This is a genomic window from Janthinobacterium sp. 75 (assembly GCF_004365495.1).
GTDB lineage: Bacteria > Pseudomonadota > Gammaproteobacteria > Burkholderiales > Burkholderiaceae_D > Janthinobacterium.
The window spans coordinates 4,278,519-4,335,032 of the sequence record NZ_SORD01000001.1 but is presented as its reverse complement, the minus strand read 5'-3'; the positions used below and the strand labels follow the sequence as shown (position 1 = coordinate 4,335,032).

At 61.1% G+C, this 56,514-nt stretch carries 50 protein-coding genes and 2 pseudogenes (1 of these 52 cut by a window edge); 32 read left to right on the top strand and 20 right to left on the bottom strand.

Annotated features, from left to right (window positions below):
* Positions 1 to 222 precede the first annotated feature (222 nt).
* Entirely contained in the window at positions 223 to 672 is a 450-nt protein-coding gene (gene smpB / locus C8C89_RS19705; RefSeq protein WP_034752217.1) for an SsrA-binding protein SmpB, read from the bottom strand.
* A gap of 93 nt (positions 673 to 765) precedes the next feature.
* On the opposite strand from smpB, the gene C8C89_RS19700 reads away from it, so the two are divergent.
* Positions 766 to 1,197, top strand: coding sequence for a type II toxin-antitoxin system RatA family toxin (locus C8C89_RS19700; protein ID WP_070257383.1), 432 nt, complete (start codon positions 766 to 768; stop codon positions 1,195 to 1,197).
* Entirely contained in the window at positions 1,190 to 1,486 is a 297-nt protein-coding gene (locus C8C89_RS19695; RefSeq protein WP_133992041.1) for an RnfH family protein, read from the top strand. Before C8C89_RS19700 ends, C8C89_RS19695 begins: the two co-directional genes overlap by 8 nt.
* A gap of 179 nt (positions 1,487 to 1,665) precedes the next feature.
* Here C8C89_RS19695 and C8C89_RS19690 read toward each other — a convergent pair whose 3' ends face one another.
* Positions 1,666 to 2,076, bottom strand: a complete 411-nt coding sequence (locus tag C8C89_RS19690) for a tyrosine-type recombinase/integrase (RefSeq protein WP_243858318.1) — start codon at positions 2,074 to 2,076, stop codon at positions 1,666 to 1,668.
* A gap of 53 nt (positions 2,077 to 2,129) precedes the next feature.
* Here C8C89_RS19690 and C8C89_RS19685 point away from each other — a divergent pair, with 53 nt between their 5' ends.
* On the top strand, positions 2,130 to 2,342 hold the full coding sequence (locus tag C8C89_RS19685) for a DNA cytosine methyltransferase (protein ID WP_133992035.1): 213 nt from the start codon (positions 2,130 to 2,132) through the stop codon (positions 2,340 to 2,342).
* Between the two features lie 266 nt (positions 2,343 to 2,608).
* Here C8C89_RS19685 and C8C89_RS27415 read toward each other — a convergent pair whose 3' ends face one another.
* Positions 2,609 to 3,253, bottom strand: coding sequence for a PEP-CTERM sorting domain-containing protein (locus tag C8C89_RS27415; RefSeq protein ID WP_243858126.1), 645 nt, complete (start codon positions 3,251 to 3,253; stop codon positions 2,609 to 2,611).
* A gap of 863 nt (positions 3,254 to 4,116) precedes the next feature.
* Between C8C89_RS27415 and C8C89_RS19665 the strand changes: the two genes are divergently transcribed.
* The 3 genes from C8C89_RS19665 to guaA all read left to right on the top strand — a co-directional run bounded on the left by C8C89_RS19665 (position 4,117) and on the right by guaA (position 11,702).
* Positions 4,117 to 7,911 carry an Ig-like domain-containing protein gene (locus C8C89_RS19665; RefSeq protein ID WP_133992030.1) on the top strand — a complete coding sequence of 1,265 codons (3,795 nt, stop codon included), beginning with the start codon at positions 4,117 to 4,119 and terminating at the stop codon, positions 7,909 to 7,911.
* A gap of 653 nt (positions 7,912 to 8,564) precedes the next feature.
* On the top strand, positions 8,565 to 10,025 hold the full coding sequence (guaB, locus tag C8C89_RS19660) for an IMP dehydrogenase (protein ID WP_071077665.1): 1,461 nt from the start codon (positions 8,565 to 8,567) through the stop codon (positions 10,023 to 10,025).
* Between the two features lie 66 nt (positions 10,026 to 10,091).
* Positions 10,092 to 11,702, top strand: coding sequence for a glutamine-hydrolyzing GMP synthase (gene guaA, locus C8C89_RS19655; RefSeq protein ID WP_101480991.1), 1,611 nt, complete (start codon positions 10,092 to 10,094; stop codon positions 11,700 to 11,702).
* Positions 11,703 to 12,182: 480 nt separating this feature from the next.
* On the opposite strand, the gene C8C89_RS19650 is transcribed toward guaA, so the two are convergent.
* Both C8C89_RS19650 and C8C89_RS19645 read right to left on the bottom strand, forming a co-directional pair.
* Positions 12,183 to 13,478 carry an HD domain-containing phosphohydrolase gene (locus C8C89_RS19650; protein ID WP_133992027.1) on the bottom strand — a complete coding sequence of 432 codons (1,296 nt, stop codon included), beginning with the start codon at positions 13,476 to 13,478 and terminating at the stop codon, positions 12,183 to 12,185.
* A gap of 290 nt (positions 13,479 to 13,768) precedes the next feature.
* Positions 13,769 to 14,236, bottom strand: a complete 468-nt coding sequence (locus C8C89_RS19645) for a helix-turn-helix transcriptional regulator (protein ID WP_133992024.1) — start codon at positions 14,234 to 14,236, stop codon at positions 13,769 to 13,771.
* Between the two features lie 400 nt (positions 14,237 to 14,636).
* On the opposite strand from C8C89_RS19645, the gene C8C89_RS19640 reads away from it, so the two are divergent.
* The 10 genes from C8C89_RS19640 (at position 14,637) to C8C89_RS19595 (ending at position 25,431) form a co-directional block, all read left to right on the top strand.
* A complete protein-coding gene (locus C8C89_RS19640) occupies positions 14,637 to 15,914 on the top strand; it encodes a sigma 54-interacting transcriptional regulator (RefSeq protein ID WP_243858316.1) in 1,278 nt (425 codons plus the stop codon).
* A 247-nt stretch (positions 15,915 to 16,161) separates the two neighbouring features.
* A complete protein-coding gene (locus C8C89_RS19635) occupies positions 16,162 to 16,353 on the top strand; it encodes a DUF2892 domain-containing protein (protein WP_101480995.1) in 192 nt (63 codons plus the stop codon).
* Between the two features lie 22 nt (positions 16,354 to 16,375).
* Complete coding sequence (locus C8C89_RS19630) at positions 16,376 to 16,732, top strand: carboxymuconolactone decarboxylase family protein (protein ID WP_133992018.1); 357 nt, start codon at positions 16,376 to 16,378, stop codon at positions 16,730 to 16,732.
* Between the two features lie 209 nt (positions 16,733 to 16,941).
* Complete coding sequence (gene phbB / locus C8C89_RS19625; protein WP_133992015.1) at positions 16,942 to 17,664, top strand: acetoacetyl-CoA reductase; 723 nt, start codon at positions 16,942 to 16,944, stop codon at positions 17,662 to 17,664.
* 72 nt (positions 17,665 to 17,736) lie between these two features.
* Positions 17,737 to 19,869, top strand: a complete 2,133-nt coding sequence (locus C8C89_RS19620; protein ID WP_133992013.1) for a [FeFe] hydrogenase, group A — start codon at positions 17,737 to 17,739, stop codon at positions 19,867 to 19,869.
* Positions 19,870 to 20,028: 159 nt separating this feature from the next.
* Positions 20,029 to 20,475, top strand: a complete 447-nt coding sequence (locus tag C8C89_RS19615) for an Hsp20/alpha crystallin family protein (protein WP_101480998.1) — start codon at positions 20,029 to 20,031, stop codon at positions 20,473 to 20,475.
* A 230-nt stretch (positions 20,476 to 20,705) separates the two neighbouring features.
* Positions 20,706 to 22,358, top strand: coding sequence for a sensor domain-containing diguanylate cyclase (locus tag C8C89_RS19610; protein WP_166674805.1), 1,653 nt, complete (start codon positions 20,706 to 20,708; stop codon positions 22,356 to 22,358).
* Between the two features lie 282 nt (positions 22,359 to 22,640).
* On the top strand, positions 22,641 to 22,886 hold the full coding sequence (locus C8C89_RS19605) for a hypothetical protein (protein ID WP_133992007.1): 246 nt from the start codon (positions 22,641 to 22,643) through the stop codon (positions 22,884 to 22,886).
* Between the two features lie 230 nt (positions 22,887 to 23,116).
* The gene (locus C8C89_RS19600) at positions 23,117 to 24,775 is read left to right on the top strand and encodes a PAS domain S-box protein (protein ID WP_133992004.1); all 1,659 of its coding nucleotides are present in this window, start codon (positions 23,117 to 23,119) and stop codon (positions 24,773 to 24,775) included.
* Entirely contained in the window at positions 24,772 to 25,431 is a 660-nt protein-coding gene (locus tag C8C89_RS19595; protein WP_101481002.1) for a response regulator transcription factor, read from the top strand. The genes C8C89_RS19600 and C8C89_RS19595 overlap by 4 nt, the downstream gene beginning before the upstream one ends.
* 60 nt (positions 25,432 to 25,491) lie before the next feature.
* Here C8C89_RS19595 and C8C89_RS19590 read toward each other — a convergent pair whose 3' ends face one another.
* Positions 25,492 to 26,322 carry a helix-turn-helix domain-containing protein gene (locus tag C8C89_RS19590; protein WP_133992001.1) on the bottom strand — a complete coding sequence of 277 codons (831 nt, stop codon included), beginning with the start codon at positions 26,320 to 26,322 and terminating at the stop codon, positions 25,492 to 25,494.
* A 318-nt stretch (positions 26,323 to 26,640) separates the two neighbouring features.
* Between C8C89_RS19590 and C8C89_RS19585 the strand changes: the two genes are divergently transcribed.
* Positions 26,641 to 27,279 carry a response regulator transcription factor gene (locus C8C89_RS19585; RefSeq protein ID WP_133991998.1) on the top strand — a complete coding sequence of 213 codons (639 nt, stop codon included), beginning with the start codon at positions 26,641 to 26,643 and terminating at the stop codon, positions 27,277 to 27,279.
* 234 nt (positions 27,280 to 27,513) lie between these two features.
* Positions 27,514 to 27,879: pseudogene (locus C8C89_RS19580) on the top strand (thymidine phosphorylase); the annotation flags it as partial.
* 41 nt (positions 27,880 to 27,920) lie between these two features.
* Here C8C89_RS19580 and C8C89_RS19575 read toward each other — a convergent pair.
* From C8C89_RS19575 to C8C89_RS19560, 4 genes are all read right to left on the bottom strand, one after another.
* Positions 27,921 to 28,364, bottom strand: coding sequence for a universal stress protein (locus C8C89_RS19575; RefSeq protein WP_101481005.1), 444 nt, complete (start codon positions 28,362 to 28,364; stop codon positions 27,921 to 27,923).
* Positions 28,365 to 28,434: 70 nt separating this feature from the next.
* Entirely contained in the window at positions 28,435 to 29,268 is an 834-nt protein-coding gene (locus C8C89_RS19570) for a Crp/Fnr family transcriptional regulator (RefSeq protein WP_133991992.1), read from the bottom strand.
* 2 nt (positions 29,269 to 29,270) lie between these two features.
* Positions 29,271 to 29,966 carry a helix-turn-helix domain-containing protein gene (locus tag C8C89_RS19565; RefSeq protein WP_101481007.1) on the bottom strand — a complete coding sequence of 232 codons (696 nt, stop codon included), beginning with the start codon at positions 29,964 to 29,966 and terminating at the stop codon, positions 29,271 to 29,273.
* A gap of 83 nt (positions 29,967 to 30,049) precedes the next feature.
* Positions 30,050 to 30,478 carry a hypothetical protein gene (locus tag C8C89_RS19560; protein ID WP_133991989.1) on the bottom strand — a complete coding sequence of 143 codons (429 nt, stop codon included), beginning with the start codon at positions 30,476 to 30,478 and terminating at the stop codon, positions 30,050 to 30,052.
* A 311-nt stretch (positions 30,479 to 30,789) separates the two neighbouring features.
* On the opposite strand from C8C89_RS19560, the gene C8C89_RS19555 reads away from it, so the two are divergent.
* Complete coding sequence (locus C8C89_RS19555; protein WP_208327735.1) at positions 30,790 to 31,434, top strand: SagB/ThcOx family dehydrogenase; 645 nt, start codon at positions 30,790 to 30,792, stop codon at positions 31,432 to 31,434.
* A 36-nt stretch (positions 31,435 to 31,470) separates the two neighbouring features.
* On the opposite strand, the gene C8C89_RS19550 is transcribed toward C8C89_RS19555, so the two are convergent.
* From C8C89_RS19550 to C8C89_RS19535, 4 genes are all read right to left on the bottom strand, one after another.
* The gene (locus C8C89_RS19550; RefSeq protein WP_101481009.1) at positions 31,471 to 31,839 is read right to left on the bottom strand and encodes a hypothetical protein; all 369 of its coding nucleotides are present in this window, start codon (positions 31,837 to 31,839) and stop codon (positions 31,471 to 31,473) included.
* Between the two features lie 170 nt (positions 31,840 to 32,009).
* The gene (locus C8C89_RS19545) at positions 32,010 to 32,480 is read right to left on the bottom strand and encodes a pyridoxamine 5'-phosphate oxidase family protein (RefSeq protein ID WP_133991986.1); all 471 of its coding nucleotides are present in this window, start codon (positions 32,478 to 32,480) and stop codon (positions 32,010 to 32,012) included.
* 408 nt (positions 32,481 to 32,888) lie between these two features.
* Positions 32,889 to 33,533, bottom strand: coding sequence for a BON domain-containing protein (locus tag C8C89_RS19540; protein WP_133991983.1), 645 nt, complete (start codon positions 33,531 to 33,533; stop codon positions 32,889 to 32,891).
* 85 nt (positions 33,534 to 33,618) lie between these two features.
* Entirely contained in the window at positions 33,619 to 34,458 is an 840-nt protein-coding gene (locus C8C89_RS19535; RefSeq protein ID WP_133991980.1) for a universal stress protein, read from the bottom strand.
* Positions 34,459 to 34,689: 231 nt separating this feature from the next.
* Between C8C89_RS19535 and C8C89_RS19530 the strand changes: the two genes are divergently transcribed.
* The 4 genes from C8C89_RS19530 to C8C89_RS19515 all read left to right on the top strand — a co-directional run bounded on the left by C8C89_RS19530 (position 34,690) and on the right by C8C89_RS19515 (position 42,024).
* Positions 34,690 to 36,942, top strand: coding sequence for an AAA family ATPase (locus C8C89_RS19530; protein WP_166674804.1), 2,253 nt, complete (start codon positions 34,690 to 34,692; stop codon positions 36,940 to 36,942).
* 383 nt (positions 36,943 to 37,325) lie between these two features.
* The gene (locus C8C89_RS19525) at positions 37,326 to 38,900 is read left to right on the top strand and encodes a phage tail sheath C-terminal domain-containing protein (protein ID WP_133991974.1); all 1,575 of its coding nucleotides are present in this window, start codon (positions 37,326 to 37,328) and stop codon (positions 38,898 to 38,900) included.
* A gap of 20 nt (positions 38,901 to 38,920) precedes the next feature.
* Entirely contained in the window at positions 38,921 to 39,400 is a 480-nt protein-coding gene (locus C8C89_RS19520; RefSeq protein ID WP_243858124.1) for a phage tail protein, read from the top strand.
* Positions 39,397 to 42,024 carry an AAA family ATPase gene (locus C8C89_RS19515; RefSeq protein ID WP_133991971.1) on the top strand — a complete coding sequence of 876 codons (2,628 nt, stop codon included), beginning with the start codon at positions 39,397 to 39,399 and terminating at the stop codon, positions 42,022 to 42,024. Before C8C89_RS19520 ends, C8C89_RS19515 begins: the two co-directional genes overlap by 4 nt.
* Before the next feature lie 62 nt (positions 42,025 to 42,086).
* On the opposite strand, the gene C8C89_RS19510 is transcribed toward C8C89_RS19515, so the two are convergent.
* Positions 42,087 to 42,623 (bottom strand): ankyrin repeat domain-containing protein, encoded by a 537-nt coding sequence (locus C8C89_RS19510; RefSeq protein ID WP_133991968.1) that lies wholly within the window; start codon positions 42,621 to 42,623, stop codon positions 42,087 to 42,089.
* A gap of 39 nt (positions 42,624 to 42,662) precedes the next feature.
* A complete protein-coding gene (locus C8C89_RS19505) occupies positions 42,663 to 43,862 on the bottom strand; it encodes a YbfB/YjiJ family MFS transporter (protein ID WP_101484502.1) in 1,200 nt (399 codons plus the stop codon).
* 306 nt (positions 43,863 to 44,168) lie between these two features.
* Here C8C89_RS19505 and C8C89_RS27410 point away from each other — a divergent pair.
* The 6 genes and pseudogenes from C8C89_RS27410 to C8C89_RS19475 all read left to right on the top strand — a co-directional run.
* Positions 44,169 to 44,431 (top strand): annotated as a pseudogene (locus tag C8C89_RS27410) (hypothetical protein); the annotation flags it as partial.
* 570 nt (positions 44,432 to 45,001) lie between these two features.
* Positions 45,002 to 45,535 (top strand): alpha/beta hydrolase, encoded by a 534-nt coding sequence (locus tag C8C89_RS19495; protein ID WP_166674803.1) that lies wholly within the window; start codon positions 45,002 to 45,004, stop codon positions 45,533 to 45,535.
* Between the two features lie 121 nt (positions 45,536 to 45,656).
* The gene (locus C8C89_RS19490) at positions 45,657 to 46,079 is read left to right on the top strand and encodes a hypothetical protein (RefSeq protein WP_133991960.1); all 423 of its coding nucleotides are present in this window, start codon (positions 45,657 to 45,659) and stop codon (positions 46,077 to 46,079) included.
* Between the two features lie 320 nt (positions 46,080 to 46,399).
* On the top strand, positions 46,400 to 46,729 hold the full coding sequence (locus C8C89_RS19485; protein WP_133991957.1) for a hypothetical protein: 330 nt from the start codon (positions 46,400 to 46,402) through the stop codon (positions 46,727 to 46,729).
* Positions 46,730 to 47,235: 506 nt separating this feature from the next.
* Positions 47,236 to 47,898, top strand: a complete 663-nt coding sequence (locus C8C89_RS19480; protein WP_133991955.1) for a response regulator transcription factor — start codon at positions 47,236 to 47,238, stop codon at positions 47,896 to 47,898.
* The gene (locus C8C89_RS19475; RefSeq protein WP_133991952.1) at positions 47,898 to 49,205 is read left to right on the top strand and encodes an ATP-binding protein; all 1,308 of its coding nucleotides are present in this window, start codon (positions 47,898 to 47,900) and stop codon (positions 49,203 to 49,205) included. Before C8C89_RS19480 ends, C8C89_RS19475 begins: the two co-directional genes overlap by 1 nt.
* A 57-nt stretch (positions 49,206 to 49,262) precedes the next feature.
* Here the strand turns inward: C8C89_RS19475 and C8C89_RS19470 are convergent, their stop codons facing one another.
* Positions 49,263 to 49,901, bottom strand: a complete 639-nt coding sequence (locus C8C89_RS19470; protein ID WP_070306009.1) for an NAD(P)H-dependent oxidoreductase — start codon at positions 49,899 to 49,901, stop codon at positions 49,263 to 49,265.
* Positions 49,902 to 50,008: 107 nt separating this feature from the next.
* Positions 50,009 to 51,013, bottom strand: a complete 1,005-nt coding sequence (locus C8C89_RS19465; RefSeq protein WP_133991949.1) for an aldo/keto reductase — start codon at positions 51,011 to 51,013, stop codon at positions 50,009 to 50,011.
* 114 nt (positions 51,014 to 51,127) lie between these two features.
* On the opposite strand from C8C89_RS19465, the gene C8C89_RS19460 reads away from it, so the two are divergent.
* The gene (locus tag C8C89_RS19460; RefSeq protein ID WP_133991947.1) at positions 51,128 to 52,015 is read left to right on the top strand and encodes a LysR family transcriptional regulator; all 888 of its coding nucleotides are present in this window, start codon (positions 51,128 to 51,130) and stop codon (positions 52,013 to 52,015) included.
* Here C8C89_RS19460 and C8C89_RS19455 read toward each other — a convergent pair whose 3' ends face one another.
* The gene (locus tag C8C89_RS19455; protein ID WP_101481025.1) at positions 52,016 to 53,101 is read right to left on the bottom strand and encodes an ATP-binding protein; all 1,086 of its coding nucleotides are present in this window, start codon (positions 53,099 to 53,101) and stop codon (positions 52,016 to 52,018) included.
* Positions 53,101 to 53,853: a response regulator gene (locus tag C8C89_RS19450; RefSeq protein ID WP_101481026.1), complete on the bottom strand. Its 753-nt coding sequence runs from the start codon at positions 53,851 to 53,853 to the stop codon at positions 53,101 to 53,103. The genes C8C89_RS19455 and C8C89_RS19450 overlap by 1 nt, the downstream gene beginning before the upstream one ends.
* 133 nt (positions 53,854 to 53,986) lie before the next feature.
* Here C8C89_RS19450 and C8C89_RS19445 point away from each other — a divergent pair, with 133 nt between their 5' ends.
* Positions 53,987 to 55,150 (top strand): efflux RND transporter periplasmic adaptor subunit, encoded by a 1,164-nt coding sequence (locus C8C89_RS19445; protein ID WP_101481027.1) that lies wholly within the window; start codon positions 53,987 to 53,989, stop codon positions 55,148 to 55,150.
* A gap of 44 nt (positions 55,151 to 55,194) precedes the next feature.
* Positions 55,195 to 56,514, top strand: partial view of an efflux RND transporter permease subunit gene (locus tag C8C89_RS19440; RefSeq protein ID WP_133991944.1) — the beginning only. Its footprint extends 1,827 nt past the window's final position; 1,320 of the gene's 3,147 nt are visible here — the first part of the coding sequence; it begins with the start codon at positions 55,195 to 55,197; its stop codon lies beyond the right edge, outside the window.

Here is a 56,514-nt window from a genome sequence, read left to right as displayed (position 1 = left end):
CTTTATCGTCTTTGGCTAGACAGGCCAAGCTAATGTACACAGGCTTATCTCAATGGTATTTTCGCCAATACCAGTCTTTTCCCCGCCTTACCTGCTTCCTTTCCCGTTTTATTTCCGTCGCGCTGAGTTCTTTTCCGTTTGCTGCAGGCAATCGGCAAAATAAAACCCGGCATATAGCCGGGCTTGTTGATATGGCGTCAGCACGCTGCGCGCAGCGTCGTATCAGCGGCGGTGCGACTTCATTGCCGCCTGCACTTCGCGCGCGCCATCGCGGTCGCGCTCTGCAGCCCGCTTGTCGTGCTGTTTCTTGCCCTTGGCCAGGCCGATCTCGCATTTCACGCGGCCGCCCTTGTAGTGCAGGTTGAGCGGCACCAGCGTGTAGCCGGAGCGCTCCACCTTGCCGATCAGTTTATCCATTTCCGTGCGGTGCAGCAGCAGCTTGCGCGTGCGTACGGCTTCCGGATGAATATGGGTGGAGGCGGTCGGCAGGGCGCTGATATGCGCGCCGAACAGGAAGAGTTCGTCGCCGCGGACGACGACGTAGGCTTCCTTGATTTGTACACGGGCGTCGCGGATGGCTTTGACTTCCCAGCCTTCCAGCACGATGCCGGCTTCGTAGCGATCCTCGATAAAGTAGTCGTGGAAGGCTTTTCTGTTGTCTGCTATGGTCATGAGATGGTAAATGTGCGCGGGTCGGTTAAACTACTGTCTCGCGCAAGCGCGATAAAATCAAATGTATCCAACATCATAGCAAATGGTTCTTCAATGGCAGTAGTACATAAATCAGTTTTTCTCGGGTATAGCGCCGAACAAATGTTCGCGCTGGTGGCGGCGGTGGAAGATTATCCCAAATTCCTGCCCTGGTGTGGTGCGGTCGAGATTCGCGAGCGGAGCGAGAACACGGTTGTCGCCAGCGTGGGCATACATTACCACGGCGTGCGCCAAAGCTTCACCACGTCCAACGAGAACGTGCCGCCGACATCCATCAAGATGAAGCTGGTGGACGGTCCTTTCAAGACCCTCGACGGCGTGTGGACCTTCAAGGCCCTGCGCGAAGATGCCTGCAAGATCGAACTGGATCTGCACTACGAGTTCTCCAGCCGCGTGCTCGAGCAGATCATCGGCCCCGTCTTCGGCATGATCGCCAACAGCATGGTCGATTCCTTCTGCAAGCGCGCGGAGACGGTATATGGCTGAAGCAGACATCACGGTACAAGTATGCTACGCGATGCCGGACAGCACGTTCCTGCGCTCCTTGAGCGTGCCTGTGGGCACTACTATCGGGCAGGCTGTGGCGCAGAGCGGCTTGCTGCAGGCCAACCCCGGCATCGATCTGGCCATCAATATGGCTGGCATCTATGGCAAGAGGAAGCCGCTCGATACCGTATTGCACGAGCATGACCGTGTGGAAGTGTACCGGCCCTTGCTGGCCGACCCGAAGGAGGCGCGCCGGCGCCGCGCCAGCAGCAAGCCTGCCAAAGGCTGAGGCGCCAGGGCGGCACCGTCTGACGACCGCTATTTTTTGCCATTCTCAAGTATCTTTTCTATGCTGCAAGGATGGAGGGCGCTTTTTCCTTGATAAGTTGCTTTTATCCGTCACAAGCGATTATCCATGCGGGTTCCAGCCATTCCGCAATAGGCATGGGCGAAACGTGGGCGAAAAAGCTAAGCGCCCCTTGCCTTAAGCCCATCCGTCAATTCGCAGTAGTGATCGGGCAATACCCCTCCTTCCTGCTCAATCCAGTGGCCGTAAGTTCTTATGGTCGTATCGGTATGTCCCATTTGCTTTGCCACGTACATCGCGTTGGCGCCCGTCGTTAGCAGGGGCGACGCGAAGGTGTGCCTTGTTTGATACGGATTTCGGTAGCGGACCTGGGCCTTCTCGATCATTGCCGTCCAGAAGAGGGTCAGGCGCTGCGTGTTGTCCCAGCCCTGACCGGTAGCCGGATCAAGGAGTACCAGGCCGCCAGCAAGCAGGCTATGTCGTTTCTGCGCAAGCAGCGCGTCGACGGCGCCGCTACGCAGATCGACCAGGCGGCCGGCGCGCGTCTCCAGTTCCTCCCGAGACTTGCCCATCACGCGTCACCGTGCTGGGCCATTGCTATCCGGACGTATCGAACCTGAGCGACATGACCAAGATCGCCGTCCTGGTCCGAGTCGGCTTCTTGCCTGCGCCGGACGTCTTCTGCGGCGGCACGCCGTGCCAAGTGTTCTCGATTGCGGGCCTGCGCAATTCGCTCGACGACGAGCGCAGTAACCTTTCCCTTGTTTTTTGCGAGATCGCAGATGAAATTGACGCACGACGCGCTGCAGCTGGTCTTCTTCCAACCGTTGTTTTTTAGCCGACCTGGAGCGGCGCTTGGTCGATCAAGCCCGCGCCAACGAAATCGAAGCGCAGCGTTTGCGCGACGAAGCGGCAGCACGGGCTGCTGGGGCTGTCGCCAATTCGCAAGTTGCCAGCCTGAGCTGCAGACTGCGCTGTATCACAAAGGCATCAACTATCCCACAGCAAAAAACAAGGCTGAACTGCAAGCGCTGCTGGGCGTTTGAGCGAGCCAGTCGTGACCGGCAATGAAACGGGCGCCATCATGCCAGGCGCCGGCTTCGATCAAGTGGACTTGTTCTTGCGACGAGCCACGAAGCCGAGGAGGCCCAGGCCCGCCAGGAGCATGCCGTAGGTTTCTGGCTCAGGCACGGCGGCGGTGATATTCGCTGTATAGGTCAGATTGCTTACATAATAGGTGTCCCACGCCTGATTCAAATCAAGGGGATTTTTGCCACCAGAATTCAGATACACGAAATTGCCTGCCAAGCCACCGTCGCCGGTCGACCCTAGCATCGTTACGCTTGAAATGGGATTGGTGATGCCCGCGACTGTTAAGTATGCGATGTATTTTGCATTGGCCTCTAAGGTCAAATTGATTCCATTTGCTCCAAGCAGCTGGCTGCCGCCGGTGTACGCGATGGGTGAACTGGTGTACAAGGCGGGCCCGATGGCTTTGCTGCCATCCCAGGCTGCAATTGTCAGCCCTACGTTGCCTCTAGCCCCTGAAGTCGCATAAAAGGTGAAATCTTGAAGCACTCCGCCGAGTGAGGTGAAAGTTTCGCCATAACTGGTCGTGTCAGGAGCGCCGAGGGAGGAGATTGCCGTACCTATTGTCCCGACGTTGGAATAGGTCGTGGCTTGTGCATGGATAGAGGAGCAGCAAATGAGAGCGCTGAGTACAATTTTGGCAACGGCTTGTGTGTTCATTTTCCCCCCGTACTATTGATGTTTAAAAGGTACAAAAATTAATTATATGATAATTTCCGCGGGGTATTCCGGCTATAGTTTTTTATTATAAAAACAACATAAGTGATTGTGATCATCATAGAATCTGGCACCGGCCTGCCTAATGCCGACTCCCAAGCCGGCATTGCCGCAGCGGACGCCCGTTGCACCAGCCTGGGCGGCGCTGGATGAGGCAGCCAAGGAAGTCGCGTTGCGCAAGGGGCAGACGATGGGCAATGTTGTCGGAAAACCGCACGCCGCGGTATGCCACGAATTGGATGGAACTGCCCAAGGTGAGGGCGCAGTAAAACCCGGCATGCCTATTGGCCTCGACGTGAATTTCTATGCTACTGCCTCGCGGAGTGGCGTTGCGCTGACAGCGACTTGGGGAGCGTTGCAGTAGTTCCACCAGATATGCAGCAGCAGGATGCGTTTTTCCAGCAAGTCGTCCCTGCGATACGCCGCCTCCACCTTGTCAGGCAAGCTGTGCGCCAGCCGATGTTCGCACACTTCGCGCGGGAAAAAGTTTGCAACCGATTCCAAGCACCAGTCGCGTAACGTCGACCGGAAGCCGTGCACGGTGATAGTAGGCCGGTTCCTGTGGCGCCGCTGCCCGCGTTGCGGCCTATCCCATCGGCGGGCTACCTCCTGACGCAGTGGCGCGAGATATTCAAGCCTTGATCCTGGTGGCTGCGACGGGGCGGGCGTGTCAGGCGTTTGTGTGGGGCAATTGCATGCGTCTGTAGCTTCATGTAATCGCCCTGTGTTGCCTACGGCTATCATTTATTGACAATGAGCTTCAGCTCCAGTAGCCTGATGGTATTATCTAAAACACAAAGAAAAACATGTCCCAGCCCTTTTTTACCAATTCCACAGCCTATATCGGCGAGCAATTTTTCACGATGTATTTCGATGTGGCGCTCGATGCTGGGCATCCGCCGCTGGCAAACGAGTTTAGCTTGCTGATCAACGGCATCGACTCCACCGTGACAGGCGTGACGGTGGATAGCGTCGCCAAGACCGTCACCTTGACCTTCAGCGCCTTGTCGCTCAACGGCGGCGACTACGTCGAATTCTGGTATAACGACCCGAGCGGCGGCAACGACGTCAATGCCATCCAGGGGGTGGACGGCGCCGACACGGCCAGCTTCTATGAATACGTCATCGTCTCCGGCTTCCGTCCCCCCCCGTCCGCACCGTCGACGCCGGCGCTCTCCAGCGGCAGCGACAGCGGCATACTGGGCGACGGCATCACGAATGACACAACGCCGACGGTGACCGGAACCGCCGCCGCTAATGCCACCGTCAAGCTGTACGACACCAACGGCACCACCTTACTGGGTAGCAGCACCGCCGATGGTTCCGGCAACTGGAGCATCACCAGCAGCGCGCTGACCGAGGGTACGCACTCGCTTAAGGCGACCCAGACCGACAGCGGCAACAAAACATCGCCGCTGAGCACCGGACTGTCGCTGACCATCGACACCACGGTGATCGCGCCGAGCAGCCTGCAGTTGTCGAACGGCAGCGACAGCGGCAGCCTGGGCGACGGCATTACCAACGCCGGCACGCCGACCATCACCGGCCACGCCGAAGCCAACGCCGCCGTGCGCCTGTACGACACTAACGGCACCACCTTGCTGGGCTCGACCACCGCCGACGGCTCCGGCAACTGGAGCATCACCAGCAGCACGCTGATCGAGGGTGCGCACACGCTGACGGCCAAGCAGACCGACGCCGCCGGCAACGTCTCCGGTACGTCCAGCGGCTTCAGCTACATGCTCGACACCATCGGCCCCGTCGGCATGGCGCTGAGTTCGACCTCGGTGGCGATGTCCAACGCCACCAACGGCGCCACCATCGCCACGCTGTCGGCCACCGATGCCACTGCCATCACGTACGGCTTCGCGGTTGGCAACGGCACCACCGACGCCGACAACGGCAAATTCACCGTCTCCGGCACATCACTTGTGGCGGCGCAGAGCCTGGCCGCCGGCACTTACCATATCTACATGAAGGCCACCGACGCTTCCGGCAATGGCGCGTACCAGATTTTCGCCATCCAAGTGGTCAACGCCCCCAGCGTCACCGCCATCGAGCGCACCGCAGGGGCCTCGCTCACCGTGCCGAGCGGCGCCACCTCGGTGAACTACACTGTCACCTTCGACCAGTCGGTCACCGGCGTCGACACCGGCGACTTCACGCTGACCGCCACCGGCAACGCCGCCGGCACCATCAGCGGGGTCGCCGGCAGTGGCAGCACCTACACCGTCACCGTCAATGGCGTCAGCGGCGACGGCACGCTGCGGTTGGACCTGAACAGTAGCGGCACCGGCATCCAGAACGGCTCGTCGGTCGCTATCATCGGCGGCTACGCGGCGGGCCAGATCTTCGGGCTGGACCACACGGCCTCCTCCGCGCCGTCCACTCCGGTGATGACGGCCGGCGCCGACACAGGCACTTCCAACACCGACGGCATCACCAGCAATGCCATGCCGGAATTCACCGGCACCGCAGAGGCCAACGCCACCGTCAAGTTGTACGACACAAACGGCACCACCTTGCTGGGCTCGACCACCGCCGACGGCTCCGGCAACTGGAGCATCACCAGCAGCACGCTGACCGACGGCAGCCATACGCTGACGGCCAAGCAGACCGACGCCGCTGGTAACACCTCGGGCGCCAGCGGTTCATTGGTGGCGGTGATCGACACCAGCGCCGCAGCGCCGGCTGCACCCACGCTGGCCGTTGCCAGTGATGGTGGCGTGCCGGGTGACGGCATCACCAAGTATGCCACGCCGACCATCACAGGCACGGCCGAAGCCCATGCCAGTGTGACGCTGTACGATACCGACGGCATGACCGTGCTGGGTATTGCGACGGCCGATGCCAGCGGTGCCTGGAGCCTCGTTTCTTCTCCCCTGAGCGAAGGCAGTCATACGCTGAGCGTGAAGCAGGTCGACTTGGCAGGCAACGTTTCGTCCATCAGCGCCGGCCTAGCGCTGACCATCGATACGCAGGCGCCGCCCGCGCCGTCCGTTCCTGTGCTGGCAGTCGCCAGCGACAGCGGCACCGTGGGCGACAACATCACCGATATCACCGCACCCGTCATCAAGGGCAGCGCGGAGGCCAACGCCACCGTCAAACTGTACGATACCGACGGCACGACGGTGTTGGGCACGGCCGTCGCCGATGGCGCGGGTAACTGGAGCATCACGAGCAGTACGTTGGCGGTCGGCGTGCATACCCTGAGCGCCAGGCAGGTCGACCTGGCCGGCAACGAGTCGTCGGCCAGTGCATCGCTGGCGCTGACGATCAAGGCCTTGCCAACGCCGTCGCTGCCGACGACACCCGTTACCTCGATCGATGGCGTGGACGTGACGCAGCAGCCGGTTGCCTTGCCGGGCGGCGGCACAGGTACCCAGACCACGATTCCGATCGTCAGCAACGACCGCAGCGAATCGACCGGCAATGCCAGCGTCGCCGACATTCCACTGGTAACGGCGGGTGTCAATAACCTGCTGCTGGCGCAGCTGTCCCCCGGCTTCGGCTTGACGGCCAGCGGCGGAGCCAGTCAACCGGCCGGCAGTTCGATCGAGCATCTGCTTCAAGCCATCCTGGCGGCCACATCTGGCCATGCCGCCAGCGATCAGGGGCATCTGACCGGCAACGGCCTGGCGTTTTTGAACCAGTTGGCCGCCAGCGTGCCGCTGCTGGTACAGACCATTGTGCCGACCAGTACGCCGACGGCGCCGAGCGGCGCGCTGACGCTGACCGGCACCAGCACCGACGCGCAACACACGGCGTTGGTCATCGACGCCAGCCATCTGGCCGCCAGCAGCTCGCTGGTGCTAAACGCTGTGGATTTCGCCGCCATCGTCGGTGCCGCCAACGTGGTTGCCAATACCAGCGGGCAGGTTTTGGCGGGCGACGCCGCCAGCCAGCAATTCACGGTTTCTTCAGCCAGTGGCGGCGCAGTATTCTCGGGCGGCGGCAACGATACCCTGCTGTTCAATTCGCCGTCGGCCGTACCGGCCGGTGCCACTGGAGTGGCCGCGCGGGCTGCTGCCGGCGCTGACACGACCACTATCCTGCACGGTGGACTGGGCAGCGATACTGTGGCTTTCAGCGGCGCCAGTTCCGACTACACGGTGGAGGCCCATGAAGGCTATCTGATTGTGACCGCCAAGACGCAGCCGACGCAGCACGCGCTGGTATTGAACGCGGAGAACCTGAAGTTCAGCGATACCACGGTGGCCGTGGAAAATCGAGAGGTGCTGACGTCGATTGCCGGCCTGTACCAGGATATCCTGGGGCGCCAGGCCGATTACTTGGGCATCGAGTACTGGGCCACGGCGGAAAAGAATGGCGTCAGCATGGGCAAGATTGCGCTCGACATGATCAGCGCGTCAGAGGGCCACCTCTTGCAGTCCACGCCTTTTAACGGTGACAGCGCGCATGACCTGGAACTGCTGTACCAAGGGATCTTCAGTCGCCACAGCGATGCTGGTGGATTGACGTACTGGAGCGACAAGATGGCGCAGGGCATGAGCCTGGAATTGGTGGCACAGAACATGATCGCCGCCGAGGAAATGAACGGGCATAAGGTGGCGGTGCAGGACTGGAATTTCTTCGCCTAGCCGTGCCGTCGGTGCGGAGATCTGCTGCCTGAGGTCTCCGCTCGCCTGAGCTATCGGGTGTGGCGCGACATCAAATAACGATTTCGCGCCGCACACCAAATGGTCTATTGATGCCCATCATGGGCGGCATGGCGAAGGACCGGGCGGCCGCCTGTTGTTTTGCCCGGCAGTTTGCATTGGCCCGTACACTACCGGAACCCGGCCGCCTCTCCACCGTAATTGCGCTGTAGGCGCTCGCCCGGGTGCTGACAACTGACGGGCGCGCCGTAGCGGGCGGCGAGTGCGAAGCTGTCCAGCCCTATCAGATCGCCGCTGCGGCGTTCAACAATGCCATTTGATCTGCAACGGCACAATGCAGGCAAGAGGAGGGCGCCCAGCGCGTGCTTCATTGCAATCTTTCTATTTTCTTATGTTTGCAGATGGCACTGCCTTCGATTATGTCGGGTGCCTGTCTACCTGATCTTGGGCAGCATCAGAAAGAGACGAAGAAGCCGCCAAAACAGGGGCGAAATTTGGGCGAAAACGTGGACATTTCCAGACATTTCGATGGGGCCGAAAACGGCATTCCCACTATGTCTACCGAGGTTTGTGAATGTTCAAGACAAGAGGCAGGAATTTCTGTATAATCTGCTTTTGCGCCAATAGGAAATGCTATGCGTCTACTTCAAAAAGCACTCACATTCGATGACGTGCTGCTCGTCCCAGCCTACTCCAACGTTCTGCCCGCCGATACGTCCCTCAAAACTCGCCTGACCCGCAATATCACCCTGAATATTCCCTTGCTGTCCGCAGCCATGGATACGGTGACGGAAGCCCGCCTGGCGATCGCGATGGCCCAGGAGGGCGGCATCGGCATCATCCACAAGAATTTGAATCCGAAGGACCAGGCGCGTGAAGTGGCCCGCGTAAAGCGTTTCGAAGCTGGCGTATTGCGTGATCCGATCACGATTCCGCCGGATATGAAAATCCGCGACGTGATTGCGCTGACGGAACAATACGGCATCAGCGGTTTCCCTGTCGTCAAGGGTAAGGAAGTCGTCGGTATCATCACCAACCGCGATTTGCGCTTTGAAAAGGAACTCGACGCGGAAGCTTCCGCCAAGATGACCCCGCGCGAAAAACTCGTGGTGGTCAATGAAGATGCCGATACGGCCGAAGCCAAGCGCCTGATGAACAAGCATCGCCTCGAGCGCGTGCTGGTCGTCAACGACGCATTCGAATTGCGCGGCCTGATCACCGTCAAGGATATCCAGAAGTCGACTTCTCACCCGTTCGCGTCGAAAGACAGCCAGGGCAAGCTGCTGGTCGGCGCGGCCGTCGGCGTAGGCGCCAAGGATGAAGAGCGCATCGACCTGCTGGTCGCTGCTGGCGTCGACGTGCTGGTGGTCGACACGGCCCACGGCCACTCGCAGGGCATCCTGGACCGCGTACGCTGGATCAAGACGAAGTATCCGCAAGTAGAAGTGATTGGCGGCAATATCGCCACTGCTGCTGCCGCCAAGGCGCTGGTGGAATACGGCGCCGATGCAGTCAAGGTCGGTATCGGTCCTGGCTCCATCTGCACCACGCGTATCGTCGCCGGTGTGGGCGTGCCGCAAATCACGGCCATCTCGAACGTTGCCGAAGCACTGGAAGGCACAGGCGTGCCATGTATCGCCGACGGCGGAATCCGCTTCTCGGGCGATATCTCGAAAGCGCTGGCCGCTGGCGCTTCGACCGTCATGATGGGTTCCATGTTTGCCGGTACGGAAGAAGCACCGGGCGAAGTGATCCTGTACCAGGGCCGCAGCTATAAATCGTACCGCGGCATGGGTTCGCTGGGCGCGATGTCCGATGGTTCGGCAGACCGTTATTTCCAGGACGCCACCATGAAGGCCGACAAGTTCGTGCCTGAAGGTATCGAAGGCCGCGTCGCTTACAAGGGCAGTGTGCTGGCGATCATCTTCCAGCTGGTCGGCGGCGTGCGTCAATCGATGGGTTACTGCGGTTGCGCAACCATCGACGAATTGCGCGAAAAAGCGGAATTTGTGGAAATCACCTCGGCCGGCATGCGCGAGTCGCATGTCCATGATGTGCAGATCACGAAAGAAGCGCCAAACTACCGTTCAGAGTAATTAGCGACAGACCAGACCGGCGCCTAGTGCGCCGGTTTTGTAATGACCTCAGATAAAGTCCCCATCATGCATTCTAAAATCCTCATTCTCGATTTCGGTTCCCAAGTCACCCAGTTGATCGCCCGCCGCGTGCGCGATTCCGGCGTGTTTTCCGAAGTCTTTCCGTATGACGTCAGCGACGAATTTGTGCGCAACTATGGCGCCGCCGGCGTGATCCTCTCGGGCAGCCACAACTCTACCCTGGACGGTGATTCGCCGCGTGCGCCGCAAGCCGTGTTCGAGCTGGGCGTGCCTGTGCTGGGCATCTGCTACGGCATGCAAACCATGGCGGCCCAGCTGGGCGGCAAGGTTGAAAACGGCCTGGTACGCGAATTTGGCTACGCCGAAGTGCGCGCCCGCAGCCACACCAAGTTGCTCAACGGTATTGCCGACTTCGTCACCGACGAAGGCCACGGCATGTTGAAAGTGTGGATGAGCCACGGCGACAAAGTGCTGGAGATGCCGCCTGGCTTCAAGCTGATGGGCAACACCCCGAGCTGCCCGATCGCCGCCATGGCCGATGAAGAGCGCCAGTTCTACGGTGTGCAATTCCACCCGGAAGTGACGCACACGGTGCAGGGCAAGGCCATGATCGGTCGTTTCGTGCATGAAATCTGCGGCTGCAAGTCGGACTGGAACATGCCTGACTACATCAGCGAAGCGGTGGAAAAAATCCGTGCGCAAGTCGGCACCGACGACGTCATCCTGGGCCTGTCGGGCGGCGTCGATTCCTCCGTGGCCGCTGCCCTGATCCACCGCGCCATCGGCGACCAGCTGACCTGCGTCTTCGTCGACCACGGCCTGCTGCGCCTGGACGAAGGCAAGATGGTGATGGACATGTTCGCCAAGAACCTGGGCGTGAAGGTCATCCGCGTCGATGCGGAAGACCAGTTCATGGGCCACCTGGCCGGCGTCACCGACCCGGAGCAGAAGCGCAAGATCATCGGCCGCGAGTTCGTCGAAGTGTTCCAGGTCGAATCGGGCAAGCTGGTCAACGCAAAATGGCTGGCGCAGGGCACGATTTACCCGGACGTCATCGAATCGGCCGGCAAGGGCAAGAAAGGCCAGACCATCAAGAGCCACCACAACGTGGGCGGCTTGCCGGACACCATGAAGCTCAAGCTGCTCGAACCCTTGCGTGAATTGTTCAAGGATGAAGTGCGTAAGCTGGGCGTGGCCCTGGGCTTGCCGCATGACATGGTCTACCGTCACCCATTCCCGGGCCCGGGCCTGGGCGTGCGCATCCTCGGTGAAGTCAAGAAAGACTACGCCGACCTGCTGCGCCGTGCCGATGCCATCTTCATCGAAGAACTGCGCAACACGCCCTACGAATTCGTCGCCGGCCAGGCCGTCGACCCGGACGCGCTGCCAGCGAACTGGTACGAGGCTACCAGCCAGGCTTTCGCCGTCTTCCTGCCCGTCAAATCGGTGGGCGTGATGGGCGATGGCCGCACCTATGAATACGTGGTGGCCCTGCGCGCCGTGCAGACGCAAGACTTCATGACGGCCCACTGGGCGCATCTGCCGCACAGTCTTCTGGGCAAGGTGTCGAACCGCATCATCAATGAAGTACGCGGCATCAACCGTGTCGTCTACGATATTTCGGGCAAGCCGCCGGCGACCATCGAATGGGAATGACGAGTTCGCTTTAACTGATTGACTTAAAGTGAAAAACATATGGCCCTGGATCATTCCAAGAGAATTATCCAGGGCCATTTTTTTGATGTGCATTCGCTTGATCATCTCAGCGCACATGCGCTGAACTGGACAGGCATCGTTTTACCTGGTCTTGTCGACCTCAGACCAATGGCAAGGCTGAACGCTTCATTCCATCGGCGCTGTGCGAATGGGTCTATGGCTTTGTCTGCCAGAACTTGCAGGGGCGTTTGCGCATGCTCAAGGAATGGAATCATCACGACAATTGGCGCCTGCCACATCAGGGCGTTGCTGGCAAGGCCCCGATGTCACGGCGCAGATCCTGTGCGAATAACTTCTTGCAATTCCACATATTCTTTGAGAACAGGCTGCGTAGTCATAGCGAGGATTGGCCTGTGCCGCCGCGACGCAGGAGAGAGTTGAAACTTGCGGATATCTTGCTCGAATTTCAAGCACGCGCCGCTACTTCATCTGTTGTAACTGCACCAGCAATCCATTTAGCGCACCTTGCGCCGGGGGGCTCAGTTGTGGGGAGCGCCGGTCGATTTCATTGGCCAGGTCGGATGCCAGCCACTCCAGTTCGTCGAGCATGTGGCGTAATTCTGCCAACATATCGGGGTCATCCTGGGCAATGACAAGCATGCTCGCCATGCTTTCCGGGTCGAATCCTGCCTGTAAAATCAAGGAGCGCATGGTGGCCATGCGTTCGAACAGGAATTCCAGTGCCGTGGTGTCGGCCTTTGCAGGGGCAGCTTCCTGCCTGATGATGCCACGCAAGGTGATCCACGTTTCCAGCAATGCAGTCATATGCTCCACCTGGGCAGTTGCATTGCGGGCCGGCCGCATATTCTGTGCATCGGTGGTGGTAATGTGCAGCAGGTCGCGCAAGGCATTGACGATGTTGCTGTCAAAGCGCTTCTGACCGAGCCTGAACAGCATCTCCACACGCAGAAGATCAAAACGCCGGATGGCGGTCTCCGCGACGTCGGCGACCGCCAGCACTCGTGCGGGCATCGCTATGCTGTCGCCCTGCAGGGCGTTGGGATAGCCGCTGCCGTCGAGTCGTTCATGATGCTGCAAAATGGCCAGGGTGGCATCGTTTGAAAAACCGGACAAGCCTTGCACCAGTACATGACCCGTGATGGGGTGGACATGGATGTACCGGCGTTCGTCTTGGGTAATGTCGTGCTCAGCAACAAGTATTTCGGGGTCGGTATGCATCTCGCCGAAATCGTGGCAAAGTGCTCCCAGCAGGATGGCGGCCCGTTGCCCCTCGGGCAGATCGAGGCTCTGCGCCAGTGCGAAGGCGATCAGTGCAGTATGTATCGAATGCATGAACAGTTCGGGCCGGCGCTCGCGCATGACCGTCAGGCGTAGCATGACCTCCGGCGCGAGCTGCATGCTGGAGAGCGCTTGTTTCATGGCGTGCGGGTCGCCCGTCCGCGTCAATATGCGCCGATAGACAGCTTCATGTTTGACGACACTGTCCAGCTCCATCACGAGGCTGTGCGTATTGACCGGATGCTTTGCCGTGAGCATGCTGTCCAGCGGTGCCGTGAGGCGGTGCTGGGTAAGCCGGTTGAACAGACGGCTATCGATACGTGTGCCCTTGGCAACCAACTTCATGCCATTGCTTTCGAAGATGTCCACATGGGCGATCACTTCCTGCGTGTCGCCCACTTGCGTGATGGCGCGAATATAGTGCGGATTTTCGTCTGGCGGAAAGGAGAGGCGGATGTCAGGAACATTTTTGTTCATCAAAGTACCTCCGTGCAGAAGGAAATCCACAGGCCGGACATATGCGACACTCTGCCGTGCATGGCGCCTGCAATTGTTTCTAGTAGGACACAGTATGTGCCTGGATGTGTACACCAGGTACTGCGTAAACTCTCAGTACTGTGTGGCAATTACATGGCATTTAATGTAGGGGAACACCTGCATGCGCCTACAGTTTGTTGTCAGCAGCCCCCGGGATCTCCCAAACCTGACTATGCTGTCGCCGGCGCACCTGGATCGGCGATCCACTTCAGCCGCAGCGACACGGGTGTTCAAGGTGCCGTTGAATGCTCGTCAGAAGCGGGCAGGGCTGGCTTGACTGCGGATGCGGCGCAAGCCAGGTCCTTCTGGCGCATGGCATCAAGGCCCAGATGTACCAGGTCCAGCACTTCCATCTCGACGGTGCTGCCATTTTGCATGGCCAGTCGCTTTACGACGAAGGCAAGCGCGGGGGGAAGTTCCAGGAATTTCAGGATCAGCCCCCCTCCGGCCGGCACGGGAGGGTCGATTTGTGTCCCTCTTGCAACAGGTAACGTCCCGTGCACGAGCCAGGCGGTGCTGACGCCGAGCGCTGCGGCGATCTTCTCTGCCGCTTCCGGCCGCAGTTTGGCCTTTCCTGATTCGTAGCGATAAAGCTGCGTTGGATTGATGCCCGCCAGTTCGGCAAGAAACACTTGCGAGATACGCAGATTTTCGCGGCAGTTTTTGATCCGTTCAGAAACATGGGTGTCGCCAGACATACATTTTGCCTTTCAATAGACAGCGTTCGTGAATGACCGGCTGTCGCGCACTTGTCAGCGGAGTGATGAACGGTACGGTCGCGCTTTTCCAGCGACAGCCTGGTCACCAGCATGAATTTTACCGCCTGGGCGTGCCACCGCGGCATCTCCTTGTCCGGAATGGGGCCGGTTTGTGTTGACGAGATAGCCAAGGCTCATGCTAGTGCCGCTCGCCGGCGATTGACCATGATCTACATCACTGTTCTCGTTCGTGCCAGGCCTCAGGCCCTAGTCTCCCAGGCAGTGGCAGTGCCACTTGACGCATTGGCAGCGCTGCGACAGTATGGCTGCACAATGAGGAGCCAGCATGCCAACGCCACCGGTTACCAATATCCAGCCGTCCTCGTCCACCAGCGAGCCCATGGTGCAATCCTTGATCTCGTTTCTCGAACACGAGGTCCAGCCGATGATCGTGCTTGACCCCAATTACACCATTCTGGCTGCGAACGTCGCTTACCAGCGGCAATTTGGCAGCATCGGCCAGCCGGTGACCGGCCACAAGTGCTACCGCATCTCGCATCACTACGATGCCCCTTGCGACCAGGCCGGTGAACATTGCCCCATGAAGAAAGCGCGGGAATTGCGCGGACCCGACCGTGTGCTGCACATCCACCATACGCCGCGGGGCCCCGAACACGTCGCCGTCGAACTGCGTCCGATCTTCGATGCCGACGGCACTATTACCGCGTATGTCGAGCGGCTGGAAGTGGTGCGCAGCGCCTCGGCCAAGCCGAGCGAGGAAGGGCTGGTTGGGCGTTCCGCGCCATTTAACCGGGTGCTGTCGGCATTGCAGCGGGTGGCGCCCTCGATGCTGTCGGTGCTGCTGCTGGGCGAGTCAGGCACCGGCAAGGAACTGTTTGCGCGCGCCGTGCATGAAAGCAGCACGCGGGCCGCAGGACCGTTCGTCGTGGTCGATTGCTCCGGACTGACCGAAACGCTGTTTGAAAGCGAATTGTTCGGGCACGAAAAGGGCGCCTTCACCGGCGCGACCTCGCGCAAACCGGGGCTGGTCGATACGGCGCAAGGCGGCACCTTGTTTCTCGACGAAATAGGCGACGTGCCCCTTTCCATGCAAGTCAAGCTGCTGCGCCTGATTGAGTCGGGCACTTACCGGCGCGTGGGCAGTGTCGAGACCCAGCATGCGAATTTCCGCCTGGTCGCCGCCACCCACAAGTCGCTGGAACACATGATGGCGCGGGGCGAGTTCCGGCAGGACTTGTATTACCGCATCAGTGCTTTTCCCATCGCCTTGCCGCCGCTGCGCGAGCGGCCGGACGATATCGCGTTGCTGGTGCAGTCATTCCTGCGCCGCGCGGGTGCGGGCAAACGCCCCCTGACGATAGACGCCGATGCCATGGCGCAGCTGCAGCGGCGCCCATGGCCCGGCAATATCCGCGAACTGCGCAACGTGCTGGACAGGGCCAGCCTGTTCGCCGATGATGGCGTGATCCGCGTCGAGCAGCTGCTGGCGGCGCCGGTGGAGCAGGGCGCCTGGTCAGGCATGGCGCTGCGCGGCGCCAGCATACCGCTGGCCGAGGTGCACGCCACCTTCGGCGGCACGCGCAAGGAACTGGCGGCTTACCTGGGCCTCAGCGAGCGCACCTTGTACCGCCGCCTGAAAGCGCTGGGTATCGCCTAGCGGGAGCCGGGAGCGATGGCCGGCCGGGGCCTGGCGGCACTGCCATGCTGTCAGCGTGGCAGTGCCGCCGGTCGAATGGCAGCGCGCTGCTGCCTGCCACATCGTCCCAAGTCCCTGTTTTCTATCCATTCCTCACCTCGTGTAACGCTGGCATGAAATATGCTCAGATGTAGCATGACGCGTACCGGGAATGAGGGCGCGCGTCTCTTGTTGTCATCGCGACGATCAACCATTGAGGAGCAAGACCATGAACGCGAACGTCGGCAATATCGATCGTGCCATTCGGATACTGTTGGGGCTGGGCCTGATCACCGCCACCCTGGCTGGCGCCATCGGCGTCTGGGGCTGGCTGGGCGTTATTCCCCTGGCGACAGGCATCTTCCGCTTCTGTCCCGCGTATCTGCCGTTTGGGATTCGTACCTGTGCGGTGAAAAAATGAAACTGGGAAGGGAGGTTGAAACATGACCATGCAAGCTGGTGGCTACCGCGCATTGACGCAGTCGGTGTCACAACAATTGGCGACTCTGCGCACCGATATGCCCGACGTGATGAAAGGCTTTGGCGATCTGGCGCGCGCGGCAACGCGCGATGGTGCGCTGGACAAGAAAACCAAGGAGTTCATCGCGCTGGCCCTGGGCATCGCGGCCCATTGCGATGCCTGCATCGGATTTCATGTCCAGGCTCTCGTCAAATTGGGCGCTACGCGGGCCGAATTCGAAGAGACCCTGGGCATGGCCATCTACATGGGCGGCGGGCCGTCGGCGATGTATTGCGCCAATGCGATGGCGGCGTTCGAGGAGTTTTCCGTTCCTGCGTGAGCCGCATGCTGCTGCCGCGTATTGCCTTTGACCTCAGGCCGCAATGTGTCACTTTAGTCTCGCAGCGATTGATCTATGTCATGAAGGGCCAGTGACGTGACTGCCCGCAGTCGCGTACATTGGCCGGTAGTGGCCACACTTGCCGCCATGAGCGTGTGGGACTAAGCTGCCGCAATATCGACCGGATTGCCACCATGGGAGTAATTTTCATGCAACGAACCGCACTCGTCACTGGTGGCACCCGAGGCCTGGGCAAAGCCATTTCGCTCGCATTGCAAGCAGGCGGTCACCGGGTCGCCGCTGTCTACCACAGCAATGCGGACACCGCCGCTACCTTTTCCGAGGCCACAGCGATTCCCGTATTCCGATGGGATGTCAGCGATTTCAACGCCTGCCGTGACGGCATTGCCGCCGTGGAACAGCAACTGGGACCCATCGATATCCTGATCAACAATGCCGGCATCACCAGCGATGCGCTATTGCACCGCATGGACCCGGATCAGTGGTGGCAGGTCCTCAATACCAATCTCGGCTCGATGTTCAATATGTGCCGTCATGTCATGGAAGGCATGCGGGCGCGCGAGTTCGGCCGTATCGTCAATATCAGTTCGGTCAATGGAGAGAAGGGCCAGCTTGGGCAGGCCAACTACGCCGCCGCCAAAGCCGGTATTCTCGGCTTTAGCAGGGCGCTGGCGCTGGAGGGTGCGCGCAAGAAAATCACGGTCAACGCGGTCGCTCCCGGCTATTGTGATACCGACATGGTGTCCGAGGTCGCCCCCGATGTCTTGCAAAAAATCATCGCCGGCATCCCCGTTGGCCGGCTCGGCACGCCCGAGGACATCGCGCGCCTGGTGGCATTCCTGGCCGACGACGCCAGTGGCTTCATCACGGGGGCAACCTTTGATGTCAATGGCGGCCAATACATGGGCTAGCGCTACCCGCAGCCGCGCATGCGGCTTGACGCGGTGCAGCGGCGTCTTTGCGGTACGCCGGGAGTGGCTCGCATGATCTCGCTGACGGTCAATGGGCGGGCTGTTGACGTCGAGGAAGGCGCGACCTGCCTCGATGCCGCCAGGGAGGCAGGCGTGCATATTCCCACTCTTTGCTACTATCCGCGCTTGCCCACTCATGCCGTGTGCCGCATGTGCCTCGTGCATGTCGCAGGCCAGCCGCAGCTGCAGCCGGCCTGCATCACGCTGGCAAAAGCAGGCGACGTTGTCGAGACGGCATCGAGCGACCTGCAAGCATTTCGCGCAATGGATGCACAATGGCTGCTGGCGCGCCATCCGAACGATTGCCTGCGCTGCGAAGTCAACGGGTCTTGCCGCTTGCAAAGCCTGATCGGCGAAAATGAATGGGTAGAGCGCTGGGAAAAGATGCCGCGCGGCTCGGTGGCGCATCCCGAGCACCGCTTGATCGATCATACCTCGCCGAGTATCTGGCGCGACCTGTCCAAATGCATTGAATGCGGCCTGTGCGTGGAAGCGTGCGGCGCGTCGGGACAGCAGCAATACGTGATCGGCTTTGCCGAACGCGGCTCGGGGCGCTTGCCGGTGACTGTATTTGACCATACCCTGGCCAATACTCAATGTATTTCCTGCGGTCAATGTACGCTGGTCTGTCCCGTCGGGGCGCTCGTCGAGACGCCGCACTGGCATGCGGTGCTCCACACCCTGGATGCGCACAAGCGCGTCTCCGTGGTGCAAGTTGCGCCCGCCACCCGCGTTGCCATCGGCGAAGAATTCGGCATGCTGGCCGGCACGGTCAGTACGGGAAAAATGATCAATGCCTTGCGACAATTTGGTTTTGACTACGTGTTCGACACCAATTTCGGCGCCGACCTGACGATCATGGAAGAAGCCAGCGAGTTGCTAGCGCGTATACAGGGGCAGGCAGGAAACGCGCAGCCCTTGCCCCTGTTGACTTCCTGTTGCCCGGGATGGGTGAACTGGGTGGAAATCAACCGGCCCGACCTGCTGGACCACCTGAGCACGACCCGGTCGCCGCAGCAAATGCATGGCGCCTTGACGAAGCGCAGCGCCTTCGCGCGCACGCTCGGTCCCGCCTTTGCCGAGGGCAGGGAGGAGCCTTACGTGGTCAGCGTCATGCCCTGCACGGCCAAGAAGGACGAGGCGGTCCGGCCCGGCCTGTCCGGCGATGTCGACCATGTCCTGACCACGCGGGAACTGGCCAGGATGATCAAGTCGCGCGGCATCGCCTTTCATGCGCTGGCCGACGATGGCGCATTCGACGACCCCTTTGGGGAAAGCACGGGTGCCGCGCAAATCTTCGCCGCGTCGGGCGGCGTCATGGAGGCCATGCTGCGCACCGCCGCCTACTTGCTCGGCAGGCCAGAGCCGCTGGCGCTGGCGTGGCTGCCACTGCGCGGCATCGGGCCAGGGATCAAGACAGCGCAGATCGCCGGCGTGGGGGCGGTCGCCATTTGCAATGGCATCGCCGCGGCACAGCATCTGCTGGTGACAGAGGCCTGGCGCGATCAATTCGTCGCCATCGAGGTCATGGCCTGCGTCGGGGGATGCCTGGGCGGCGGTGGCGAGCCCAAATCGATGGATCCCCTGGTGCTGGACAAGCGCATGCGGGCGATTTACGCACTCGACGAGCAGGCAGCGCAGCGCAGTGCACATGAAAACCGGGCCGTGCAAACCTGGTACGCCACTGAGCTGCAGGAACCCCATGCCGTCCAGGCGCGCGCGCTGCTGCACAAAAGCTATGCCGCGCGCAATTCCGGGCGCCTGCTGCTGATGCAATTTCTCGATTGCGTGGACCGGCGCGACGGCGCGCAGGCGGCAGCCTTGCTGCATCCCGATGCGTGGTGGTCGACGGCGTCTCCATTCGGCGACGTTCACGGCGCCAGCGCGATCCAGGCGCTGATCGATACAAAGTTGCCTCCACGCAAGTATGGACCGGCGTTCGCCCGGCACCGGATGGTATCGGTCGCCGATGTGGACGACCTGGCCGTCATCACCCCGATGGGCGAGCTGTGCAGCTTCAGCGTGGAGGTTGACCGCAGCCAGTCACCGATGGTGATCAGCAGGCTGGTACGCACCATGCGCCAGGAATGCGTTCTGTTGTCAGCTGCGGCAGATCCGGCCCTCCTGGCAAAGGGAACGGGGTGAGACAGCGGCTTTCCGTGGTGAAATGGCTGGCGCCGCCGCGCTTTCCGGCATAAGGATCCCTGCGCCGTTTGATGTGCATCATTCATTTTCCTGTAGCAAATCAATATCATAAGTTCAAGCATCTATCCGGGTGCCGGTCAACAGGGAGGGAACATTGTCATGGTTAATCGTCTGACTCGATTCGATCCATTTTCTGACATCGCACGCTTCGAACCCCTGAACGGCATCGAGGACTGGTTTCGCGATTTTCAGCTTCGACCCTCCTTGCGCGACTGGAATGTGGAGCCGCGCATCAAGATCGATGTGTCGGAAACGGATGTGGCGTATACCGTGAAGGCGGAGATTCCCGGCGTGAAGAAGGAGGACATCAAGGTGGACGTCGAGGGCGGTGTCGTGTCGATCACGGCCGAATTGAAACACGAGAGCGAAGTGGAAACCGGCAAGTTGCTGCGTACGGAGCGTACATACGGCGAACAGCGCCGCAGTTTTACGCTGGCGCAGGATATCGACGATGCCAAGGTGGTCGCCAGTTATGCCGACGGCGTGCTGACCCTCAGTTTGCCGAAAAAAAGTGGCAAGGCAAGCCAGCACATCCCGATCAGCTAGGACTGTTGCGCGGCGGGTATGAGGCTGTCCTGACATGCGCGCCAGCGTAGGAACTGCATGCCGGGATGCAACAGGAACGTTGCCGGGGGAGGGGGCGCCGCATGCTGCATCCCATGTGGGCAATGTGGCTGCGACGAGCCACCGGGCACTTCCAGTGACGCCAGGGCCGCGTTCACCGCGCATCGTTTCCGTCTTGCTGCATCTGTATGCCGAGTGAAAAGGGCGAGTCTATGTCTGCTACGGTGCGTTCTGCCACCCATCCAGGGTGGATTGTTTTCCGGAAATTTTCCCTGGTCGCGTTGGCGGCTGGATGTGTAGTGCTGGCATGCCTTTTTATCCTGGCGATCCAGTTGTCGACGATATGGCGCGCGCGCGAAGTACGGTTGCACGAGGCGGGCGACGCGGCTGCGAATGTCAGCCAGGCGGTCGCACAGCATGCCTATGACACGTTCAAGGAGGTCGATACGCAGTTGCTTGGACTGGTCGAGCGCGGCGACATTTTGGGGCCGTCAGACATCGATCGTTCCCGCATGCAGGCGTTGTTGAGGAGCCGCGTCGCCGAACTTCCCCAATTGCAGGCAATCGTCGTGTTTGCCGATGACGGCAGGGCGCTGATCAGTTCCGGTACTGGCATGCCAGTCCATTTCGATAGCGCAGACAATGAATATCTTGGCCACCATCGTCAGCAGAATGATTTGCAGCCGTATATAGGGATGGGGGTGGGAAACCAGGCAAATGGTGACTGGATCATGGCAGTGTCGCGCCGAATCAATCTGCCCGACGGGCGGTTCGGCGGCGTTGTGCTGGCTACCCTCCGCCTCGACTATTTTAGGAAGTTCTACGAAGAGTTTTCCATCGGCGAGCAAGGGGCGATCCTGATGCAAAGCGCTGCTGGCCGTATCGTGCTGAAAAGGCCATTTGATGGTGACCTGCCAGAAATTGAGACACGGCCATCGACTTTCTTTTCGGAAGCCCTGGCGGCGGTGAAGCTCAAGGAAACGCGCGCCAGCCAGGGGCAAGACGGGAAATCAAGGATCATCAGCTATCGTAAAATCACCGACTATCCATTGGTCGTATTGACTGCCTTGTCACAGGATGAAGCCTTGAGGGCGTGGCGTAATGATGGCTGTCTGCAAATTGCGGCGTTGAGCGCCCTGATCCTGCTCATCGGATTTTTGGGCTGCCGCATGATCAGGCAGCTGACTTCGCGCCTGATCATCGAGGAGGAATTCAAGGAGTCGAGCGATGAATTAAAAGTATCCAACCAGCTTCTGACGCACCTCGCCCTGCAGGATGGATTGACGGGCTTGGCAAATCGACGCAGTTTTGATGACGCATTGACTGTGGAGTTCAGTCGTGCCCAGCGTGCGGGAAATTCCCTGGGCCTGATGATGGTCGATGTTGATTTTTTCAAGCAATATAATGACCTTTATGGCCATGTGGCCGGTGATGAATGCTTGAAGAAAATTGCCTGCGTGGTCGCCACTGGCATGCGCAGGGCGGGCGATATGGCGGCACGCTATGGCGGCGAGGAAATGGTGTTGTTATTGCCAGGATCGGATATCGCCGGAGCCGTATCGCTTGCGGAAACCATACGTCATGGCATAGAGAGTTTAGGCATTTCCCATCTTGGCAGTCCCCTGTGCAAGGTGACGGTAAGTATCGGGGTGGCGGTGTTCCCCCTGATTAAAATGGATACGATGGCCATTACCCTGCTAAATGCTGCCGACCATGCCCTGTACAAGGCCAAGGCCTCGGGGCGCAATAATGTATGTACCTGCGATTCGCGCGAAAAGAAGTTCTTCCGCAGCAATGCCGTTGAAATCAATGAGAACTGGTGCCAGGAATATGTGGCACAGGCAGACGTGCGTTCGGAACGTTAGCGACGGCTGCCAGGCAGATCCGCAAATGGCATGAGAACCAGCTTGTCCATCGGGGCGAGAAAATTCCAAAATATAACATTCTATTTTTGATAACTGTGTTGTTGTCAGGCTCAGTTATTCGCCTCATTGATGTAGATCATTCATCTGCCGTGACTGTACCTATTTGGAACGATACAGTACACATCAGCAAGCACCCCATTCACCCTTCCCCAGCAACGGCTTGGGTCGACCCAAGGCAGAGCCCAGCACAGCGGGCATATGCACAACGATAGGAAGCTCTCCATGCATGCAGATATCTGGATAGTTCGGAACGGTAGCGATTATCTCTTGTTGCATGGCCATTTGCGCCTGCATTCCACCTTGAACGGCGAGGGTGCCGCCTATGTCGAGGTGGCGGACGAAGGTATCGTCAAGATCACCTGCGTATCGGGCTGCCTCCAGGTCGATTCCGGCAATGCGCTGTCACCACTTTGTGTCCAGGGGGCAACAGTCAAGGCCCTGGGCGAAAACCTGCCCAGCGCTTGGTGACGGACAGCGGCCTGGCGAGCCACAGCGCCGGGCGATCACATCGATCCATGCGGGTTATTCTGGCCGCATGTTGTGCAAAAAAACGGCATATTTTTTTCGCGACTATGACTGAGCTCGCTATTGCGCTAATATAAATTAGATTGCTTGTTAGTACATTCCATCCATGAACCTTGCCAAGATGTGATGCGGCAGGGGGACAACTTGCTAACGATGGATATGGTTAACGAATTATGTGCGCGAAGCGAAGAAAGTATTTTGCCGCTCCCTTTCAGACTGAGCAATATTGGCACTCATTGCGTCAGCATGCGGAGCAGCGGCTGAAATTACAACAGGGATCGTCCAGGCGTCTCTCTCATGAGCGTTATCCCGCGTCGCTGCAAGCAGTGCGGCGAGAAATGAGCGTGCGGGAGATCGAGCTGGAAATGCAGAACGATGAACTGCGCGCCGCCCAGGCCGCATTGAAGAATACTGGCGAATTGTATAACCGCCTGTACGACCAGGCGCCCGTCGGCTATGTCAGCATGGATGCCCGCGGCATCATCATCCAGTCGAATCTCACCGCTTCGGCCTTACTGGCCATTTCGCCGGAAATGCTGCCTGGCCAGCCGTTCACGCGTTTCATTGTGCCGGATGACCAGGATATCTTTCACTTTTTACGCCAGCGCCTCCTCGCTGGCACCGCATCGTGTTCGGCCGTACTGCGCATGAAAAAGGGCGAGGGTGCCACATTTTCAGCGATGGTGGAGGCCAAGCTGAGCCAGGAACATTTTGGGCCCGGCGTCGTGTTGTTGGTACTCAATGATATTACCGAGCGCACCGTGGCGGCGGCACAGCTGCATGCCAGCGAGGAACGTTTTCGCGGTGTGTTTGAAAACGCCACACTGGGCATGATCATTGCTGACATGCATGGCAGCTGGGTCAATGTAAACCGGGCGCTGTGCGAGATGCTGGGCTACACGGGGCCGGAACTGCTGGCGAAGGGATACCTGAAACTGACGCACCCCGACGACGTGGACAATAGCGTGCAGTTCGGGCGGCGCCTGTGCAGCGGCGAGATCGGCAGCTATCGCATCGAAAAACGCTATGTGCACAAGGATGGCACTGCCATCTGGACCGTGCTCAGCGCCACGACGGTATGCGATGCCACCGGGCTTACCCGGCAGTACGTGGGTTTGGTGGAAGATATCAGCGTGCGCAAGCTGGCATTGGAAACGCTGGAACTATCGCATGAGAAACTGCGCCAGTTCATCGCCCACCAGGAGCGCGTGAAGGAAGGGGAGCGTATACGGATTGCCCGGGAAATGCACGATGAACTCGGTAGTGTATTAACTGGGGTCAAGGCCCACCTTTCCGTTGCCCTGATACATGACCAGCGCAATGGCGGCATGCTGCAACCCCGCCTTGACGATGCCTGTTCCTTGCTCGATACGGCGACCGCCGCCGTGCGCAGGGTGATTACCGAACTGCGCCCCAGCGTGCTCGACCAGCTTGGTGTCTGGGCAGCGCTGGATTGGCACGCGGAGGAGGTCTGTGCCAGGGCGGGACTCATTTGCCATGTCCGCCTTCATCCTGAAACTGTTCTGCTGGAGATCGACCCCGAGCGCAGTACCGCCTTGTTCCGTATCTTGCAGGAAGCGCTCACCAATGTCGTCCGCCATGCCGGGGCAACGCGGGTCGACGTGCGCGTCAGTCATGCCTACGCATCGATCCGGCTGGAAGTGGAAGACGATGGCAGGGGCATGGATTGCGAAAGCCTGTTGACGGCCAACTCCTGGGGGCTGGCGGGCATGCGCGAGCGCGCCCATCATTTTGGTGGCGATATCCGTTTCATGGCGGTCGAGCGTGGCACCTTGCTGGTTTTGCAGTTGCCGATACGGGGGGGCGCATGAGAAGCGGAAAAATCAGGGTGCTGCTGGTGGACGACCACGTTGTCGCCCGCAACGGCATTCGGCTGATGCTGGGCACGGATGATGGCATCGAAGTTGTGGCCGAGGCCGAAACTGCGCGTGCGGCATTGTATCTGCTGCAGTCTCAGCAATTTGACCTTGCCATTGTCGATATCGGACTCCCCGATCAGAACGGTTTGCAATTGCTGAAGCAATTTCGCCGGGAGCAACCACGCCTTGCCGTGCTGATGCTTTCCATGTATGCCGAGACGGTGTACGCCGTGCGGGCCCTGCAATACGGCGCTGCCGGCTATCTGACCAAGAACTGCAACGCGTCCGTACTGCTCGGGGCGGTACACAAGGCTGCCTCCGGAGGGAAATACATCAGCTCGGCAGTGACGGAAGATCTCGCCGACATGATCAGTGGCAGCAGGATGGCCTGGCACGAGAAACTCTCGGACCGCGAGCTGGAAGTCCTGCGCCTGCTTGCCGCCGGCGAAGACCTGGCTGATATCGCGCAAATATTGCATTTGAGCATTAATACCGTGGGGACTTACCGGGCGCGCCTGTTGGAAAAGACGCGCGCCAAGAATAATGTGCAGCTGACGCGCTTCGCCATCGAACATGGCGTCGGTCCGCCGATTCTTGGCGGCGCTTAGCCTGTGCGCCGGCACCGATGCAAGGCCGCTGGATCCGGCACTGCATCGATGTGGCGCTGCTCAAGCCTGCTTCGCTGTCCTTGAAATGGAGGCCAGTATCGCCGTGGTGTGCTTCGTGAGCGATTCCATGCCTGATACTGTTTCCATGCTTTCGCCGTTGGCCAGCGCCGCGATGGCGGCATGATTGAGGATATGCAGGTCTTTGCCGTCCGTGCTGATCCAGCCCTGGCGGCGGAACTTCGACATCAGGCGACTGACGCTTTCCATCGTCAAGCCGATATAGTTCCCGATGTCTTCACGCGACATCAGCACCGTGAAGTCGTAGCGCGAATATCCCCGGGCCGCGAAACGGTTCGACAGATCCAGCAGGAAAGTGGCAAATCGCAGTTCGGCCGAGCTGCCCAGGAAGCGCATGACGCGCTGGTCGCGATTGATTTCCTCACTCAAGATGCGGTGGAAATGTTGTTGTAGTGCTGGAATGCTGGCGCACAGGATCTGCAGCTGGGCAAAGGGAACTTCGCAGACCTCGCTATCCTCGAACGCCATCGCATTGCTGTCATGAATGCCGTTACTGATGGCGTTCATGCCCAGAATTTCGCCTGCCATGTGAAACCCCATGACATGCTGTTTGCCATGTGCGTTATCGCGGAATGTCTTGAACTGGCCACCGTGAATAATGTACAGGCAATGAAAGGGTTCGCCTACCCGTATCAGCAGCTCATTGCGTTCCACCCAGTGGCGTTTGCCGATAATTCTGTCGAGCTGAGCTACGCCGCGCTCGTCCAGGCCGAATGGCAGGCAGCGCAGCTTCGAACTGCATTTCGCGCAGGTATTGTTTGCAGTGTAGTTTTTCTCTGGCAACGATTGACAGGTCGAGAGTTGGACGTTCATGGGATCCTCTTATTGCTGTTCATGGTTTGCATTGAGCGTCTTGTGTTTCTGATTACATTTTTTGCTACATGCTTAATAGTATGTGCGCACACAAGCACCGTGCATATCAGATTTAACCCCTGCCTAGCGTAGCAATTTCCTCATATCGCAGGGTAGGGGAATCCCTGCATGCATCCTTGGCCCCTACGCATGGGCTTTGTTTGCCGCGCAGGCACGCCGGTTTCAGCCTGGCGTTGACGCCGCTTGCCGTTGGGCGCAGAATCAAATGCATGAAAATCATCGATTCACGCTAGGCTAGGCATGTTCAGGACGTCGGTCATGGAAGCGAAAAACATTCGGGTGCTCTTGGTTGACGACCATGCCATCGCGCGCAATGGCGTGTCGCTGATGCTGGGCACGGCAACGGACATTTGCGTTGCTGCCCAGGCGGCATCCTTTGACGACGCGAGCGAACGTATTGCTTCCGAGGAATTCGATGTCGCCCTCGTTGACATTGCCATGCCAGGCAAGAGCGGTTTGCAACTATTGCAAATGCTGCGGTTGACCAGGCCGCGCATGCCAGTGGTGGTACTGAGTCATTACTCGGAGGAAGTCTATGGCTTGCGGGCGCTGCATTTGGGAGCAGCTGGCTACCTGACCAAGGATGTTTCAGCCGACGTGCTGGTGCAGGCCGTGCGCAAGGTGGGGTCTGGAGGGAAATATGTCAGCGAGGAAATGGCGGAGCGGCTGGGAATGCTGGTTGCGCAGGGGCCGCTGGGTGCGCACGAGAATCTGTCCGAGCGCGAATTGCAAGTGTTCCAGCGCATCGCCGCTGGCCAGTCGCTGGTGCAGATCGGCACCGCATTGAATTTGCGCCCGAATACCGTCACCAGTTACCGTGCACGCGTTCTGAAAAAGATGAAAATGGCATGTAACGCCGATTTGACCCGCTATGCGCTGGAACTTGGCATGCTGTAGGCTAGTCAGGGCTCTGTCGGCAAGGAAGCCGCGTCACACGCGCGCCATGGGACCGGACGTCCAGTAGCGACTGAACGTTGTGCTGCTGACTTGGGGGCAATGCTGCAACTGACGTTTTTGGGCGCGACGGAGACGGTCACTGGTTCGCAATATCTGCTCACCAGCGGGAATGAACGGATTCTGGTCGATTGCGGCCTGCTCCAGGGGTATAAGCAGTGACGCTTCGGCAGAAGACGCGGCATCGGTCCGGCGCGCGAAGCGCTCGACGTGCTGGCCGTGTTGCAGAATCACAGCGGTGGGCCGGATGACTTGCGCCAGCGGGCGCTGGCCGCAGGCTTGCTGGAGCTCGCCGGCAAGGCGTCCCAGGGTGCCGGCACGGTCATGGCCATCGACAACCGACTGCTCGCCCGGACAGCCAAGCTGGCCGGCGCACCCAAGACGCCGGCGGCAGGCATGGTATTTCATGCGTCGCTAGTTACGCTGGTGGCGGTGGGGCAACCGCTGTTTACCTTGCACGCAGGCTCCCCCGGCGAACTCGCGTATGCGCTTGCCTATGCACAGTCGCAGGATAATCTCGTCACGATCGGCGAGGCGGGGTAGGCGCCGGTCTGGCCGGCGCTGGACCAGGCTTCCGAGCGTGCTCAGGCGGCACGAAAGACCAGCACCGGCAGAGGGCTGTGCACGAGGACTTTGTGTGTTTCGCTGCCCAGCAGCACGCCTTTCAAGCCGAATTTGCTATGCGTCCCCATGGCGATCAGGTCGCAGCCGTTTGCCTCGGCCGTCTCGAGTATTTTTTCGTGGGGGTGATCGGAGCGCGTCAGGAAGGTGCCACACTCGACACCGGCTTCGCGCGCCTGCCCGCAGACGAAATCGAGCACTCTCTTGCCGTTCTCCATGCTTTCGTCCAGATAAGTTGTGCGGGTCGCCTCCAGCATCTCCGTATCATGGCTGAGGACGTGAAAATCCGGCACCACATGCAGCGCGGTAATGCGCGCGCCGCACGATCGCGCCAGCGCGATGGCCGACAGCAGCGCAGGCCTCGAGGCGGGCGAACCATCCGTTGGAACCAATATGTGCTTGAACATGGTGCTCTCCTCAAACTTGTTGTGGTGCGTCCAGTGTGACGTTTATACTGCAGAGTAACCATGATCCTGATCATTCTGGCGACAGCAAATGTATGCCTGGCATGGGCTGCCACGCCGGGTGATGGTCGGTATTGTCGCTTGCCGTACTCGCACTTCCTTTCGATGCAGGATGCTGCCCTGCGGCAATCTGATGCAGGGCAGGGCGGTCGAGCAGGCGAAGCTGGCGATATCTGACGGAGATGATGCCGAGCTCCTGCAGGTGCGAGATCATGCGCGTGACGGTGGCATGCGTCAGGTCAAGGTAGTCGGCAATCTCCTTGCGCGACAAGGCAAGGTGCAATTGAGGCACGTGATCGTTCTGGTCGCCGCCTTTCCAGGCCTGGTGCGACAGGAACTGCGCGAATTTCTGTTCCGCATAATCACACCGGACCAGCAGGCCCAGCTCCTGCTGTTGCCCCAATTGCTTGCTCAGCCGCCATTCCAGCGAACGCGCAAGTCCAGGAAAGTGCCGCGCCGCTTCAATGAGTTGGGGATAGGAAAACTCGCACACTGTGCTGTCGCAGAGCGCCGTCGTTGAGTCGGTGTAGCGATCGAGGTCGAGGCTGTCGAGTCCCAGCAGGTCGCCTTCACTGGCGAACCTGGTAATACAGGGTTTTCCATGCTGGTCTGCCTGAAAGGACTTGAACTGGCCACTGCGAACGGCATACCAGCGACCGCGCACCGGTTCATTGACTCCTTGCAAGGCATCGCCCCGCACCAGGTGATGCTGCTGCAGCACCAGGCCGCTGACCCTGCCGCAGTCCGCGTCGCTCATGTCTGCTGGCAAGCATACGCCGCGCGTGCTGCACTCGGAGCATGGAAGAGGAGAGGCCGCATCGCTGGCGGAACTGGAGGTCTCGTACATGATTAGCTCGTCGAAGAGTGGCTGATGGCAAAGGGGGAGCGGGCAGCATGGGGTGAAGCTGGGTGCGCGGCAGTGGCGATCGTTTCCATTGCGCCGGCATCAAGGAGCACGATATAGCGGTTTTCCAGCAAAATGAGACCGGCTTGCTTGAAGTGATGCATGACCCTGCTGACGCTTTCCGGCGACAGGTGCAGGTAGTTGCCTATGTCGCAACGCGACATGGGCAAGCGATAGCATGGCGGCGTGCCTTCCAGGCGGGTGTGCCTGGCCCGCTCAAGCAGAAAAGCGGCCAGTCGCTGCTCGGCCGTGGCCTGATGCATTTGCACTGTGCCTGCGCGCATTTCCCGGATGCTCAATGCGAGCAGGTGGTGCAATATGGTCAGCTGCTGGCGCAATATGGCGTAGCTGATCACATACACTTCGCTGTCTTCCAGCGCCACGGCGGTACAGGGATGCCAGTCAAGCCCGATACTGTCGAGCGCAAGGAAATCCCCGCGGGCAGGGAAACAGGTGATTTTCCTTGCCCCCGTCTCATCCGTACGATAGTGCTTGAAACTGCCGGCGTGTATGAAAAACACGCAATCGGTGACGCGATCTCCAGAACGATACAGGCTGGTATTGCGCCTGATCCACTGGCGCTGCCCACCGGCGATGTGATCGGGAAACCCGCGAGCGGCAGGTGTAGTGTCATTGTGCATTACGTCCTCGCTTGCCAGGGCGCGCGAACCAGCCGCCTGTGCACTAAGATAGTCAGGGAAACCATCGCCTCATGCTCCCGCCGCTAGCGGTCCGGCATTGCGCAGTCGTTGAGCGACAGGGACACGAATGGCCCCGCTTCCACGCCGGTCTGCAGCCCGGTGCCCAGTTTGAAGAAGGCGGGAGCGCTCCAGCTGCCATTCTCCCGCTTGCGCAGCAGTACACCGGTGCCGCCGCTGGCGCCGAAGGCCAGCGTGGCGCGGCGGCAGGAGGGCAGTATGAAGACTCCTTTCGACCAGCGCAGCGCTTCCGTCATCAGCGTATCCTTTTCCAGCAAGGCCACAGCAGTGCGCGCGTTGTCGACATGCTCATTTGCCGTCGCTTGCAACTGCACTCTTGCGATTTCCTGGTCGGACACAAGTCCATCCTTCGGCTGGGTTAGGGCGAGCATGGGAACGCAAGCGAGCAGGATGCCGCACAGCACGCTGCCAAGCGGTTTTATATGGGCAATCATGGCCTTACTCCTGTTTTAGGGGGGCAACTGCCTTTCACACTACAGGCAGGCAGCCACCGCTTGCCATGATCTGTATCAATACCGCGCTTGAATAGTGTTGTGCAGCCCCTGTGCCATCCGCGATGGCTGTCACCCGGGCTAGGCCTGCGTCTGCCGATTACCGTCGCTTTTGATATCGATCATTGTTCGGACAGACAAGTGGAAATTCACCCTTTATAGTGAGCTTGGGTACACGGTTGCCGCTGCCCGCGAACGCCCGGCGATACGGCGACGGGAGCTTGGCCAGCCGATTTTCAGGTAATGGAGGGGAAGTGAAGAAAAATGCACTGACAAGCGAACCTTTGCCGTTGATGGGGCCGGGTACGTTCGAACTCGATGCCGATATCAGTGCCCTGGGCATGGCCCTCATCGAGGTGTTGAAATTGCGCCAGTCGCAGCGCGAATTCAGCGAGCACGAGCTGTCCTGGTACCGGCTCTCGCGCCTGCTGTGGGCCGCCGATGGCTGCAACCGCCCCAGCACGGGCCATCGAACGGCGCCATCCGTTTGCAATGCGCAGGAAATTGAGATTTATGTCGCCATGTCCAGCGGCCTGTACCGATATGATCCGGTGGCGCCATCACTGCGGCAACTGAGCACTGTCGATATCCGGGCCGTGACGGGGAAGCAGGATTTCGTGGCGACGGCGCCCGTCAACCTGCTGTATGTCGCCAATTTGTCGCGGATGCCGCCCGAGGAGCAGGCCAGGCAGTTGCTGTTTGCCGCCCTCGACGCCGGTCACATCAGCCAGAACGTGTACCTGTTTTGCGCCGCCGAGGGCCTGGCGGTGGTATCGCGTGGCTGGTTCGACCAGGGAGAGCTGGCCGCGGCCATGGGCTTGGCGGATGGACACCACGTGATGCTGGCGCAATCGCTTGGCCATCCGCTGGCTGTCGCGGCGCCACCGCGCTACTCCTGAGTGTCGGGGCGGCTGGGGAGGGCATGCGGCACCTGACTAGGACGAGCCGATTTTCTGCCACTGCTTGTAGCCGTCATAGAGGGTCGAACTGCCGCCTTCCACCAAGGTGCGTTGCATGTCCAGCAGGATGGCGAACAGATTCACGCGGTAATCATCGCCCAGTGTGCATTGCGCTTTCAAACTGGCAGCATCGAACTCGTACAGGTGGGCGACGCCTTTCTCTTGCACGCGCTGGAGCAGCGTGTTCATGTTTGCCTGTGACAAGTCTTGCAGGTAATGCAGTGTCAGGCGCGCGGCGTCTGCGCCATTGTCGAGTGTGTGCTCCGCCATCGCATGGTAGTGATCGAGCAAGCTGCTGCTGCCCGAAGTGAGCAGCTTGGCAAAGTTGATGTTGATGTCGGGCATGTTGGCTCTCCGGCGTAGGCGTGTCGCGGCACGCAGGGTTTGCTGCGGGAAACGCAGTGATGACGTCAGTGTAGTAGCCGGCATCCGCAGCGGAAGGCGGTGAATTGATGCGTATCAAGCGCGACATTAATCTGCCATGCCCAGGCGCAAAGCCGGTGACGCGCCATGTATCAGCTGACAGCAAATAATTCGGTGTTGCCGAACCCCAGTTCATAGTTCAGCAAGGAAATGACGCTTGGCTTGATGCGCAGGAAGACGAGGCCAGGCCACGGCGCGGCCGTGTTGGCCCCCATGACGTCGCGCAGTTGGGGAAAGCGAAACAGCATCAGGTCGGCCACCTGCTCGTTTTCGCTGGCATTGTCGACCAGGGTTGCCGTGCCCGCCATGGAAAGGCCGCGGATATGCTGCCAGTCATGGTACGGGGGCGTAATGGCCAGAGAGACCTTGTCGTGCTGCCGGATATTATGCGCTTTCTGGCTGTTCAGGCCGATGCTGCAATACAGCGTCAGGTCGTCGTGCACGTAACTGACCACCGTCGTCTGAGGGTAGCCATCCGGACGCACGGTGGCCAGGGCCATGTCCGGCGTGGCTGCGAGTACATCGGCAATGAACTGGCGATGGGATGAGTCCAGCGGCATCATGATGGCTCCTTGACGCAATGCACGGTGGGCGCACTGGGCCCGGACTTTGATAGTAGTAAGTTGCACGGTGTTTGGCAAGGCGCCAGATCATGTGCCTGCGATGCTGCCCGGCCGGCGTGCCGCAGACGCCAGCGACTTTGTAGCGTTAATGTGATATGCCTAAAAGTACCAGGAAGGCAACGTTATCGCGACGCGCTACAGTGGACGGGTGGCAGCGCGAACATGCTGCTCAGACTACATCAAGGTGCGGCAGACATGACTCAGCGTAATCGCAAACGGCAGGCGCGTATCGAGCAGCTGGAGCAGGAGCCGGGACACGATGGGCGGCAGCGGGAAACGGTAGCGCCATGCGCACTGAAGGGCTGCCGAATCCTCGATGCCGGTGTCCCGCCCATATGGGAGGTCGCTTCAGTTGCCAACCTGAAGCTGGTTCGTGACGGCAGTGATGCCAGGCGCCATCCAGGCCGCGCGCTCGACCTCGTCGCGTTCAGTCCAGGAACGTACCTTGCCGCTCAGGATGACCGCATCGCCATCCGCCTCGACCTTGATGCCGCTGGCCTCGATCAGGGCGCTGCGCTTGAGGGCTGCCTGGATGCGCGCCTTGATATCGGCCGGGATGGCCTTGTGGCTGATATCGATGGCGCTCTCGATGCTGCGTATGCCATGGACATGGCGCAGTGCCATCTGGGCGTGCTCGCGCTGGTAGTTCCAGTCAACCGTGCCTTCCAGCCTGACATGGCCATGCTCGACGATGACCTTGATCGTTTTTGAGGACACGGGCAGTTGCAGTGCGATGGCGGCGATGGCATCGTGGGCAATTTCCGCGTCCAGCCGCGAGTGGGGGCGCACCTCGATGTCATTGGCCACGCCCAGCACGCCAGCGAGGCATTGCGCGTCGCGCTCGGCGTGCAGCTTGTGGCTGTAGGCATGCACAAAGCCCGACAGCGTGACGACACGGTCGTTGACCGAGATGCCGATGTGGCTGGGATTAATGCGTGCATCCCACAGCAATTCCTGTTCGACTTGCGCCTTGATGTCGTTGTCGGTGATCATGAGTGTGCTCCCTGGAGGATGAAAAGGCGCTTGCTGCCTGCGCCTCGGCATCAGCAGTGCGCAAGCGGCCGGGCGGCGACGCCGCTCAATGGCCCAGCAATACCGGCAAGCGTGACTGGCTCAGCAGGCTTTGCGTCGTCCCGCCGAGCACCCATTCCTGGAAGCGGCTGCGGCCGAAAGCCCCTGCCACAATCAGGTCCGCGCCGCTCTCCTGGGCCAGGCGGCACAATGCCGTACCGCATTCTTCGGTGGTTTCGCTGCGAATGACTTCCGCCCGCACGCCATGGCGCACCAGGTAGGTGGCCAGGTCGGCTCCTGGCTCCTGTCCATGCTGCCCATAATGCTGGCGCGGGTTCAGGACGACGATTTGCACACGCTGCGCCCGACGCAGCAGCGGCAGCGCGCCAGCCACCGCGCGGCTGGCCTCGGCAGTGGCATTCCAGCCGATGACGATGGAGCGGCCGGGGGTGGTCACCGGGCCATCGCCATCGGGTATGACCAGCAAGGGACGGGCGCTGTGCAGCGCGAGATACGCGGGCAGGCGGGTCGACCAGATGAGCGACCGGTCGCTCAGGTCGCTCTGGCCCGTAATGACCAGATCGCAGTACAGCGATTGCAGTATCAGCGCATCGGCCGCGCTGCTATCCTGAAAGCGGGTTTCGTACGAGGCGACGCCGAGCTGGCGGCAGCGCTCGTCGAAGCGGGCCAGCTGTTCCCGCGCCGCGTCGCGCAAGGGCTCGTGATCGATCGGCGGGGGCGGCGCCAGCGTTACCGCCCCGTAGACCAGGTAATCGAGTTGCGGCCCGCCGCTGGCCACAGTGCCTATCAAATGCGAGTCGGCTTTGCTGGCGAGTGCCGCTGCCACTTGCAGGCGCCGTTCGAAACCGGAAAACTGGTCGGCATACATCAGGATGGTCTTGTACATGGTGGCCTCCAGAAAAGACTTACGATACGTGTTTCAGCCTTGCCTGTAATGAGCGCCAACTGATCCAGGTCAAGCCAGCCATCAATTCATGGCTTTTGGGAACTGGCGCAGGGCAAGCAGTGATCCGGATCATGTTTTCTGGCGGAGTGGCCATGCTAGGATCCTGCCGGAAAGCTGATGCACAGCAAGAAGAGGCGGTTTGCCCACGGCGTCTGGCCCCAGGAGGAAAGCATGTTGACCGATGCTGAAGTCAAGCAAAATGTAGAGCATGAACTCAGCTTTGTTGCCCGGATAGGGCCGCCTTCCATCGTGGTGTCCGTCAATCACGGTGTCGTCGCCTTGTCGGGACGCGTGCATTGTTTTCCCGACAAGATGCGGGCCGGGCGCTGTGCCGCAGGCATGGCCGGGGTGGCTGGCGTGCTCAATAACATCGAGGTGGCGCTGTTGGGCGAGAAGCGCCCGGATGCGGACCTGGCGCGCGCGGCGGTGGCGGCCGTCAAGGCGCAATTTCCCAGCTCCGCCGACGCCATCGCGGTGCTGGCACAGCACGGCATGCTGCGGCTCGAAGGGACGCTGTGCTGGAACTATCAGCGCAAGCGGGCCGAGGAAGCAGTGTATGCCTTGTGCGGGGTGCGCGGCGTCGAGAACCGCATTGCCCTGGCGCCCGCAGGCCCTTGCAGTGAAATACGATGGAAAAGACGGCTGCCTTCCCATGTCAATGGCGACATCCATGCTCTCCGGCGAAACCCGGCCGCGCAGGGCAACGCTGTGCGATTCGGCGACAATGTAGCCAGGCAGACCGGTGTACTGCCCCTCGTCGCGCAGGGGCCGATGCACATGCCGCAAAGCGAGCAGCAGTGGCCGGATAGCAGGCAAAGCCACGTGGAGGAGTACGAGGTTTTGCGGCAAACCAGGCTATTGCGCCGTCTGGCCCATCGCCTCGACAGCGAAGGTGCGCCGGTGCAGGTCATCGTCACCGATATTTCACGCATCATGCTGGTGGGCGACCTGGCCTACAAGTTCAAGACGGCCCTGCATCGCGACGTGCTCGATTACAGTACCCTGTCAGCGCGGCGGTATGCATGCGAGGAAGAGTTGCGCTTGAATCGGCGCCTGGCGCCGGAATTGTACCTGGGCTTGGCAAGCATTACCGGTACGCGGGCCTGTCCCGCCATCGACGGCGAGGGCCCGGTAATCGAGTACGCCGTGCGCATGCGTCGCTTTGAGCAGTCCGCCCTGTGGCAGGCGCGCTTGAATGCCAGCCAGCTAGGCGCGGATGAAGTCAGCGCTCTTGCGTTGTTGCTGGCGGATTTTCATGCGGGCGCTGCGCGGGCGACACGCCAGTCGCCCTGGGGCAACGGTGCATTGATCGTTGCCCGCACCCACGAGGATGTGGCTGGCATTGCCGCCGTACTCGACGACACGCGCCAGCGAGCCATGCTCGACGAGATTGCTGCCTGGTTGACACGGCAGGAGCAGGCCCTGGCGCCGCTGTTTACCCGCCGCAAGGCTGATGGCTGGGTGCGCGAATGCCATGGTGATTTGCATTGCAGCAACATCCTGACCCTGGCCGGACAGGTTCGCGTGTTTGACGGCATTGAATTTAACACCGCATTGCGCTGGATCGACGTGGCGCAGGACCTGGCTTTTGCCTGGATGGACTTGCAATGCCAGGGCCGCCGCGGTCTGGCCGCCCGCTTGCTGAACGATTATCTGGGGCGTTGCGGTGACTACGGCAGCCTGGCGCTGCTGCCGTATTACCGGGTGCAGCGGGCACTGGTGCGCTGCAAGGTGTTCCTGTTGCGCTCCCGGGCTGGCGGCCGTGGACGCTCTGCGGCGTTGCTGCAGGCGCAGCGCTATCTGGCCTTCGCGCATGCGTGCATCGCACCGGCCTCGCCGGCGCTGCTGATCTCCTGCGGACTGGCCGGCAGCGGCAAGTCATGGCTGTGCAATGCGCTGGTCGAAGGGCTGGAGGCGGTGCGTATGCGCTCGGATGTCGAGCGCAAGCGCCTGTTTGCGGGGCCGGCCGCCACCGGCACCACAGCTTCGCCTGCGCAGGGGATGTATGACCAGGCCGGTAACGCAGCGACCTACCGGCGGCTGGCGCAGCTCGCACAGCAAGGGCTGGCGGCCGGCTTCGTGATGGTGGTGGACGCCACTTTCCTGGAGCGCCGCCGGCGCCTGGCCTTTCGCGCCTTTGCGCGCCGCAGCCAGGTGCCGTTCCTGCTGCTGCACGTCGATGCGCCGTTGCCCGTGCTGGCGTCCCGTCTGGCCTCCCGTGCGCGAGCCGGTACCGACCCATCCGATGCGGACATGGCCGTTCTCGCCGGCCAGATGGAGCGCTGCGCCGGTCAAGGCTTGCGTCCGGACGAAGCGGCTGACGTCATCGAGATCGCCAACGGTCCCGAATTTGACGCCGCAGCGTTGGCGTTGCTGGTGGAACAGCTGCGCCAGGCCTTGCTGCGGCGCGCCGCAGCATACTAGCCGCATCGGAACACGACATGATCTGCCTCCACGGGAGCCGTGTGGTGTGAACTGCTGAAGCGGCTCCGACGCCCATCCACTGGGACTTGACCCGGCGCCCACGGCCCGGAAGCGGTGTGCTCAACGCGAACAAGCGCCGAGGGGGCGGTTGATCTACGCTCTGTTTGCGCAATGTCTCTTTTTAACTGTGGATACAGCAATATTCTTTTAATTTATTAAAAAGCAAAATTTCATATTAAAATTACTACTTGGTTGCCAGGGCTGTGCCAACTTGGCTAGTCACGAATCACTGACACGGTGATTTTTGCCGTTGTTATTTGTATGTTGATAGTCAGCTTGCGGCCGCCGCGACAGCCTCCAAGCCCAGTACCGGACAGGGAGTGATGATGCAATTGAAGACCCCCGGCGTGTATATCGTCGAGCAGGATGCATTTCCCAATACGGTCATCGAGGTGCCCACGGCAATACCGGTGTTTCTTGGCTACACCGAAAAGGCTGTCGATGGAGCGGTTCCCAAGGCAGGCATTCCCACCTGTATCGGCTCGCTGCTGGACTATGTGCGTATCTTCGGCGGCCCACCGGTGCCGAGGTTTTCGCTGGCCCCCAGCGTTGACCAGGAGACCCTCACCGCCGCATTGGCGCAGCGGTTTTTCCTTTATCACGGTGTGAAGCTGTACTTCATGAACGGCGGCGGACCGGCCTACGTGCTATCGGTGGGAACTTTTGCCAGCGTCAAGGCTAATGGCATCCAAGCCTCGGATTTCATGCCGGAGCCTGATCCCGCTATTGATAGGGTAGCACCGTTCGATGCCTTGGAAAAAGTGCCGGAGGTGACGCTGATCGTGGCGCCAGACAGCACCCTGCTCGATAGCGCAGACGATTGCTACAGGTTCTGGCAGGCGGCGCTCCAGCATTGCAGCACGATGCAAAGCCGCATGGCGCTGATCGACATCCATGGCGGCGGCACGAAGCGCAGCCATGACCCGGACGGTGATGTTATTTCCGGCAAGAACGATGGCTTTCGCGAGAAAATCGGCAGCAATTTTCTCAATTACGGCGCAGCCTATTATCCGTGGCTTAATTTTGATGTGGTTGACGCAGGCAGCATTAGCTACGACAACCTCACAGACGCAGGGCTGGCGGTGCTGGCTGACGCGCTCAAGGGCGAACTGGCGGCGATGAAGCCGCAACCCTCCGCCCAGATGCAAGTCCACATGAGCACCCTGTATGCCGCCATCCGACAGCGGCTGCCTGCCGACGTAGCTCCGCTGCCAGCCGGCACGGAAAGCCGCACGGAGGTGATCGCGCGCGGCCATCAGCAGCTCATGCAGGTGAGTCCCCTGTACCAGCGCGTGGCGGCCGACATGCTGACGCTGGCCAACCAACTGCCGCCTGCCTGCGCCATGGCTGGCGTGTACGCGCAGAGGGATGCAAACAGTGGCGTGTGGATGGCGCCGGCGAACACCAGCATCGTGGGGGCGGTCTCGCCGATGGTGGATATCTCGCAGGACAAGCAGGAGGATCTGAACATGCCGCTCGACGGACGGGCGGTCAACGCGATCCGCACCATTCCCACGCGTGGCCTGGTGGTGTGGGGCGCCCGCACGCTCGATGGCAACAGCGACGACTGGCGCTACATCAATGTGCGGCGCACGCTGCTCATGATGGAGCAATCGATCAAGAACGCGATGCTCGCCTATATCTTCGCGCCCAACGTGGCTACCACCTGGGTGGCGGTGCAGAATATGATTTCCAACTTCCTGATCAACTTGTGGGCGCAGGGTGCGCTGGCCGGCGCCAAGGCGCAGGATGCGTTCAGCGTCCAGGTCGGTCTGAACAGCACCATGAGCAGCGACGATATCCTGAACGGCTATATGCGCGTGTCGGTACGCGTGGCATTGGTCCATCCGGGCGAATTCATCGTGCTGACATTCCAGCAGCAACAGCCGGTTTCCTGAGCGCTTATTGAGGAGTCATTATGATGGCAGGTGAAGCGCAAGACGCAGGCATATGGCCGTTGCCGAAGTTCCATTTTTCTGTGGACATCGGCGACATGAAGGACCTGGCGTTCCAGGAAGTGAGCGGATTGGAGGCGGATGCGCAGATCATCGAGTACCGCGCCGGCAACAGCAAGCAGTTCTCCGGCGTGAAGATGCCCGGCATCGCCAAGTGCGGACATGTCACGCTGAAGAAAGGCGTTTTCGCCAGGGGCAACAGCTTCTCCGCCTGGTACGCGCAAATCTCGATGAACCTGGTCAAGCGGGTAACGATGGTGATCAGGCTGCTCGACGAGAAGGGCAACCCGACCATGGTCTGGACCTTGCAGAATGCCTGGCCTACCAAGGTCAGCGGCACCGACCTGAAAGCCGACGGCAACGAGGTGGCGATCGAGACGCTGGAAATCGCCTACGAGAGCCTGGTCATTGCTGTTCCGCCGCCACCCGGGGGCGCCGCATGAACGTTTCGCCGCTGGACGGCGAGACTGACCTGGTGTCGATGACGGTCATGCTGAACGGGCATGCCATGCCAGATGACTATGTAGTCGAAAGCATGCACGTCACGCGCGAGGTCAGTCGCCTGGGCACGGCCCGCATCGTGCTCGCCGACGGCGATCCATCGATGGGGGGATTCAAGCTCAGTACGGCAGACACGCTGGCACCCGGCGTGATGGTGGAGGTCAGAATGGGCTACCACCAGAACACCAGCACCGTGTTCAAGGGCATTATCGTCAAGCACGGCGTGAGGATGGACCAGAAGGGCCGTTCGCAGCTGGTACTGACCTGCACCGACAGCGCCGTCAAACTGACGGCGGGCCGCAAGAGCGCCGTGTATCGCGGCCAGAGCGAGGCCGATATCTGGCGGGCACTGCTGGAGGCGCAGGGGCTGACGCTGGTGCAGGGCGGGGCAGCCGGAACAGGGGAGGGTGCGGTGGCCGGACCGTCGGACCTGGTGCGCTATGACAGCAGCGACTGGGACTTCATGCTGGCCCGCGCCGAGGCTGGCGGCCTGGTGCTGCTGGTGGACGACACCGAGGTCGCCATCGGTGCGCCGGTGCAAGCCGACAACGGCTGCGGGCTGCTACTCGCCTATGGCGTGTCGATGATCGCGTTCAATGCCGACATAGATGCGCGTAACCAGCTCAGCGCGGTAAGTGCCGGCGAGGTGCCCGGCGCAGGCGTGCGCGGTACGGTGAGTTTCCAGGGCAACGCACTGGCGGTGCCGGGCAAGACCATCAAACTTGCCGGACTGGGTGGGCGCTTCGACGGCGACGTGTATATCGCCCGTGTGGAGCACACGCTGGAACAAGGTAACTGGGTGACCGAGGTCGCTTTCGGCCTGCCGCCGCGCTGCTTCGCCAGTGACGACGCGCAGGTGCATGCTCCGGCCGTGTTGGGCTTGCAGGTTGGCAGCGTGCTGCAGATTGAAGCCGCCCACCAGGGCCAGTTGCGCGTCCGTGTCAGCTTGCCCATGCTTGACGCCGAAGACAAAGGCGTGTGGGCACGGCTGGACACGCCATACGCGACGGACCAGGGCGGGCTGACGGTATTGCCGGAGGATGTCAGGAAGATCACCACCATCAGCACGCCGGGCGGCCATACGCTGGTGCAGGATGATGACGGCCAGTCAAACACCATCACCGACTCGGATGCGAAGATGGTGGCCATGTCGAAGGAGGGCGTGGCCCGGTGCAGCAAGACCGGGCTGCCCCTCAGCGCCGACGGGGACAGCGAGATCACGGCCGCCAGGGCGCTGGAGGCCGAGCTGACCTGGCTGGATGCCGTCATCGCGTCGTCGATGGCGCATCATTTCCAGCGCGCCGACGCTCCTTGCATGCTGGAGCCGCCCACCTTGCCGGCGCACGCGCCGTATGCCTTGGCGTTGCACAAATGGGGGCTGAGTGCCGAGGAGCGGCTGGTGCTGATACTCGCGCTGGCGCCGCATGTGCGTCCGCAGGCGCTGGACAGTTTTCTGATTCGCAACGCCAGCCTGGATTTGCCGTTCAGCGAATTCGGCGGGCAGGGCGGTAGCCACCGGGGCTTCTGGCCGACAGCCGAGACCGCGTCATTTCTGCTGGCCGGCGACCGGCTGGCGGCACGCGTGGCCACGCAGCGCCTGTTCGGCGCCGGCGCGCCGCTGCGCAGGCTGGGCTTGCTGGCCTGGGATGAGTTGCCAGCCGACGGCGCTGCGCCCCGGGCCCTGTTCAATCACCCGCTGACACTGGGACGCGATGCGCTGTCGTTGCTGGTCACCGGGGAGTCTTGCCAGCCCGACTACGACGGCGACTTTCCGGCCCGGCGCCTCAGTACCACCTTGGACTGGGACCAACTGGTGCTGGCGCCGCAGCTGCAGGACCAGGTGGACGAAATCCGCGCCTGGATCGAACACCGCGACACGCTGCTGCGTGGCTGGGGATTGGAGTGGCGCATCCAGCCGGGCTTCCGCAGCCTGTTTTATGGCCCGCCCGGCACCGGCAAGTCGCTCACCGCCGCGCTGCTGGGCAAGCAGAGCGGCTTGCCGGTGTACCGCATCGACCTGTCGATGGTGGTGTCGAAATATGTCGGCGAGACGGAGAAAAACCTGGCGCGCGTGTTTGAACAGGCCGAGCAGCAAGACTGGATCTTGTTCTTCGACGCGGCTGATGCACTGTTCGGCAAGCGCAGCGGCGGCTCCGGCGTCAACGGCCGCTACGCCAGCGAGGACGCTGCCCGCCTGTTGCAGCGGATAGAGGATTACCCAGGCGTGGCCATTCTGGCGACTAATCTCAAGGACGATATCGACGAGGCCTACGCGCGGCGCTTCCAGTCGATGCTGCATTTCCCGATGCCGGACCGCGCCGAGCGCCTGCGGCTATGGCAGGACGCCTTTGCGCCGCCGTGCCGGCTGGCGCCGGACTGCGTGCTCGATGTGCTGGCCGATGAATTTGAACTGAGCGGCGGCGCCATCATCAACGTGCTGCGCTACGCGGCGTTGGCTTGCCTGCGTCGCGGTAGCGAGGAAATCGGCATGGACGACGTACGCCGGGGCGTGCGGCGCGCGTTGCGCCAAGACGCTTGCCTTCCCCTTCTGGAGAAACGATGTTAGGGCAGAGCGTTTCCTGAACTCTCCAATGGCAGTCGCAAAACTGCCGGCGATACCTGCATCGACTACTCTGTCGTCTGCCCCAGGCTGACCAGGCGAGCCAGCGTCTCCTGCGCGTTCATTGACTTGGCCAAGGAAACGGCATTCATGCCGCGGCTGTCCACGGCATCGATGCTCGCGCCGTGCTGCAGCAGCAGGTCGAAGATGGCCAGGCGGTTGAACATGGCGGCCATCATCAACGGTGTCTTGCCGTCCGGGCTGGCGCCTTCCACGCTGGCGCCGTGCTGCAGCAGCAGTTCGGCGATCTCCAGATAGCCCTTGTAGGCCACGCCGGCCAGTGGCGTCTGGCCCTGGTCGTTGGGCACGTTGGCGTCGGCGCCCGCTTCGAGCAGCAGGCGCGACGTTTCCAAGTGGCCGAGGTAGCTGGCCAGCATGATCAGGCTGTCGCCTTTTTCGTTGCGGAAGTTCACTGGCACGCCGTGGGCGAGCATGACGCCCAGTTGCTGCGTGTCGCCTTCGCGCACCAGGGCGAACAGGCCCTGGATGAATTCCAGCGTTTCGGCATCCATCGTTGCCGGGATTTTTCGTGCATCGGTGTTCATCGTATGTTTTCCGCAAAGGTGGGTCATGCCTGTAGTCTACTATGTGGCTGGCGCCAGCGCCTTTTGCCGCGAGGCCAGCGCCGCGCCGATGAAAAGGGCGATGGCCGAGGCGATCAGCCCCCGCTCCAGGCCGGCGGGCCCGTCGGCGATCCAGCCGACCACGATGGGGCCGACGATCTGGCCCAGCGCGAATACCGTCGTGTAAGCGCTGATGCCGGCCGTCCAGGATTGCTGCGGAAGGTTATGCCGCACCAGGGCCGTGGTCGACGCCACCACCGACAGGAACACGGCGCCGAAGACCAGTCCGGACAGGAACACGACGGGGACAAAGCTGGTTAGCGCAGGCAGGATGGTGACCACGCCCAGCACGCCATTCAATATAGCCAGCGATTCGCCGCCCCTGTAGCGGTCCAGCATGCGTGCCCAGATGCGCGACGACGCCACCACCGCCAGGCCCAATACCGTGTAGAACACGGTGATCAAGGCAGGCGGCATGCCTTGCTGCTTGAGCAGGGCGATGACGAAGGTCATGTAGCCGATGTAGCCGACGCCGAACATGAAGTAGCCGGCCAGGCTGGGGAAAAAGTCGCGCCAGGCGAAGCGCAGCGGCGTGTCGAGGGTGCGTGGCGCTTCGCCGATGGCTTTCGCCGGCAGGGCCATGATGGCAGTGGCGGCCAGGCAGGCGATGCCCAGTGCCAGCCATGGCCATTGCCAGGCATGCGCGGCGCCATGCTCCTGTGCAGATGTCAACGCGGCCGGCACCAGCAAGGCCGACAGCGCGATGCCGAAACCCGTGCCGCCGTAGTACAGGCCGATATAGAAGCCGGCGCGCTGGCTGTGCATGGAACCGAGGCGCGCCGCCAGCACGCCACCGGCGATGAACATGAAGGCGCTGGCCACGCCCGCACACACACGCTGCAGGAACAGGGTAGTCGTATCGCTGACGAGGCCCGACATCAGCATGAAGATGCTGGCCAGCACGGAGCCGGCGATCAGCAAGCGCCACACGCCCAGGCGGCGCATCAGCGCTGGCGTGGCCAGGGCACCGAGAAAATAGCCGAGCGCATTGAAGGTGTTCATGGCGCCGGCCAGCAGGTAGGACCAGCCCAGGTCGGCACGCATGGGCGGCAGCAGCAAGCCATAGGAAAAACGCGACAGGCCCAGGGCCACGGCGGCACCCAGCGAGAGTGCCAGCGCCGTGGCCAGCGGATGGGAGGGGGAATGATCGTGTGACGGCATGGCCTGGTGACCCATCTAGAGGAAAGCGTGCGGTGGAGTTGGCGCCGGGGCTGGGCGCGGTGCAAGGTCTGTCGGTCGCGGTGGCACTCACCGTACGCCGTTTTTTACTGCCAAGTTAATGAATTGAGCTTGAGAAGTCAAGCATGCGCCGTAGCTGCATGGCACTGGCAATAAGGCAATCCTTTCCGCCTTTACTTTTGGAAAAGATTATGAAACACGCAATCCCATTTGATTGCAAGCAGAAAATCAACTTTCTTGCAATTAATTTTGCAGCTTGCTCCTGATCCTCCATGGCATAAGGGCACTATGAACAAGAACAAACCTGGCGCATTGTTGGCTGGCTGCGCTTCGGAGTCGTCGCAAGCCCTGGCTGTCCTCACGTTGGTCCACGCACCCTGAGCGCTGTCGGCAAGTTCGACAAGCGCGAGAATTTCATGCGCGCCATCTTTTCCGATGGCATTGACCGTCTGGGCAGCCAGTTGAAAACGTTTTTGATTGTGCACCTGCAGACGTCCAACCGTTTCAATGTGCTCAACCGCGATAACGTGGCCGAACTCAAGCAGGAAGCGCAGTTCAAGAAGGATATCTTGCCTGATTCTTGCCGTGCTAGGAATCTATGAGTATGAAAATGGCACAGCAGGAATTGATATTGCGACTGCGGTCATCACAGAGTTCGCTCTAGCGGTAGTATTTTTCAATCTTTGGCGAAGTGACCGGACGCTGTTAGCGCGCATGCTGATCGGCCGTACATAAATCTGACAGGATGTTAAAGGGTAAGCGCTGCCGTAGTCTGATATCGGCCAGGAGCAGACCTATTGCGAGGCTACGCCTTAACTCGTCATGTAGTCGTTACATCGAATTCTCATTGTTCGTTGTTCGACTTCAGAGATAATCATCAGTAACCCCAGATTCAGCATCCTCCAAACGTAGCAAGAAAGGATTCAATGCGCCGTCTCGTCACCTTAATTCCCCTGATGTTTTGCACTCCTATGGCCTTTGCTGCCGTACCAGTGAATATTCACGTTCCACCTAATGTACAAGCGTGCACTCGTGCGCAACCCTGTCCAGTTGCAATCCTTAGCCCAGGATATGGGCTTTCCGGTTCAGACTACTCATTCGTCACACGAAATCTCAACCGAATGGGTTACTTGGTTGTCGCGTTGCAAGATAGCTCTGGCGGCATAGAGTTAGATCGAGACGCGCCGATTAGGAAGCAACTACAGGCGATGGCCCGCGTAGCTTCACGGTCGATCTCCACCGTGATCGACGGGACCGCAGTCCGCTATCCTCAGTTCGATTGGCGACACTTGCTTCTCGTCGGGCACTCCCTTGGTGGCGACAGTTCGGCTCAGTTTTCCGCTGACAACCCGAGCCGCGTATCCAGCTTTATCAGCCTCGACAGCCGTCGGGTCGCGTTGCCCCGCTCAGCTGGTATCCACGTCCTCACAATTCGTGCCAGTGACACCACTGCCGACCCCGGTGTACTGCCGAATAAGAAAGAGCGCGGCTACTACGGTACATGCGTGGTCCACATCAAAGGCTCGCGCCACAAGGATATGCAAGATGCTGGTAGTGAACAATTGAAGGCCAAAATTGTATCCGCTATCGATACTTTCCTCGCTCCAGCGCAGCACCCTAAATACGCTTGCGACCGAGACTCAAAGCTCGAATAATGTTCAGGCGATCATTTTGATATTGCAAAGTCCGCTAAGGGGTGGAACCTGCCGATGACTGCGACCGGCCAGGAGCGGACAGTCGGCAATTGACCAATCAAACTTTACTCAGAAAGTCAGCATGTCTCACCGTGATCCTTTTGATGTTATTTCATGCACCGTTGATCTGGATGATCCGGCAGAGCACGGTGATGCTCAACGCTTTATGGTTAACGCCCTGGCTCGGGTGATCGGATGTCTACCCGTTACCGCGCAATCTTCTGTTTTGGATGCTAAACGATATCTTGAGGGCGCGGCAACGGATAGCGAGGCCTTAGCTGTCCGGGCGAGGCTTTGGGAGGCCATCCGAGGACGCGATTTGTCGGATGACCCTGAGGTGTTGCGTATCAGAACCACGATCTGTGCGCTGCACGGCATGGACGCTGAAGCTCCTTACGACAAGTTGGAATACTTTCTGACGTGTTGGGAGCGCAGCGGCTTAAGCATGGTCGAGCTAGCTGGAGCGATGTTCGACACATACGGCGTTGTTTATCACGACGCTTAATCGGCTGCGGTGACATATGTCGAATGCGCCAGAACTATGTCTCTATGTATGCTTCGAGGCGGAGCCTGGCAACGATGGCAACCAGCCACAGCGGACTTAAGTACTGCATGAAAATTGATAAATATTTGATCACACGACTGCCAAAGAACGGTAAGGATGTGGACGGTGCCAAAGAACTGTTGGCCTTAGAGCAAGATGTCCATTCGGGGCGATAGTGGTCGTTTTGCGAGGCTACTTTGAGCCGAGCTGCTCGAAAGCAGAGGCTCGCTAACCCTGCCGCCCCTGTTGAATGTCCGCTTAGTTTATTTAAGGAAGAATTGATGTCAAAAATATCTATATCGCTCGCAATGCCAAGTAATAATTTGGATGCTGTGAAATTGATTCATAAGGTAACGGGGTTGCCACTTGGTGTGGCAAAAGAAAAGATTTCGATGGGTGAAAAGGGAGTATTTTATTCTACTGAATTATTCCTTAATGATCACGTCACTAGGGACAAAGAAATTAGAGCACTAATCCATGGATTTCATGAAATTGGTCTCGATTTGTATATTGCTGAAATACCTTATGATCAAGATTGGGATGCTGCAGTTGATATCGGTCGTATAGATGAAGAAATATTGGAGAATATGTTGGATAGCGCATACGATTAGAAAAGGAGCAAGAAGGCCGGCCCTGTGGCTCCTGCGGGAATATGCGTCAGGGGAGCTTCCGCTTTGGGGGGGCAGACGGTCGCCTGACGTGATGTGTCAGCTCAAGTCTGAGCTACTGCAATTCAGGTCAGCTTCAACGTGGTATCGGAAGAGATGCGGGACAAGACCGCGCTGGCCTTCCTGAAACCGCAGAACCCGCAGAGCAAATGCCAGATCCATGCCTGGCAAGTGTTGACGGGCGTGCCTGACACCACCAAATCTATCGTCTACCCCCATATCCAATTCGACGGCAACTGCTACGTCGTCGCCAGACCCGTCGGGCCATACAATATGTCGATGCGCACTCGGCCACGATGCAGGGCGTGGCGCCGGTCCCGGCCGGCGTCAGTGGGCAGGGGCGACAATGCCTGCGTACCGGGTCACTTGCTTGCTGACGTGGCGGGCGCCAGCCGGCTTCTCCCAGCCGCGTTAAGATAGCGGTATTTTCAAGACTGTGAGGGGCCTGCGTGCGCGTGTTACTGGTGGAGGATGATCCGATGATCGGGGAAAGCCTGGTCGAGGGCTTGCGCGGTGAGTGCTATGCCGTGGACTGGGTGCGCGATGGCCACGATGCGGAGCTGGCGCTGGCCGGTTTCGCCTACGATTTGATGCTGCTGGACCTGGGCTTGCCCGGCAAGGAGGGCATGGAGGTGTTGCGCGCGATGCGTGCCCGGGGCGCCGAGTTGCCCGTGCTGATCATCACGGCGCGCGATGGCACGCCGGCACGCGTCGAAGGACTCGACAGCGGCGCCGATGATTACCTGATAAAACCGTTCGACCTCGATGAATTGCTGGCGCGCATACGCGCGCTGCTGCGCCGCAGGGTCAGCCGTTCGCGCTCCGTCATTGAACATGGCGCGCTGACCCTGGACCTGGCCAGCCACGACGTCACTTATGAAGGTGCACAGATCAAGCTGCCGCCGCGTGAGTTTTCCGTGCTGCGCGCTTTGCTTGACCATCCGGGCAAGGTGGTGTCGAAGCGCCAGCTGAGCGAAAAGCTGTACGGCTGGGATAGCGAAGTGGAAAGCAATACCGTTGACGTGTATGTCTACCAGCTGCGCAAGAAGCTGGGCGCGGACAGCATCCAGACCGTGCGCGGCGTGGGCTACAAGATGCGGGTAGCAGCTTGATGACCATCCGCCGCCAGTTGCTGCTGGGTTTACTGGCGGCCACCTTGCTATGCGTGCTCGGCGCGGGCATTTCGCTGTTCCGTTCGCTGCTGGAAGAAGCCAATGAACTGGCCGATTTGCAGCTGCGCCAGCTGGCCGTGGCCTTGCCCGACGAGTTCGAGCCGCAAACGGGTCTGGCCGCCGCGCAAGAGCCGGAAGAAGCGTTCGCGCTGCAGGCGTGGGACGAGGACGGCCAGCCGCTGTCCGTCTTGCCGGACCAGCCGGCACTGCCGCGCTATGCGCTGGCCGGCTTTGCCGATGTCACCTTGCGCGGCGAGGACTGGCGCCTGTACGGCGAGACGCGGCGCGGCCGCTACGTGCAGGTGGCGCAGGCGCAGGCCGTGCGCGACCAGCTGGCCTGGCAGATGACGATGCGCGCTGGCGCACCCCTGCTGGTGTTCGCGCTGATCCTGGCGTTGCTGATCGTCGCCGTGGTGGGACGCGCGCTGGCGCCCCTGCACCGGCTGGCCGAATCGGTGGCGGGCCGTTCGCCGGATACCCTGACGCCGCTGGTGGCCGACGCCATGCCGCCTGAGCTGCGGCCCGTGGCGCTGGCGCTGAATGGATTGATGGGGCAGTTCGAGGCGGCGCTGACGGCGCAGCGTACCTTCGTTGCCGATGCCGCGCATGAATTGCGTTCGCCGCTGACGGCGCTGAAATTGCAGCTGCAGGTGGCCGAGCGGGCGGGCAGCGAGGAAGAACGCCGCGTCGCGCTGGCGCGTCTGCATGAACGGCTGGACCGCAGCACGCACCTGGTGCGGCAACTGCTCAGTCTGGCGCGCCACGAAACGGCGCTGACGGCCAGCCAGCTGCACACGGTGGACCTGGGGCAGTTGCTGGAAGCGGCCGTGGCCGATCACAGCGCGCTGGCCGACAGCCGCGCCATCGACCTGGGCGTGGTGGATACGTTGCCGGCCAGGGTGCTGGTGCAGGCCGATCCCGATGGTTTGCAAGTGTTGCTGAATAACCTGATTGACAACGCCTTGCGTTACACGCAGCAGGGCGGAAGGGTCGACTTGCAGGCGGCGGTGGAAGACGGCCGGCCCGTGCTGCGCGTCTCCGACAACGGCCCCGGCGTGCCGCGCCAGCACCATGCACGCCTGTTCGACCGCTTCTTCCGTCCCGACGGCAACGACGCCTGGGGCTGTGGCCTGGGCCTGTCCATCGTGCGCCATATCGCCGAGCACCACCGAGCCGATATCGCGCTGGCCGATGGGGAAGCGGGGCGGGGCTTGCAGGTGACGGTGCGCTTTCCGCAGCCAGCCTGAATGTAAAAAAAGCGGATGCCGTCGCCAGCATCCGCTTTTCAGTCACGGGCGAAGCGCTTACGCCAGCTCGGTGATGAACTGCTCGCGCGCAGGGCGCACTTTTTTCAGGTCCACCAGCCAGTCGCCCTCGTCGGCGCGGTAGCCCAGCGGCAGCATGACGACGGAGCGCAAGCCTTTTTCGCGCAAGCCCAGGATCTCGTCGACCTTGGCCGGATCAAAACCTTCCATCGGCGTCGAATCGACCTTTTCCTGCGCCGCGGCGATCAGGGCCGTGCCCACGCCGATATACGCCTGGCGCGCCGCGTGCTGGTAGTTGGTTTCCGCATCGCGCTGCGGATACGTGGCCAGGATTTGCTGGCGGTAGGCTTCCCAGCCTTCGTTCTTGAAGCCGCGCACGGTGTTGACCAGGTCAAACATCTTGTTGATGCGTTCAACCGTGTAATTGTCCCAGGCAGCAAACACCAGCAGGTGCGAGGCGTCTGTCACTTGCGATTGGTTCCATGCATGCGGCTTGATCTGCTCGCGCAGGGCCGGATTCGTCACGACGAATACTTCATACGGGTGCAGACCGCTGGAGCTGGCTGTCAGGCGCACGGCTTCCAGAATGCGCTCGACCTTGTCTTGCGGCACCGTTTTCGTCGGGTCCATCTTCTTGGTGGCGTAGCGCCATTGCAGTGTTTCGAGCAAATCGGACATGTAAGTCCCTTTCATAATGAATAGTTCAGATTGGAAATGATAGCGGATTCAGGCATTTCAAGTGCAAAGGGCCAAAGAACTTGTATAGCGCACTCAAACGGGGTTGTCTACAGGCCAAGCATGGCAAGCTCATGCTGTGGATAGCGCGCGCCCTGCACGCTGGCGGGCGCGAAGGCGGCGCCGATGGCGGCCAGTTCGGTTTCGCTCAGGGTGATCTGCGCAGCAGCCACATTCTCTTCCAGGTGCGTCACGCTGCGGGCGCCAGGAATGGGCACGAGATCGGCGCCCTGGGCCAGCAGCCAGGCCAGTGCCAGCTGGGCCGCTGTGGCGCCGCGCGCCGCCGCCAGGCGCTGCAGCTCGGCAATCATGTGCGCGTTGGCCGCCATCGCCAGCGGCTGGAAACGGGGCAGGCTGTGGCGGTAGTCATCCGGCGCCAGTGCGGCGCTGGACGTGAGCTGGCCCGTCAGGAAGCCCCGGCCTAGCGGGCTGTAGGGGACGAAGCCGACGCCCAGCGCGCGGCAGGCCGGCAGCACTTCGGCTTCCACGTCGCGGCTCCACAGCGAATACTCGGATTGTACGGCCGCAATCGGGTGCACGGCGTGGGCGCGGCGCAGGGTGGCGGCCGATACTTCCGACAGCCCCAGGTTGCGCACCTTGCCCGCGCGCACCAGATCGGCCATGGCGCCCACGACGTCCTCGATGGGCACGGCGGGGTCCACGCGGTGCTGGTACAGCAGGTCGATACACTCGATGTCCAGCCTGGACAGCGATGCTTCCACGGCGCGGACGATGTGCTCGGGGCGGCTGTCCACGCCCGCCATGCGTTCCACACCCTGGCCGTGGGGCAAGATCTTGAAGCCGAACTTGGTGGCCACACTGACCTTGACTTTGCCGCGCAGCTGCTTCAGGGCGCGGCCCACCAGCTCTTCGTTGGCGTAGGGGCCGTAGACTTCCGCCGTATCGATCAGGGTGACGCCCAGTTCCACGGCGCGGTGCAGCACGCGCAGCGAGGTGGCTTCGTCGGCGCCGCCGTAGGCAAAGCTCATGCCCATGCAGCCCAGGCCGATGGGGGCGACGCGCAAGCCGGACTTGCCCAATGTTCTGTATTCCATTTCCATTCCTCGTCAAAAAAGATGCAATGAGTATGGACGAAGCAACAGCATGCGATAAGATCACTTATTCTGCATGTATTACTGAATATGGCTCATTAATCTTTTTCCTCCATCATGGCTGACCTGAATGAATTGACGGCCTTTGCCGCCGTCGCCCGCCTGCGCAGCTTTCGCAAGGCGGCCCTCGAACGGGGCGTGTCCGCCTCGGCCCTGAGCCATGCGCTGCGCACGCTGGAAGAGCGCCTGGGCGTGCGCCTGCTGAACCGCACCACGCGCAGCGTCACGCCGACCGAGGCGGGGCAGCAGTTGCTGGCGCGCCTGGCGCCGGCCATGCGCGAAATCGATGATGCCTTGCTGGACCTGAGCACCTTGCAGGATGTGCCTGCAGGCAAGCTGCGCCTGAACGTGCCCCGTCCGGCCGCGCGGCTGCTGCTGGCGCCCATGCTGAGCTGTTTTGTGGCCCGCTATCCGCGCGTGCAAGTGGAACTGGTTACCGATGACGGCATGATCGATATCGTGCGCGACGGTTTTGACGCGGGCATCCGCTTCGGCGAGCAGGTGGCGGCCGATATGATTGCCGTGCCTGTGGGCGCGCCGCAACCGTTCTTGGTGGTGGCGTCGCCCGCCTACCTGGCTGCGCATGGCGCACCGGCCACGCCGCACGCGCTACTGGAGCATGCCTGTATCGGTCGGCGTTTTCCCAGCGGGCGCCAGTATGCGTGGGAGTTCGGGCAGGAGGGGGAAGCCGTCAGCATCGCCGTCAGCGGTCCGCTGGTATTCGACGATGATGAGCTGATGCTGCGCGCGGCCCGCGATGGCGCGGGACTGGCGTATGTGTACGAGGCCGATGCGCGCGCCGATATCGCGGCGGGGCGCCTGGTCAATGTGCTGGAGCGCTGCTTGCCGCCGCCGTCCCGTTACTTCCTGTATTACCCCAGCAGGCGGCAGATGCCGGCCGTATTGCGCGCCTTTGTCGACATGCTGCGTGCGCCGCCGGTGTAGTCAGCCGGTGGCCGGCGGCGCGCCATGCTCGACCGGCCACTTGATCGTAAACAGGCTGCCGCCCGCCTTGCCGCGCGTGCACACCGCGCTGCCGCCATGGGCCCGGGCGATGGCTTCGACCACGGCCAGCCCCAGGCCGCTGCCCGCGTTCAGGTCGACACGCGCGCTGTCGCCGCGGCGGAACGCCTCGAACACGTGCGGCGCCAGTTCCTCGGCAATACCGGGACCCGCATCCTCGACGCTCAGGTAGTACTGGCCGGCCTGTACGCGGGTGCGCAGGCGCAGCAGGCCCGGATGCGCATAGCGGCGCGCGTTGTCGAGCAGGGCCAGCACGATTTGCCGGATGCGCGCGGCGTCGCAGCAGACGGGATGGTCGGACAGGTGCAACTGCAGGGAAAAGCCGGCCGCTTCCATGTCCGGCGCCAGCAGGCGGCCCACTTCCTCGATTTCCAGCGTCAGGTCCGTCCACGCCATGCGCAGCTGCATGTAGCCGCTGTCGGCCAGGCTCAGGGTGCGCAAGTCCTCGATCAGGCGGCCCAGGTCCTCGACTTGCGATAGCAGGCTGGAAAACGGCACTTCTTCGGGCTTGAAGACGCCGTCGACCACACCCTGCAAGGTGCCGCGCAGGATGGTCACGGGCGTGCGCAGTTCGTGCGCGATGGCGGCATTCCACGTCTCGCTTTCCTTGGCCGCCCGCTGCAGGCGCTCGGCCATGCTGTTGAAGTCATCGACCAGCATGGCCGTCTCGCCCAGGCTGCGGTCGCCCGCGAAGGCGCGCGCGGACAGGTCGCCATGCGCCACGCGGCGCACGCTGTCCATCACCGAATTGATGGGTTTCAGGATGCGCGAAGCGAGTTTGATGGCGAAAAACGCGGCCAGCAGCAAGCCGAAGATGGTGATGGCGAAGATCCACAGCCACTCGACGGTACTGGGCGACCAGTCGTCGGGTTCGGACAGCATGTTGGGGTCGATCTTGAAGGCGACGGCAAAGAAGATCCATGAACCCATCCAGATGAGCAGGATGCTGCTAACCATCAGCACGGACATCGACAGCACGATCTGCCGGTTCAAGCCTGTGAAGCGCATCAGTCGCTTTCCAGCCGGTAACCTACGCCGCGCAGGCTGGCCGGCATGTTCATGACGCCCGCTTCCTCGAGCTTCTTGCGCAGCTTGCTGACATGGCTGTCCACCGTGCGTTCCAGCGAATTGCTCTCGGGCATGCACGACTCCAGCAATTCCAGGCGGCTGCAGACGCGCCGCGGCGTGCGCGCCAGGTGGGCCAGCAGGCGAAATTCCGTCAGCGTCAGGCTGAGCATGAGGGGCTGGGGCGCGCCTTCGCGCAGCACGCTGGCCACATACGTTTCCTGGTCGATTTCGATGGCCCCGCAGCGCAGGCGCTGGCCGCCCACCGGGTGGTGGCGCACGCGCGAGCGGCGCAGCACGGCCGCCACGCGCGCCACCACTTCGGCTGGATTGAAGGGCTTGATGATGTAGTCGTCGGCGCCCACGCGCAGGGCGGCCAGCTTGTCCGCATCCTGGTCGCGCGCCGTGAGCATGATGACGGGCGTTTCGCCGCGCCGCCGCACTTCCGTCAGCACGCCCCAGCCATCGACCTTGGGCATTTGCACGTCGAGCAGCAGCAGGTCCGGCGCCAGCGCCAGGTGCTGCTGCAGCGCTTCCTGGCCGTCCAGGGCGAAGGCCGTGCGGTAGCCATCTCGCTCCAGGTAACCGGCGAGGATGCGGGCGATTTGCGGTTCATCTTCAGCGATCAGGACGAGGGCGGAAGGGGGTATGGTGGCAAGAAACGAGGGCTGCGTGGCGCTGTGATGATAGTTCATATAAATAGTCTAGCATTCTTCGCGCTCTCCATCGAATCTCCACATTTCTTTGACGAAACATCCACGCAAGGCTTTTATGCTGCGCTTATCTGTCGACCGGACCGCCGGTTGGGATCCGCCATAGAGAAAAGTCATGCCAGTAAAGTACCTCACCAGGAAAAACATATTCATCGCCGCGGCACTGCTCAGCCTTGCCGCCTGTTCCAAACCCGCGCCGGAAGAAGGCGCCGCACCGCCCGCCGCCGTGACGGTGCTCAAGCTGCAAGCGGCGCCCGTGGTCCTCAGCGACGAATTGCCGGGCCGCGTGGCCGCCTTCCGCACGGCCGATATCCGCCCGCAGGTGGGCGGCATCGTGCTGCGTCGCCAGTTCGAGCAGGGCGCCGAAGTGAAGGCGGGGCAGAAGCTGTTCCAGCTCAACCCCGCGCCGTTCCAGGCGGAAGTCGATTCGGCCGCCGCCGCCCTGCAGCATGCGGTGGCCACGGCGAACCGCGCCAGCAGCCAGGCCGACCGTTTGAAACCGCTGGTGGAGGCGGACGCCATCAGCCGCCAGGCATATGACGATGCAGTTGCCCAGCGCGAGCAAGCCGTGGCCACCGTGGCGCAGGCGCGGGCCAGCCTCGCGCGCCGCCGCCTGGACCTGGCCTTTGCCAGTATCGAGGCACCGATTGCCGGGCGCATCGGCTCCGAACTGGTGACCGAAGGCGCGCTCGTGGGCCTTGCCGATGCAACGCCGATGGCGCGCATCCAGCAAATCGACAAGGTGTATGTCGACGTGCGCCAGCCAGCCGCCGCGCTGGCAGCGCTGCAAGCCTCAGGCAACGGAGGCGCTGACAAGCTGCCCGTGACGATCCTGGGCGCGGACGGCCAGCCGCATCCCGTGACGGGGCGCATCCTGTTCTCGGGCATCAGCGTCGATGCGGGCACGGGCGACGCCGTCATCCGCGTGCTGGTCGACAATCCGCAGCGCCAGCTCTTGCCGGGCATGTTCGTGCGTGCCCGCATCGCCCGCGCCGTGCAGGCAAATGGCGTGCTCGTGCCGCAGCAAGCCGTCTTGCGCAGCAGCGATGGCCAGGCGCAGGCCTGGGTGCTCGATGGCACGCACAAAGCCAGCCTGAAACCGATTGCCGTGGGCGACGTGGTCGAGCACCAGTATGTGGTCAACGGCGGATTGAAGGCCGGTGAAACCGTCGTCATCGAAGGCCAGGAACGCTTGCAACCAGGCGCCACCGCCGCGCCCCAGCCGTGGAAGCGCGCTGCCGCCGTTGCCAAAGCACCTCCCGTCAGCGCCGTGCGCTGAGCCGTACGCATTGAAAGTGTACTTACTGAAAGTGGTTTAATCACATGCCTCAATTTTTCATCAACCGCCCCGTCTTTGCGTGGGTGGTGGCGGTCTTCATCGTCCTGTTCGGACTGATCGCCATACCGCAATTGCCGATTGCGCGCTTTCCTTCCGTGGCGCCGCCTAGCGTCAGCATCAGCGCCAACTACCCTGGCGCCACGCCGCAAACCATGAACGATTCCGTGGTGGGCCTGATTGAACGCGAGCTGTCTGGCGTCAAGCACCTGCTGTATTTCGAGTCGTCCACCGATACGTCGGGTTCGGCCTCGATCACCGTCACTTTCCAGCCCGGCACCGATCCGGAAATGGCGCAGGTGGACGTGCAAAACCGCCTGAAAGCCATCGAACCGCGCCTGCCGCAAGCCGTGCGGCAAAATGGCCTGACGGTGGAATCTGCGTCGTCGGGCTTTTTGATGATCGTCAGTTTGATCTCCGAGAATGGCCAGCACGATGAAGTAGCGCTGGGCGACTACCTGGCGCGCAATGTGACGGAAGAACTGCGCCGCATTCCCGGCGTGGGCAAGGTGCAGCTGTTCGGCTCCGAGCGGGCCATGCGCATCTGGGTGGACCCGGCCAAACTGGTATCGTACAACATCGCCATGGGCGAGCTGACGGCCGCCATCGCGCAGCAAAATGCGCAGATTGCGCCCGGCCGCCTGGGCGACTCGCCCGCCGTCGAAGGCCAGCGTGTCACCATTCCGCTGACGGTGCAGGGCCAGCTGCAAACGCCGGCCGAATTTTCCGCCATCGTGCTGCGCGCGAATGCGGATGGCTCGAAAGTGACGATTGGCGACGTGGCGCGCGTGTCCTTGGGGGCGCAAAGCTTCAACTTCAGCATCCGCGAAAACGGACAAGCCGCGTCTGGTGCCGCCATCATGCTGTCGCCGGGCGCCAACGCCGTGCAGACGGCCGCCGCCGTGCGCGCGCGCATGGCCGAGCTGGCGCACACCATGCCTGCCGGGATCAAGTACTCGGTGCCGTTCGACACGGCGCCGTTCGTGAAAATCTCGATTGAAAAGGTCATCGTCACCTTGCTAGAAGCGATGGTACTGGTGTTCCTTGTCATGTACCTATTCCTGCAAAAGATACGCTACACGCTGATTCCCGCCATCGTCGCGCCGATTGCCCTGATGGGCACTTTTACGGTGATGCTGCTGGCCGGCTATTCGGTCAACGTACTGACCATGTTCGGCATGGTGCTGGCCATCGGCATCATCGTCGATGACGCCATCGTGGTCGTGGAGGCGGTGGAGCGCCTGATGGCCACCGAAGGCTTGTCGCCAAAGGAAGCGACGTCGAAAGCGATGCGCGAAATCACGGGC

What these genes read in the sequence shown, in the direction of transcription:
- C8C89_RS19520 (WP_243858124.1), top strand. Translation starts at nt 38,921, where the DNA reads ATGATGGCAGGTGAAGCGCAAGACGCAGGCATATGGCCGTTGCCGAAG.
- C8C89_RS19470 (WP_070306009.1), bottom strand. Translation starts at nt 49,901, where the DNA reads ATGTCCGATTTGCTCGAAACACTGCAATGGCGCTACGCCACCAAGAAG.
- C8C89_RS19700 (WP_070257383.1), top strand. Translation starts at nt 766, where the DNA reads ATGGCAGTAGTACATAAATCAGTTTTTCTCGGGTATAGCGCCGAACAA.
- C8C89_RS19595 (WP_101481002.1), top strand. Translation starts at nt 24,772, where the DNA reads ATGAGAAGCGGAAAAATCAGGGTGCTGCTGGTGGACGACCACGTTGTC.
- C8C89_RS19585 (WP_133991998.1), top strand. Translation starts at nt 26,641, where the DNA reads ATGGAAGCGAAAAACATTCGGGTGCTCTTGGTTGACGACCATGCCATC.
- C8C89_RS19565 (WP_101481007.1), bottom strand. Translation starts at nt 29,966, where the DNA reads ATGCACAATGACACTACACCTGCCGCTCGCGGGTTTCCCGATCACATC.
- C8C89_RS19645 (WP_133992024.1), bottom strand. Translation starts at nt 14,236, where the DNA reads ATGTCTGGCGACACCCATGTTTCTGAACGGATCAAAAACTGCCGCGAA.
- C8C89_RS19650 (WP_133992027.1), bottom strand. Translation starts at nt 13,478, where the DNA reads ATGAACAAAAATGTTCCTGACATCCGCCTCTCCTTTCCGCCAGACGAA.
- C8C89_RS19560 (WP_133991989.1), bottom strand. Translation starts at nt 30,478, where the DNA reads ATGATTGCCCATATAAAACCGCTTGGCAGCGTGCTGTGCGGCATCCTG.
- C8C89_RS19615 (WP_101480998.1), top strand. Translation starts at nt 20,029, where the DNA reads ATGGTTAATCGTCTGACTCGATTCGATCCATTTTCTGACATCGCACGC.
- smpB (WP_034752217.1), bottom strand. Translation starts at nt 672, where the DNA reads ATGACCATAGCAGACAACAGAAAAGCCTTCCACGACTACTTTATCGAG.
- C8C89_RS19635 (WP_101480995.1), top strand. Translation starts at nt 16,162, where the DNA reads ATGAACGCGAACGTCGGCAATATCGATCGTGCCATTCGGATACTGTTG.
- guaA (WP_101480991.1), top strand. Translation starts at nt 10,092, where the DNA reads ATGCATTCTAAAATCCTCATTCTCGATTTCGGTTCCCAAGTCACCCAG.
- phbB (WP_133992015.1), top strand. Translation starts at nt 16,942, where the DNA reads ATGCAACGAACCGCACTCGTCACTGGTGGCACCCGAGGCCTGGGCAAA.
- C8C89_RS19510 (WP_133991968.1), bottom strand. Translation starts at nt 42,623, where the DNA reads ATGAACACCGATGCACGAAAAATCCCGGCAACGATGGATGCCGAAACG.
- C8C89_RS19495 (WP_166674803.1), top strand. Translation starts at nt 45,002, where the DNA reads ATGGGTTACTTGGTTGTCGCGTTGCAAGATAGCTCTGGCGGCATAGAG.
- guaB (WP_071077665.1), top strand. Translation starts at nt 8,565, where the DNA reads ATGCGTCTACTTCAAAAAGCACTCACATTCGATGACGTGCTGCTCGTC.
- C8C89_RS19590 (WP_133992001.1), bottom strand. Translation starts at nt 26,322, where the DNA reads ATGAACGTCCAACTCTCGACCTGTCAATCGTTGCCAGAGAAAAACTAC.
- C8C89_RS19525 (WP_133991974.1), top strand. Translation starts at nt 37,326, where the DNA reads ATGATGCAATTGAAGACCCCCGGCGTGTATATCGTCGAGCAGGATGCA.
- C8C89_RS27415 (WP_243858126.1), bottom strand. Translation starts at nt 3,253, where the DNA reads ATGAACACACAAGCCGTTGCCAAAATTGTACTCAGCGCTCTCATTTGC.
- C8C89_RS19450 (WP_101481026.1), bottom strand. Translation starts at nt 53,853, where the DNA reads ATGAACTATCATCACAGCGCCACGCAGCCCTCGTTTCTTGCCACCATA.
- C8C89_RS19665 (WP_133992030.1), top strand. Translation starts at nt 4,117, where the DNA reads ATGTCCCAGCCCTTTTTTACCAATTCCACAGCCTATATCGGCGAGCAA.
- C8C89_RS19690 (WP_243858318.1), bottom strand. Translation starts at nt 2,076, where the DNA reads ATGGGCAAGTCTCGGGAGGAACTGGAGACGCGCGCCGGCCGCCTGGTC.
- C8C89_RS19570 (WP_133991992.1), bottom strand. Translation starts at nt 29,268, where the DNA reads ATGTACGAGACCTCCAGTTCCGCCAGCGATGCGGCCTCTCCTCTTCCA.
- C8C89_RS19475 (WP_133991952.1), top strand. Translation starts at nt 47,898, where the DNA reads ATGACCATCCGCCGCCAGTTGCTGCTGGGTTTACTGGCGGCCACCTTG.
- C8C89_RS19535 (WP_133991980.1), bottom strand. Translation starts at nt 34,458, where the DNA reads ATGTACAAGACCATCCTGATGTATGCCGACCAGTTTTCCGGTTTCGAA.
- C8C89_RS19630 (WP_133992018.1), top strand. Translation starts at nt 16,376, where the DNA reads ATGACCATGCAAGCTGGTGGCTACCGCGCATTGACGCAGTCGGTGTCA.
- C8C89_RS19515 (WP_133991971.1), top strand. Translation starts at nt 39,397, where the DNA reads ATGAACGTTTCGCCGCTGGACGGCGAGACTGACCTGGTGTCGATGACG.
- C8C89_RS19545 (WP_133991986.1), bottom strand. Translation starts at nt 32,480, where the DNA reads ATGATGCCGCTGGACTCATCCCATCGCCAGTTCATTGCCGATGTACTC.
- C8C89_RS19455 (WP_101481025.1), bottom strand. Translation starts at nt 53,101, where the DNA reads ATGCGCTTCACAGGCTTGAACCGGCAGATCGTGCTGTCGATGTCCGTG.
- C8C89_RS19460 (WP_133991947.1), top strand. Translation starts at nt 51,128, where the DNA reads ATGGCTGACCTGAATGAATTGACGGCCTTTGCCGCCGTCGCCCGCCTG.
- C8C89_RS19445 (WP_101481027.1), top strand. Translation starts at nt 53,987, where the DNA reads ATGCCAGTAAAGTACCTCACCAGGAAAAACATATTCATCGCCGCGGCA.
- C8C89_RS19530 (WP_166674804.1), top strand. Translation starts at nt 34,690, where the DNA reads ATGTTGACCGATGCTGAAGTCAAGCAAAATGTAGAGCATGAACTCAGC.
- C8C89_RS19600 (WP_133992004.1), top strand. Translation starts at nt 23,117, where the DNA reads ATGTGCGCGAAGCGAAGAAAGTATTTTGCCGCTCCCTTTCAGACTGAG.
- C8C89_RS19685 (WP_133992035.1), top strand. Translation starts at nt 2,130, where the DNA reads ATGACCAAGATCGCCGTCCTGGTCCGAGTCGGCTTCTTGCCTGCGCCG.
- C8C89_RS19540 (WP_133991983.1), bottom strand. Translation starts at nt 33,533, where the DNA reads ATGATCACCGACAACGACATCAAGGCGCAAGTCGAACAGGAATTGCTG.
- C8C89_RS19550 (WP_101481009.1), bottom strand. Translation starts at nt 31,839, where the DNA reads ATGCCCGACATCAACATCAACTTTGCCAAGCTGCTCACTTCGGGCAGC.
- C8C89_RS19575 (WP_101481005.1), bottom strand. Translation starts at nt 28,364, where the DNA reads ATGTTCAAGCACATATTGGTTCCAACGGATGGTTCGCCCGCCTCGAGG.
- C8C89_RS19465 (WP_133991949.1), bottom strand. Translation starts at nt 51,013, where the DNA reads ATGGAATACAGAACATTGGGCAAGTCCGGCTTGCGCGTCGCCCCCATC.
- C8C89_RS19610 (WP_166674805.1), top strand. Translation starts at nt 20,706, where the DNA reads ATGTCTGCTACGGTGCGTTCTGCCACCCATCCAGGGTGGATTGTTTTC.
- C8C89_RS19695 (WP_133992041.1), top strand. Translation starts at nt 1,190, where the DNA reads ATGGCTGAAGCAGACATCACGGTACAAGTATGCTACGCGATGCCGGAC.
- C8C89_RS19485 (WP_133991957.1), top strand. Translation starts at nt 46,400, where the DNA reads ATGTCAAAAATATCTATATCGCTCGCAATGCCAAGTAATAATTTGGAT.
- C8C89_RS19620 (WP_133992013.1), top strand. Translation starts at nt 17,737, where the DNA reads ATGATCTCGCTGACGGTCAATGGGCGGGCTGTTGACGTCGAGGAAGGC.
- C8C89_RS19640 (WP_243858316.1), top strand. Translation starts at nt 14,637, where the DNA reads ATGGTGCAATCCTTGATCTCGTTTCTCGAACACGAGGTCCAGCCGATG.
- C8C89_RS19490 (WP_133991960.1), top strand. Translation starts at nt 45,657, where the DNA reads ATGTCTCACCGTGATCCTTTTGATGTTATTTCATGCACCGTTGATCTG.
- C8C89_RS19605 (WP_133992007.1), top strand. Translation starts at nt 22,641, where the DNA reads ATGCATGCAGATATCTGGATAGTTCGGAACGGTAGCGATTATCTCTTG.
- C8C89_RS19505 (WP_101484502.1), bottom strand. Translation starts at nt 43,862, where the DNA reads ATGCCGTCACACGATCATTCCCCCTCCCATCCGCTGGCCACGGCGCTG.